Raw genomic sequence first — 57,671 nt, 5'->3', positions numbered from 1 at the left:
GCCGAGCTCGGGATCCCCGACACCGAATCCGTGGTGACCGAGGACATGCTCGACGAAGGCTGATCCACCCCGGCAGCACCCTGCGCGGGAGCGGTCCGCGCCGGGTAGTCTGGGTCACGTCCCGGGCTCCACCCGGCCCCGGTGACATCAAGCGTTCTCGCACCACCAATAAGGAGACAACACGTGACCGTGCGCGTAGGCATCAACGGATTCGGACGTATCGGCCGCAACTTCTACCGCGCGGTGGAGGCTCTCAAGGCCGAGGGCAAGACGGACATCGAGATCGTGGCCGTCAACGACCTGACCACGAACGACATGCTCGCTCACCTGCTCAAGTACGACTCCATCCTGGGTCGCCTGGGCAAGGAGGTCACGTTCGACGACTCGTCGATCACGGTCGGTGGGACCAAGATCGGCGCCCTCGCGGTCAAGGAGGGCCCCGCGTCCGTGCCGTGGGGTGACTACGGCGTCGACGTCGTCGTCGAGTCCACCGGCATCTTCACCGACGCCGAGAAGGCCAAGGGCCACCTCGAGGGTGGCGCCAAGAAGGTCATCATCTCGGCGCCGGCCAAGAACGAGGACATCACCATCGTCATGGGGGTCAACGACCACGAGTACGACGGCTCGCAGACGATCATCTCCAACGCCTCCTGCACCACCAACTGCCTCGCGCCGGTCGCCAAGGTCCTCTCCGACGAGTTCGGGATCGTCAAGGGCCTCATGACCACGATCCACGCCTACACGCAGGACCAGAACCTCCAGGACGCGCCCCACAGCGACATGCGCCGCGCCCGCGCCGCCGGCATCAACATGGTGCCCACCTCCACCGGTGCGGCCAAGGCCGTCGCACTGGTCCTGCCCGAGCTCAAGGGCAAGTTCGACGGCTACGCCGTGCGCGTCCCGCTGCCCACCGGCTCGCTCACCGACCTCACGGTCGAGCTCGAGAAGAAGGCCTCGGTCGACGAGGTCAACGCCGCGGTCAAGGCCGCCGCCGAGGGCGCGATGAAGGGCATCCTCAAGTACACCGAGGATCCCATCGTCTCCTCCGACATCGTCGGTGACCCGCACTCGTCCATCTTCGACGCGCCGCTGACCAAGGCGATCGACGGTCAGATCAAGATCGCCTCCTGGTACGACAACGAGTGGGGCTACTCCAACCGCCTCGCCGACATCATCGGCCTGGTCGGCAAGTCGCTCTAAGACCCCTCGGGACTGACATCCCCCGTACGACGATCCGGGCCCGGTCCGGGAACGCCCACAGCGTCCCGGCCGGGCCCGAAGCACATGGACCGGCAGCACCACCCACCATCACCACCGTTCTTCCGACAGGAGTCCCACCACATGGCCGTGAGCACGCTCAACGACCTGCTCGATGCCGGCGTAGAGGGTCGCAAGATCCTCGTCCGCTGCGACCTCAACGTCCCGCTCGACGGCTCGACCATCACCGATGCGGGCCGGATCACCGCCTCGCTGCCCACGCTCAACGCACTGCTCGACGCCGGTGCGGCGCTGGTGATCACCGCGCATCTCGGCCGCCCGAAGGGTGAGCCCGACCCCGAGTTCTCCCTCGCCCCCGTGGCGGAGAAGCTGGGCGACGAGCTCGGGCGCTACGTCCAGCTCGCCGGTGACGTGGTGGGATCGGACGCCCGCGAGCGAGCCAACGGCCTGACCGACGGGGACGTGCTCCTGGTGGAGAACGTGCGGTTCGACCCGCGCGAGACGAGCAAGGACGAGGCGCAGCGGGCCGAGTTCGCGGCCGAGCTCGCGAGCCTGGTGGGCGAGGACGGGGCGTTCGTCTCCAACGGTTTCGGGGTTGTCCACCGCGCGCAGGCGTCGGTGTACGACGTCGCCAAGGTCCTCCCGGCCTACGCCGGCGACCTCGTCCAGAGTGAGGTCGAGGTCCTCGCGAACCTCAGCGGCGACCCGGAGCACCCCTACGCGGTCGTGTTGGGCGGCTCCAAGGTGTCGGACAAGCTCGCCGTGATCGAGGCCCTGGCGCCCAAGGTCGACACCCTGGTCATCGGCGGCGGCATGTGCTTCACCTTCCTCGCCGCACAGGGCCATGAGGTCGGCTCCTCACTGCTGCAGGAGGAGATGATCGACACCTGCAAGGACCTGCTCGCCAAGTTCGGCGACGTGATCAGCCTGCCCGTGGACGTGGTCGCCGCCGACGGGTTCGCCGCCGACGCCGCGCACTCCACGGTCTCCGCCGAGGCCATCCCGGAGGGGAAGATGGGCCTGGACATCGGCCCCGAGTCGGTGAAGGCGTTCAGCGAGAAGCTCTCCGCCGCCAAGACCGTCTTCTGGAACGGCCCCATGGGCGTGTTCGAGTTCGCGGCGTTCTCCGCCGGGACGCGCGGTGTCGCCGAGGCCATCATCACCGCGACGCGCAGCGGCGCGTTCTCGGTGGTCGGCGGCGGCGACTCCGCCGCGGCCGTCCGCACCCTGGGTCTCGGGGAGGAGAACTTCTCCCACATCTCCACCGGCGGTGGCGCCTCGCTGGAGTACCTGGAGGGCAAGGAGCTGCCCGGCGTCACCGCCCTCGAGCGCAGCAACTGAAGACCGACGAGACCACAGGAGACAACATGGCACGCACCCCGCTCATCGCCGGCAACTGGAAGATGAACCTCAACCACCTCGAGGCCATCGCGCTCGTCCAGAAGGTCGCCTTCGCACTCCCGGACAAGTACCTGGAGAAGGTGGACGTGGCGTTCATCCCCCCGTTCACGGACATCCGTGGCGTCCAGATCGTCATCGAGGGCGACAAGCTGGGCTTCGCCTACGGCGCGCAGGACGTCTCGGTCCACGAGTCCGGTGCCTACACCGGCGAGATCTCGGCGGGGATGCTCGCCAAGCTCGGCTGCACCTATGTGGTCGTGGGCCATTCCGAGCGCCGTGACTACCACGCGGAGTCCGACGAACTCGTCGCGGCCAAGGCCGCCGCCTGCCACCGGCACGGGTTGACGCCGATCGTGTGTGTCGGCGAGAAGCTCGAGGTGCGGGAGGCAGGGGACCACGTCGACTTCGTCGTGAACCAGCTCTCCGAATCGCTCGCGGGACTGTCCACGGACCAGCTGGCCTCCACCGTGATCGCCTACGAGCCCGTGTGGGCGATCGGGACCGGCAAGACCGCGTCCGCCGCCGATGCCCAGGAGGTCTGCGCCGCCATCCGTTCCACGTTGGCCGATCTGGCCGATGACGCGACGGCCGAGCAGATGCGGGTCCTGTACGGCGGCAGCGTCAACGCCTCCACGATCGGCGAGCTGCTCGACCAGCCCGATGTCGACGGTGGTCTGGTCGGAGGCGCGTCGCTCAAGCCGGACGAGTTCGCCCAGCTGTCGGCGATCGCCGCCGGTGGCCCGTTGCCCTGACACCGCCCACTCCGGCGCGCCCGGCCCCGCGGGGTCGGGCGTGCCGGGATTCGCCGCGGACACCCGACCGGGTAGTCTGTAGCGGTCGCACCCGACCGCCCGACCCGACGTGAGGCACGATCCCTACATGAAGCTCGCCCTGGACATCTTCCTCATCACCACCAGCCTCCTGCTGATGCTGTTCATCCTGCTGCACCGCGGCAAGGGAGGCGGCCTGTCGTCGCTGTTCGGTGGCGGTGTCCAGTCCAGCCTCTCCGGGTCCAGCGTGGTCGAGCGGAACCTCGACCGGGTCACCGTGGTCGTCGCGATCCTCTGGGTCATCGCCATCGTGGCGGTCGGCCTCATGGTCAGGTTCGGCTGACCGACCGGTCCCCGGCGCGGCCCCACCGGCCGGGCCGACGACGGGGCGCGTCTCTTCCACCGGGTGGATGAGACGCGCCCCGTTCCTGTTCTCAGAGCACCATCGAGGCGGCCGGTCCGTCCAGGTGATACGTGGTCGACTCGGTGCCCACGGCACCGGCGACGGGCCAGTCGGAGGGGTCCGCCCCGCCCAGGCCCCTGGCCACCGCCTCCGCCTTCCCGTCCCCGGCGGCCACGACGAGCACGTGCCTCGACCTGCGCACCGCCGGGAGGGTGAAGGTCAGTCGCTCCGGTGGCGGCTTGGGGCAGTCATGCACGCCCACCGCGAGCCGCTCGGTCTCGGCGACCGCCGGGGTGTGCGGGAAGATCGAGTTCATGTGCCCCTCGGGTCCCATCCCCAGGAGGGTGACGTCGAACAGCGGCTCGTCGCCCCGGGGGAGGTCCACCGCGGCGAGGAACGCCTCGGCCGCGGCGTCGACGTCCTCGAACTCCGGTCCGCGGGCCGGCCAGCGGTGGACGGTGGCGCGGTCGCCCACGGTGCCGAGCAGGACGTCGTCGAGCTGTCCGTCGTTGCGTTCGGGGTCGTCTGCCGGGACGAAGCGCTCGTCGCCCAGGTAGATGGTCACGCGTGACCAGTCGACATCGGCCCCGGCGAGTGCGGCGGCGGTCTTCACCCCCACCGAGCCGCCCGTCAGGGACAGCGTCGCGGTCCCGGCGGTGGCGATCCGTTCGTTGAGGTGCCCGACGACGGCGAGGGCTGCCGCTTCGGCGAGGGTGTCCGCATCCGGGTGTACGAGATGGCGTGTGACTGACATCGGCGCTCCTGTGGTGGTGGTCCGGTGGGGAAGTGACGTCGACCTCGGGCCCCCGGCTCAGCGAACCGAGGCAGAGGTGTAGATGACACGGTCATGATTGGCCAACGCATCGGCGTACACGCCGTCGGTGTCCATCCGCCGTAGCTCCTCCGAGAGACAGTCGGCGACGCTGCGGCCGACGAGCGCCACCCGTGTGGGCGCCTGACCCGTGATGCGGAGCTCGGCGGAGGTCGCGCTGATCTGCTCGAGGACGATGGAGCCCGAGGCCCGCTCCAGGACGACCATCCTCGGGCCGACGGCCCGCAGGACGTCGATCCCGAGCCGGGACGCCAGCCATCCACCGGCCAGGTCCACCGACGCCGCCCGCTCCGGGCCGCACACCGTCGCCCCGGTGATGCGCTCGAAGGGCGGGCGGTCCAGGGTCGCCGCGAGCAGGGAACGCCAGTGGGTGATGCGCGCCCACGCCAGATCGGTGTCGCCCGGGGAGTAGCCGGCCGCCCGTTTCGCCAGCGCATCGGTGGGATGCCCCTCGGCGTCGGAGTCGACGATCCGGCGCTTAGCGAGCCTGCCCACCCTGTCCTCGGACAACAACGTGGGGGAGTGGCGGGGCCACCACACGGCGAGCGGGGTGTCCGGCAGCAGCAACGGCGTGACGAGGGAGGCCGACTGGGAGGCCATCGCACCGGAGGTGCGCAGCACGACGACCTCCGCCGCCCCGGCGTCACCTCCGACGCGGATCTGACCGTCGAGCCTGTCGGCGTCCGCGCGAGGTCCGCGGATCACCACGATGACCCGGCACGGATGCTCCCGGCTGGCCTCGTTGGCCGCCTCGATCGCGGACTCGCTGCCCCGGACGTGATCGGTGATCACGATCAGCGTGAGCACCCGTCCGATCGTGCTCAGCCCGGCCTCCTCGCGGATCTGCACGAGCTTCTTGGCGATCCCGCGGGTGGAGGTGTCGGGTAGGTCGATGATCACGGTCGCCTCCATGCGCGGCCACTCCGGGCCAGAATCTCGTCGGCGCCCTTCGGCCCCCACGTCCCGGCCTGGTATTGCTCCGGTGTCCCGTCCGACTCCCATTCCTGCAGGACCGGGTCGAGGAGCTGCCAGCTCAGCTCGACCTCGCGGGAGACCGGGAAGAGCGAGGGCTCGCCCAGCAGGACGTCGAGGATGAGACGTTCGTAGGCCTCGGGGGAGGATTCCGTGAACGCCTCACCGTAGGCGAAGTCCATGTTGACGTCCCGGACCTCCATGGCGGTGCCGGGGACCTTGGAGCCGAAGCGCAACGTGACACCCTCGTCGGGCTGGACCCGGATGACCAGCGCGTTCTGCCCCAGCTCCTGGGTCATGGTCGCGTCGAACGGCAGGTGCGGAGCGCGCCGGAAGACCACCGCGATCTCGGTGACCCGTCGTCCCAACCGCTTGCCGGTGCGGAGATAGAAGGGGACCCCCGCCCATCGGCGGTTGTGGACCTCGAGGGTGATCGCAGCGTAGGTCTCGGTGGCCGAGGAGGGGTCGTACCCCTCCTCGTCCTTCAGTCCCACGACCTGCTCGGACCCCTGCCAGCCACCCGCGTACTGACCACGCGCGGCCGTCTCGGCAATCGGCAGTGCCAACGAGGTCGACTCGAGGACCTTGGTCTTCTCCGCCCGCAACGCGGCAGCGGAGAAATCGGTCGGTTCCTCCATCGCGACCAACGCCATCAACTGGATGAGGTGGTTCTGGATGACGTCGCGGGCCGCGCCGATGCCGTCGTAGTAGCCGGCCCGACCACCCAGTCCGATGTCCTCGGCCATGGTGATCTGGACGTGGTCCACGTGGTTGGCGTTCCACACCGGCTCGAAGAGCTGGTTGGCGAAACGCAGCGCGAGGATGTTCTGGACGGTCTCCTTGCCCAGGTAATGATCGATCCGGAATACCGAGTCCTCGGGGAAGACCGCACCCACCACCGCGTTGAGTTCGCGGGCGCTCGCCAGGTCGTGCCCGAAGGGCTTCTCGATGACCACCCGGCGCCAGGACCCCTCCGGGCCGCGGGTGCACCCCGTGCGATCGAGGTGCCGGCAGACGGTCGGGAAGTCATCCGGGGGGATGGACAGGTAGAACGCGTAGTTGCCGGCGGTCCCACGTTCGGCGTCGAGTGCCCCCAGCTGGTCCGCCAGATCGTCGAAGCCCTCGTCGTCGTCGAATGTCCCGGTGACGAACCGCAGTCCGGCGGCGAGCTGCTCCCACACGTCCTCGCGGAACGGGGTCCGGCACCGTTCGCGGGCCTGCTCGCGGGCGAACGCGGCGAACTCATCGTGGGTCCACCGTCGGCGGCCGAAGCCGATCAGGGAGAACCCCGGCGGGAGCAGGCCACGGTTGGCCAGGTCGTAGATCGCGGGGATGAGTTTTTTCTTGGACAGGTCGCCCGTCACACCGAAGATCACGAGACCGGACGGTCCCGCGATCCGGGGGAGCCGACGATCCCGGGGATCACGGAGCGGGTTGGCCCACCCCTCGGGGGCGCCACCCGCGACCTCGCTGACCGAAGTCGCCCCGTCGTCCGGGCCGATCACGACCCCGTCGGGATCTCGTCGATCCGCGCCCTCACCGTGTCCACCAGGTCGTCCCAGGCGGTCACGAACTTCTGCACGCCCTGCTGCTCGAGGAGGGTGAAGACCTCGTCCAGGTCGATCCCCTCGGCTCGCAGTGCGTCGAGGGTGGCCCGGGACTCCTCGGCGGTGCCCCGGACCGTGTCGCCCTCGACGACACCGTGGTCCGCGAACGCCTCGATGGTGCCGAACGGCATGGTGTTGACCGTCCCGTGGGTCACCAGACCGGTCACGTACAGCGTGTCGGGGTACGCCGGATCCTTGACCCCCGTCGAGGCCCACAGGAGACGCTGGGGACGGGCTCCGCGATCGGCGAGTGCCCCGAAGCGTCCCTCGGGGTCGAACAGTTCCTCGTAGACCTCCTGGCAGAGGCGCGCATTGGCCAGCCCGGCCTTGCCCCGCAGCTCTGACGACTCCGGAAGGCGCGAGTCGATCTCGGTGTCGAGCCGGGAGACGAACACCGACGCCACGGAGTGGATGGCGGACAGGTCGTGACCGGCGGCCGCGGCCTGCTCGAGTCCGGTCAGGTACGCCTCCGCCACCGCGCGGTACTGCTCCGCCGAGAAGATCAGCGTGACGTTGACGTCGATGCCCTTGCCGATGACATCGGTGATGGCCGGCAGCCCCGCCGACGTCGCGGGGATCTTGATCATGACGTTCGGGCGGTCGACCGCCTCGGAGAGCTCCACCGCCTGCGTCACGGTCGCCGCGGTGTCGTTGGCCAGGCCGGGGTCCACCTCGAGGGAGACGCGGCCGTCCACCCCGTCGGTCGCGCGGTGGACGTCGGCCAGGACGTCACAGGCGTCGCGGACGTCGGAGGTGGTCAGGGCCCGCACGACGGAATCCACGTCGCGGTCGGCGCGCACCGCCTCGGTGAGCGCGCTCTCGTACGCCGACGAGTCGGCCAGCGCCGATTGGAAGATGGCCGGGTTGGTCGTCACGCCGACGATCGAATAGGCGGACATCCGCTTCTCGAGTTCGCCGGAGGACAGGAGCTGTCGGGACAGGTCGTCGAGCCACACGGAGACGCCGGCGGCGCTCAGGGCAGCGAGATTGGCGTTGGTCATGATGCCTCCCCGGCAGCGGCCGCGAGGGATTCGCGGGCCGCGGAGACCACCGCGTCGGCGGTGATCCCGAACTCGGTGAACAGGGTCTGGTAGGGCGCCGAGGCGCCGAAATGCTCGAGTGAGACGGCGCGGCCGGCGTCGCCGAGGAACCGGTGCCACGGCATCGCGATGCCGGCCTCGACGCTGACCCGCGCGCGGACGGAGCGGGGGAGCACCGACTCGCGGTACCCGGCGTCCTGCTGATCGAAGAACTCGACACAGGGCATCGAGACCACACGGGTCGCCACGCCCTCGGCCTCGAGGACCTCGCGGGCCTGCACGGCCAGCTGCACCTCGGACCCGGTGCCCATGAGGATCACCTCGGGGGTCCCGGTCGAGGCCTCGGCGAGGACATAGCCCCCGCGCTCGACCCCCTCGCGGGCGAGCTCCTTGGTGCCCTCGAGCACCGGGACGTCCTGACGGGTCAGGCACAGACCCTTGGGCCCGTCGAGTGCCTCGAGCATGGCGCGCCACGACGCCGCGGTCTCGTTGGCGTCGGCCGGACGCAGGATCGCCAGACCCGGGATGGCGCGCAGCGCCGCCAACTGTTCGACCGGCTGATGGGTGGGGCCGTCCTCGCCGAGCCCGATCGAGTCGTGGGTCCACACGTAGTACGCGTTGCTCCCCTGGAGCGCGGCGAGCCGGACGGCCGGACGCATGTACTCGCTGAAGATCAGGAACGTCCCGCCGTAGGGCCGGGTGGGACCGTGGAGGGCGATGCCGTTGAGGATCGCGCCCATGGCGTGCTCACGGACGCCGAAGTGCAGGTTGCGTCCGTACGGGGACGCGGTCCACGTGTCGGTCGAGATGGAGGACGGGCCGAAGGAGTCCGCGCCCTTGATGGGCGTGTTGTTGGAGCCGGCCAGGTCCGCGGAGCCGCCCCACAACTCGGGGAGGGTGGCGCCCAGGGCCTGGATGGCCTCGGCGGACGCCTTACGCGTGGCGACTCCCTTGGAATCGGCGTCCCACGTGGGGAGCCCGGCATCCCAACCGTCGGGGAGCTCACCCGAGTACAGACGATCGAACAAGGTCTTGCGCTCCGGGTTCGCCTCCGCCCAGGCGTGGAACATGTCGCTCCACTGCGCGTGGACGCGGGCACCCCTGTCGCGGGCGGCCCGGGTGTAGGAGATCACCTCGTCCTCCACCGTGAACGGCTCGGTGCCGCCCATGCCGAGCGCCTCCTTCACGGCGTCGACCTCGTCCTGGCCGAGCGCCGCGCCGTGCGAGGCCCCGGTGTTCATCATGGTGGGCGCCGGGAAGGCGATGACGGTGCGCAGGACGATGAGCGACGGTTTGTCGGTGACCGCACGGGCGTCGGCGATGGCCTCCTCGATGGCGGCCACGTCCTCACCGCCGTTCACCGTCTGGACGTGCCAGCCGTACGCCTCGTAGCGCGCCGCGACGTCCTCGTTGAGGGCGATCCGGGTGTTGTCCTCGATCGAGATCTCGTTGTCGTCGTAGATCGCGATGAGGTTGCCGAGCTGCTGGGTGCCCGCGAGGGAGGAGGCCTCGGCGGTGACCCCCTCCTGCACGTCACCGTCGGAGGCGATCACGTAGATGAAGTGGTCGAACGGGCTCTTGCCCGACGGCGTCTCCGGATCGAACAGTCCGCGCTCGTAGCGTGCCGCCATCGCCATGCCGACTGCGGAGGCCAGCCCCTGACCCAGCGGGCCGGTGGTGATCTCAACGCCGTCGGTGTGCCGCCACTCCGGGTGTCCGGGGGTCTTGGATCCCCAGGTCCGGAGCGCCTTGAGGTCGTCCAGCTCGAGCCCGAAGCCGGCAAGGTACAGCTGGATGTACTGGGTGAGAGAGGTGTGTCCACAGGACAGCACGAAGCGGTCCCGGCCGACCCACGTGGGATCGGAGGGATCGTGCCGCATGATGCGCTGGTAAAGCGTGTAGGCGAGCGGCGCGAGGCTCATCGCGGTGCCCGGGTGGCCGCTACCGCAACGCTGCACGGCCTCGGCGGCGAGGACCCTCGCGGTGTCGACGGCGCGGGTGTCGAGTTCGGTCCAGTCGGACGGGTGGCGTGCAGTGGTGAGCTCGGTGATCTCCGACGCGCTGGTCACTTGTGGTTCTCCCGGGTCTGAGGGTGCGGCGCGGATCCGCGCGTATGTCGTGAACCACCTTAGTGGTCGCGGGCACGGCGGGCGTGCGGTCCCCGCCCCCGCTCTTTCGCGGACCGCGCAGGGGGGACGTAGTATCGGGTCAGTAGTGCGTTGACGTCTGCTGCGAGGAGTTCCGGTGCACGATTCCACCCCGACCCGGAGTGGGGGGCCATCAGTCTCCCCTCCAGAGTCCACGGGGCGGCCGGCTCCGGCGAGCGGGCGAGCCCGCGCGGTCGACGTGGTGATGGCGTACATCGCCCTCACCAAGCCGCGCGTCATCGAGTTGCTGCTCGTCGCCGCCATCCCCGCCCTCCTCCAGGCCGACCGCGGCAATGTCCACCTCTCGCTGGTGCTGCTCACCCTGGTGGGCGGTTGGCTGGGAGCGGCCAGCGCCAACTCGCTCAACATGGTCGTCGACGCCGACATCGACAAGGTCATGAAGCGAACCGAGCGTCGGCCGTTGGCGCGTCACGCGATCAGTACCCGGGCCGCACTGGTCTTCGGTCTGCTGCTCGGCGTCTCGAGCATGCTGTGGCTGGGTCTGCTGGCCGGGAGCTGGCTGGCCGCGTTCTTCATCCTGCTGACCATCTGTTTCTACGTGTTCGTCTACACGATGATCCTCAAGCGCCGCACGGCCCAGAACGTCGTGTGGGGCGGGGCCGCGGGATGCATGCCGGTCCTGGTGTCGTGGGCCGTGATCACCGATCATCTCCCCGAGGGGCAGGCGCACAACTGGTGGCAGGCGATCGTCCTGTTCCTCATCATCTTCTTCTGGACGCCACCGCACACCTGGGCGCTCGCGATGCGCTACAAGGAGGACTACGAGGCCGCCGGAGTGCCGATGCTCCCGGTCATCATGTCCGCCGAGGGGGTCACCCGGCGCATCACCATCTACACCTGGGTGACCGTCCTGTGCACGTTCGCCCTGATCCCCGCCGCCGGCTGGGTGTACGCGGCCGGCGCCCTCGGCTTCGGAGTGTGGTTCATCGTCATGGCACACCGCCTCGAGGCCGGTGTGCGGCGCGGGGTGGAGGTCAAGCCCCTCAAGTTGTTCATCCTGTCGAACAACTACCTGGCGGGGGTGTTCGTCGCTCTGTCCGTCGACGCGGTCCTCGGACTCCAGACGATCGCGGAGATCCTCCCGATCGCCTGATCACCCACCCCCGCCCTCCTCAGCGGGCGGGGTCGAGGGTGCTCAGCGGGCGGGGTCGAGGACGACCGAACCCGTGGTCTGCCGGGATTGCAACGCCCGGTGCGCTTCCGCCGCCTCCGACAATCCGAACGTCGCGCCCACCGACAACCGGAGCGAGCCGTCGACGATCCCCTCGAGGACCTCGCCGGCCCGCTCACGGAACTCCCCGGTCCCGGCGATGAAGTCACCCAGGCTCGGGCGGGTGAGGAACACCGAGCCCGCGGCGTTGAGTCGCTGCGGGTCCACCGGCGGGACCGGACCGCTCGCCGCGCCGAACAGAACCAGGGTCCCGCGGCGGGCCAGCGAGGCCAGGCTGTCGTCGAAGGTGTCCCGGCCCACGCCATCGAACACCACGGAGACACCGCCGTCGGAGAGCTCGCGGATCCTCTCCGGGGTCGCGTCGGGATAGAGCAGCACGTGGTGCGCCCCCAGCTCGCGACACAGGTCCGCCTTCTCCTCGGTCGAGGTCGTGGTGATCACCCGGTGGCCGTGGGCGACGGCCAGCTGGATGAGCAGCTGCCCGACCCCGCCCGCGCCCGCGGTGATCAGCACGGTGTCGCCGGGTAGGGCCCGGTGGGTGTCGGTGATCAGGTAGTGCGCCGTGAGCCCCTGCAACAGCATCGAGGCCGCCACCTCGTCGTCGATACCCTCCGGCACCGTCACCAGCGACTCGGCGGGCGCGACGACGTACTGGGCGTACGACCCCGGCACCTGACACCACGCCACCCGGTCGCCGACCATCAGGTCGGGCGTTCCCTCGCCGAGTTCCTCGACCACTCCCGTCCCCTCGCTGCCGGGGACGAACGGCAGATCCCGGGCGTAGGTGCCTTCGCGGAAATAGGTGTCGATGTAGTTGACCGCGATCGCGGTGGTGCGGACGAGCACGTCGCCCGGTCCTGGTGAGGGGACACCCACCTCGACCGGTGTGAGCACCTCGGGTCCGCCGTGCCTGGAGATCTCTATGGCTCTCATGGCGCCCAGTATCCGGAAGTGTGTCGTCCGGCGCAGCCGGTGCCGGACTCCGGTTCGCCGGTTCGAGGGAGTCCCGGCGGAAGCGGGGCGGGGGAGGCGATAGGCTACCCCCATGAGCCTGCAGATCCTTTCCCAGTACGCCGGGGGGCCGCGAGTCCGGGCGACCGGCTGGCCCGAGATCACCACCAGTGGGTCCGGGGCGGCGGCCGCACCCGTCCGAACCGATGCGGTCACCGAGGAGGCGCCGGCGCCGTCCGCGCCTGACACGCAGGCACAGGAGCCCGCGGGGGCTCCTGAGACGACCGGGTCGGCGCAGGATGCGCCTGCCGCGACGCAGGAGGCGCCCGCCGCGACGCAGGAGGCGCCTGCCGAGGCGCGGCAGACCCCGGCCCCGGCGGCCGCCGGCGGCGCGGGCGGGGGAATCACCCTGGGTCGGCGCGCCCCGCGCGCCCCGGGCGGAGGAGCCTCCACGCTGCACGGTTCCCGGATCACCGAGGTCGACGGTGGCGCTCCCGCGGCGCACGCATCGACGGCGCCGGCCGCGGAGGTTCCCGCTTCGCCCGAGGCCCCGTCCGAGCCCGCTGCGGAGCCGGCGCCCTCCGCCCAGGCCGATGCCACCGAGCAGAGCACGGCCGCGAAGTCGTCGGACGAGCCGGTGGCCGCTCAGGCACCGTCCGCCCCGACAGCGTCCGCCCCGGCGACCACGTCCGGCGGGGGACTGAAGCTCGGCGGTGGGTCCAAGGCCAAGGCTCCCGGCGGGGGACTGAAGCTCGGGGGAGGGTCCAGGGCCAAGGCCCCCGGCGGCAGGTCCGCGGGCAAGCTCGTCCTGGGTGGTGCGGCCGGTGCCGCGGCGGCCGCGGGTGCGGCTGCCGCCTCTGGTGGTGGCGAGAAGAACGAGGCTCCGGCCGCCGCGGCGACGCCCGCGCCGGGCCCGGCACCTGCTGCTCAGGCTGACGCCGCTCCCACCACCGGGGCGGCGTCCGAGCCCGGCACCGACTCCTCGTCCGGCGCCGACTCCGTGTCGACGGAGAAGAAGTCCGGCGGCCTCACGCTCGGCGGCGGGAGCAAGGCCAAGGCGCCCGGCGGCGGCAAGAGTGGAGGCCTGACGCTCGGAGGCGGGAGCAAGGCCAAGGCGCCGGGCGGCGGCAAGAGCGGAGGCCTGACGCTGGGCGGCGCCGCCGCCACCACGGACTCCGCGGCCGAGTCGAAGAGCGACGAGCCGACGACGGGTAAGGCCGCTCCGGCGCCGTCCGCGACCGATCGCCCGGCGGATGCGCCGGCCGCGTCCCAGCCGGCGGCGGTGCCCCCGGCCGACGAGCCCGCGGCGCAGGAGTCGGAGAAGCCGGCCGCCGCGGAGGTCCAGCCGACCGAGAAGGCACCCGCCGAGAAGGCACCCGCCGAGAAAATCGAGGCGGCCCCCGTGCAGACGGGCCCCACCCCGCCGGCCAAGACGGTGAAGTTCGTCGAGAAGTTCCTGTCCCGGCACGGCGGGACGGCGGACGTCGTGCTCCAACCGGTCGGCCGTTCCGGGGTCCGCATCACCCTGGTCGGCGCGGACGGCGTCCTGGGAGACACGATGGTCGACAGCCTGTCGCAGGCCGAGGCGGTCCGCGACGGGATCTCAGGCCTCACCGGATCGGACTGGACGCGCGAGCTGGTCTCGCGCACCGATGTCCCTGCCGGTCACTGGAAGCGCATGGCCGGATCGGGCTCCCTGGTCTGACCTTCGCACCCACGACAGCGGCCCAACGACAGCGGCCCCGCCGATCGGCGGGGCCGCTGTCGTCTCTGCGGTCGGCCGGGTGCGCGCCCCGAATGGACCGGAGAGGACGCGCACCGGGCCGTCACCCGTACAGAGGCGACGCGTACCCCGCGACCCTACCGGGGTCGGCGACCGTGTCAGGCCGGCACGCGGTCCCGGATGACCCCCGCCGCCCACAGGGCGCCGGTGACGGCGGTGATCGCACCCGCCAGGGTCACGTGCGCCACGACCAGCAGCTCGGGCACCCCGAGCTGGTACTGGGTGATCCCGATGACCGCCTGCGCCGCGATGAGCCCGATGAGGATCGCGCTCCGCCGGATCGCGGGGCCCTCCGTCCGCAGCGCGACGAGCCCGGCCAACAACCCGATGAGCAGGCAGACGTAGCCCACCATGAGTTCGGCGTGGAAGTGGACGAGCCACTGGATGGGCATCTGGAGGCGATCCGCCGCGGTGATGCGCGCGTCGCCGGCATGGGGTCCGGCGCCTGTCACCATCGTCCCGGTGGTGAGGACCCCGGTGAGCAGGACGGCCGACAGCACGGTCAGCCACGTCATCGGCTTGGGCATGACCCGCCGGGGCGGCGCGGTGTCGGCCTCGCCGATGCGGACGAAGAGGACGGCGGCGAGCCAGGCGAGGATCATCGAGGGCAGCAGGTGCAGCGCGACGGTCCACCACGCGAGGCCGGCCAGGACGGTGATCCCGCCGAGCACGGCCTGGGCGAGGATGCCGGCGGGCATGGCCCAGGCGAGGACCTTGAGGCCGCGGCGGCGCCCGGCGCGGTACACCGCGAGGAGCAGCGCCACGGCGACCGCCGCCAGGACGAAGGTGAGCAGGCGGTTGCCGAACTCGACCGCCTGGTGCAGCGCCGGTGCGGCGCCGGGGACGGGCACGAAACTGGCCTCGTTGCACTGCGGCCAGGTCTCGCAACCCAGACCGGAGGCGGTCACGCGCACGGTGACGCCGGTGGTCATGATGCCGATCTGGGCGATGACGTTGGCGAGCGCGACACCCTTCTGGACCCGGATCGACGGAACGGGAAGGCGGGACAACGGTCCGGTCGATCGCCCGGGGTCGCTCGCGGCCGGGGTTCCGGAGGTCGGGGCGTGCGATGTCGAGGTCACGGCCCCGATTCTAGGCCGCGGCGCGCCGGGGTCTGCTATCAGGTGAACGAGAAGTGACGCACGGCAAATCCGCCACACACGGCCGTCCAGAGGACCAGGGACAGCGCGGCCAGGGCGGGGACGCCGCCGGCGAGCGCCGTGCCCAGCGCGGAGGTCAGCGCGTAGGAGGGGACGACGACGAGGAGGTCGGCCACCGCGGAGGGGAGGTCGACCACCCCGATCGCGAGTCCGGCGCCCCCGATGAGGACGAACCAGATGAGGTTGGCCAGGGCCAGGACGATCTCCGCACGCAGGGTGCCCCCGAGTAGGAGCCCCATGGCGGAGAACGCCACCGATCCCAGGGCGATCACGAGCGCCCCCAGCGCCAGCCCCGGGAGCTCGGGCCGCCATCCCAGCAGCGCCGCGATGACGCCGAGGACGACCGCCTGGCCGGCCACCAGCACGAGCGTCGCGAGGATCTTGCCGAGGATGATGACCGCCGGCGGCAGGGGGGTGCCCCCGAGACGTTTGAGGGCGCCGTACCGGCGGTCGAAGCCCACGGCGATCGCCTGGCCGGTGAAGGCTGTCCCCATGACGGAGATGGTCAGTACCGCGGTGATCGCGTGATCGACCCGCGGATCCGATACCGCACCGAAGTCGATCGCGGTGAGGCCGAAGAGGATGGCGACGGGGATGACCAGGGCCACGAGGAGCTGTTCACCGTTGCGCAGGAACAGGGCCAGCTCCATACGGGTCTGGGCGGCGGTCATCCGGGCCGGGGACGCCGGCGCCGACGGGCGGGCGAAGGTGCCGGGGGCGAAGCGGTTGCCGCCGGTCTGGGTGTGGGTCATCGCAGTTCCCGTCCGGTCAGGTCGAGGAAGACCTCCTCGAGACTCCTGGTGCGGGTGGCCAGGGAGGTGAGTTGGACGCCGGCCCGCTCGAGGGCGGCACACATGGCGGTCATGAGTTCGGGGGAGACCGGGCCGTGGACCTCGAGGACGCCGGCGGCGGTCCCCGCCGCGACCGTGTGCTCCCCACCGAGGACGCCGGCGAGCAGCGACGGGGACACCTCGCCGTCGACGACGAGGGTGACGCCCTCCGCGGTCCCGGCGCGTTCGAGTTCGGCGGGCGTCCCGGAGGCGACGCGCCGGCCGTGGTCGACGATCACGACCTCGTCGGCGAGCGAGGCCGCCTCGTCCATGAGGTGGGTGGTGAGCAGCACCGCGGCGCCGTCGCGACGCAGCGCGTGTACGAGGTCCCACACGGCCCGGCGCGACTGGGCGTCGAGACCGGCGGTCGGCTCGTCGAGGAAGACCAGCTCCGGCCGGCCGATGACCGCGATCGCCAGGGACAGCCGCTGTTGTTGGCCGCCGGACAGGCGCCGGTACGGGGTCCGGACGTGCTCGGTGAGCCCGAGTGCGCCCAGCAACCAGCCCGGATCGAGAGGATCGGCGTAGTAGGACGCCACCAGCCGGAGCATCTCGCCCACCCTGGCGGCGGGGTAGGAGCCGCCACCCTGGAGCATCATCCCGATGCGGCTGCGGACCCGCTGGCGATCGATGACCGGGTCCAGGCCCAGCACTCGCACGGTGCCCGCGTCGGGACGGGCGAATCCCTCGCAGATCTCGACCGTGGTGGTCTTGCCCGCCCCGTTGGGTCCCAGCAGGGCCATGACCTGCCCGCGCTCGAGTCGCAGGTCCAGGCCGGCGACGGCGGTGGTCGCCCCGAACCTCTTGACGAGCCCCTCGACGTGCAGCGCGGGCGTATCCGTCGGAGAGGTCACGGGATCCGAGTGTAGGCCGGTCCGGCTAGCGGAAGCGCAACAGCCCCGGCCACCGGAACAGTGCGACGAGCAGGACGGCGACCACCGCCACGGTCGCCGCCCAGGCCTGGACGGTCACGAACGGGGGCAGTCCCGCACCCGGCGGGAGGGTGAAGCAGGCCAGCACCGCGCTGACGGCGACCACCGGGAGGCGGAATTCCACCCGTGAGGCCCACGCGGCCAACGGGACCAGCGCCCACAGGACGTACCAGGGCTGCACGACGGGGAAACACAGGACGATCGCGGCCATGGACACCCCCAGCCCACCGACCGGGTTGATCCGACCCGCCTGGACCGCGAACAGCATGCGGACGGTGAACGCGCCGGCCGCGACTAGGGCGGCGGTCTGCACCATGACGAGGATCTGTTCGGTGTGGTCCCCGAGCCCGAGATACTGCCCGATCCCGCCGACGATCACACCGAGCGCGGTGGGCGGGGAGAGCCAGCTGCGCAGCGAGGTGGCCGCCCCGAGTTTGGTGATCCAGCCGAGGCCGGACGAGGTGACGATCATCGCCACCCCGGTGGTCACACCGCTCACCGCCGCCATGACCGACGCCGCGCGCAGGGTGGCGGACCAGCTCGCACCCCACCGGCGCGCCAGGGCCATGCCGATGAACCCCAACGCCACCACCGTGGGGAGTTTGACCAGGGCCGATCCGGTGACCAGCACGGTCCCCAGGATGAACAGCGAGGTGGTGCGCCACCCGGATCCGGGGGCGTCCACTGCGCGCAGCGCCAGCACCAGCCCGACCGCCAGCAGGCCCATCATCAGCGCCTCGGAGTGGATGCCGGAGACGAGGTGGAACAGGACCAGGGGGTTGGCCACGGCCAGCCAGAGGGCGGCGACGTCGGACACGCCGCAGTACTCGGCGAGCCGTGGGACGGCCCAGCCCAGCATGAGGATCCCGATCACGGCCACGACCCGGTGCAGGATGGTCCCGGCCACCACGTCGTCGCCGGTGAGCCCGTGGATGACCTTCTGCACCCCCAGGAACAACGGTCCGTACTGGTTGGGCGTATCGCGCCAGATGTCCGGGACGTTGACGGTGAGCGCGTGGGAGGTCCCCAGTGCCGGGACCGGACCGAGTTCGTAGGGATCGTCGAGCTCGTTGCCGATCGCCCCCTGGGCCAGGTAGCTGTAGACGTCCCGGCTGAACATCGGCGGCGCCAGCGCGAGGGGGAGCGCCCATGACGCGATCACCCGGTCGAGCGTCGCGCGGTCGATCCGACCACTGATCCGACCCCGCCGATCCCGCCCGAGCACGTACGGGGCGAGCAGCAGCCAACACAGGGTCACCGTGACCATCCCCGCCATGACGACCGTCATCGAGGACTGCTGCAGGCGCAGCCACAGGCCGAACAGTCGCTCGCCGGCGATCGGGTTCTGCAGGACGGGCAACGCGCCGGCCCCGAGCGCCCCGATCGCCATCGCCACGGCGGCGGTGGTGCCGATCAGACGGATGCGGCGCAGGCGGGCCATCTCCGCGGACAACGGGGACCCGGTGGACAGTTCCTGCGCGTGGAGGCGGGAGGTGACCGACCCGGCACCACGCCTGGGGTAATCGCGTGCCACAGTCCCGACCCTTCCTCCACCGCCGCTGTCGTCGCACACCTCACCCCGGCGGCGCGCCCGGGGGTGGGGGGAATATTTCCGAAACAGAAGTGTTGCGTAATATCAGGAGGTGCGTCCCGACCGGGCGCACCGAGCATAACCGGAAGGGAGTGGCGTATGAGCGTGCAGCACGTGTTCGAGAGCAGCACGCGGCCCGACACCCGCTCGTCGATCCGGGAACTCCTGTTGGAGCGCGGAGCACTCACCGCCGTCGAGATCGGACACGAGCTGGGGCTCACCGCCGCCGGTGTCCGGCGACACCTGGACCATCTGGTCGAGGCCGGCGAGGTGGAGGCCGTCCGTTCGCGGCCGGCGGGAACCCGCGGTCGCCCGGCCAAGGCGTTCCAGATGACGGTCTCCGGCCGCAGCACCGCCCGCCACGGGTACGACCACCTGGCGGTCGAGGCCCTGACCGCCCTGCGTCGTATCGGTGGCACGGCCGCGGTCACGGAGTTCGCCCGCGAGCGGGTGCGCTCGGTGATCGGTCACGTCCGTCCGGCCGAGGGCCCGCACGACGTCGAGCGCGCCGCCACGGACATCGCCACCGCGCTGTCCGGTGCCGGCTACGCGTCCTCCGTGGAGGAGGCGGGCACCGGCCTGCAGATCTGCCAGCACCACTGCCCGGTGTGGAACGTCGCCTCCCGGTTCCCCGAACTGTGCGCTGCCGAGCAGGAGGTGGTGTCCGAGATAGTGGGCACCCACGTCCAGCGGCTCGCCACCATCGCGGGCGGAAACTGCGCCTGCACCACCAACATCCCGACCGGGACCGTGACCGTGAGTGACCTCGCGGCCACGATCCCTGCACCGGCCGACGCGTCCGCGTCGGCACCGACCGCCGAAAGGACAGTGCGATGACCATCACCCCCGATCAGGTGACGGCCGACGTCACGGAGCCGACCACCGATGAGGAACGAATCGCCTCCATCGGCCAGTACAACTACGGCTGGCACGACTCGGACGACGCCGGTGCCACCGCGCAGCGCGGCCTGTCCGAGGCGGTCGTGCGTGACATCTCCGCCAAGAAGAGCGAATCCGACTGGATGCTCGAGAAGCGGCTCAAGGCCCTGAAGATCTTCGACAAGAAGCCGATGCCCACCTGGGGTTCGGATCTGTCCGGTATCGACTTCGACAACATCAAGTACTTCGTCCGTTCCACGGAGAAGCAGGCCACCAGCTGGGAGGACCTGCCCGAGGACATCAAGAACACCTACGACAAGCTCGGCATCCCCGAGGCGGAGAAGCAGCGGCTCGTGGCCGGCGTCGCCGCGCAGTACGAGTCCGAGGTGGTCTACCACCAGATCCGTGAGGACCTGGAGAGCCAGGGTGTCATCTTCATGGACACCGACACGGCGCTCAAGGAGCATCCCGAGTACTTCGAGGAGTACTTCGGCTCGGTCATCCCCTCCGGTGACAACAAGTTCTCCGCCCTCAACACGGCCGTCTGGTCCGGTGGCTCGTTCATCTACGTCCCGCCGGGCGTGCAGGTGGACATCCCGCTGCAGGCGTACTTCCGGATCAACACCGAGAACATGGGCCAGTTCGAGCGGACGCTGATCATCGTCGACGAGGGCGCCTACGTCCACTACGTCGAGGGCTGCACCGCGCCGATCTACAAGTCGGACTCCCTGCACTCCGCGGTCGTCGAGATCGTCGTCAAGAAGGGCGGCCGGTGCCGCTACACGACCATCCAGAACTGGTCGAACAACGTCTACAACCTCGTCACCAAGCGTGCCCGTGCCGAAGAGGGCGCCACCATGGAGTGGATCGACGGCAACATCGGCTCCAAGGTGACGATGAAGTACCCGGCGGTCTGGCTGACCGGTGAGCACGCCAAGGGCGAGGTCCTCTCCGTGGCGTTCGCCGGTGAGGGCCAGCACCAGGACACCGGTTCCAAGATGCTGCACCTGGCGCCCAACACGTCCTCGAACATCGTCTCCAAGTCGGTGGCTCGGGGCGGCGGGCGCTCCGCGTACCGCGGTCTGGTCCAGATCAACGCCGGCGCGAAGGGCTCGAAGTCCAACGTCGAGTGCGACGCGTTGCTGGTCGACAACATCAGCCGGTCCGACACCTACCCCTACATCGACATCCGGGAGGATGACGTCACGCTGGGGCACGAGGCCACGGTCTCCAAGGTGAGCCAGGACCAGCTGTTCTACCTCATGAGCCGCGGCCTGGCCGAGGACGAGGCGATGGCCATGATCGTGCGTGGTTTCGTCGAGCCGATCGCCAAGGAACTCCCGATGGAGTACGCGCTCGAGCTCAACCGCCTGATCGAACTGCAGATGGAAGGATCGGTGGGCTGACCACCATGACCGACACCACCGCACCCGAGACCGGGTCCACCCCGGCACCCCTGACGGACCGCTACGGCGTCCCCGTCGACGCCACCAAGGGCGACCAGTTCTCGTCGTTCGACGTGGGCGCCTTCGAGGTACCCAGCCACAAGGACGAGATCTGGCGGTTCACCCCGCTGCGTCGTCTGCGCGGTATTCACGACGGCTCCAACATCACCGCGACCGGTCGCCTGCTGGCGTCCGTCGCCGAGCACGACGGTCTGACCGTCGAGACGGTCGCCATGGACGACAAGCGCGTCGGCGAGGCCGGGGCCCCCCGCGACCGCGTCGCCGCACAGGCGTTCAGCTCCGCCTCCGAGGCCACCGTCATCACGGTCGCCAAGGAGACCGTGATCGACGAGCCCGTCTACGTGACCGTCGACGGCCCGGGCGAGGGCGAACTGGCCTACGGCCACACCCAGGTCCGCCTCGAGGCGTTCGCCAACGCCACGTTCGTCGTGGACCAGCGTGGCGGCGGAACGATCGCCGAGAACGTCGAGTTCATCGTCGGCGACTCCGCCCACCTCGAGATCGTGCTCATCCAGGACTGGGACGACGACGCCCTGCACCTCGCGGGTCACCACCTACAGGTCGGCCGCGACGCGACACTGACCTACACGACGGTGACGTTCGGTGGCGAGCTCGTGCGCGTCTCCCCGTTCGCACGGTTCACCGCGCCCGGCGGCACGGTCACCCTCAACGGCCTGTACTACGCCGACGACGGGCAGCACCTCGAGCACCGTCTTCTCGTGGACCACTCGGAGCCCAACTGCACCTCGCGGATCCTCTACAAGGGTGCGCTGCAGGGCGACGCCAAGTCGAGCCTGCCGGACGCACACACCGTGTGGATCGGTGACGTGCTGATCCGCGCCCGGGCCGTGGGCACCGACACGTATGAGATGAACCGCAACCTTGTACTCACCGACGGTGCCCGCGCCGACTCGGTCCCGAACCTGGAGATCGAGACCGGCGAGATCGCCGGTGCGGGCCACGCCAGCGCCGTGGGACGGTTTGACGAGGAGCAGTTGTTCTACCTCATGTCCCGGGGCATTCCCGAGGACGTCGCACGACGACTCGTGATCCGCGGGTTCTTCGGCGAGGTGATCAATCGCATCGGCGTTCCGGAGGTGCGCGAGCGGATCACCGAGGCCGTCGAGTCGGAGCTGGAGTCCTCCGGCATCTGACGAGCCCCGCCAGTACATCCCCCACGACTTCTCACACAGATTGCGAGCACTACCCATGACCACTCTCGAGATCAAGGGCCTCACGGCCCGCGTCGCCGCGACCGAGGACTCTCCCGAGACCGTCGAGATCCTCAAGGGGGTCGACCTGACCATCGAGTCGGGCCAGACCCACGCCATCATGGGGCCGAACGGCTCCGGCAAGTCCACCCTCGCCTACGTCATCGCCGGCCACCCCAAGTACGAGGTCACCGGCGGCACCGTGACGCTCGACGGCGAGGACGTCCTGTCGATGGAGGTCGACGAGCGGGCCCGCGCCGGCCTGTTCCTGGCAATGCAGTACCCGACCGAGATCCCCGGGGTCTCCACCGCGAACTTCCTGCGCTCCGCGGCCACCGCCGTCCGCGGTGAGGCCCCCAAGCTCCGCCACTGGGTGAAGGAGGTCAAGGAGGCCATGTCCGACCTCGACTTCGACCCGGCGTTCTCCGAGCGCAGCGTCAACGAGGGATTCTCCGGCGGCGAGAAGAAGCGTCACGAGATCCTGCAGCTGGACCTGCTCAAGCCGAAGATCGCCGTGCTCGACGAGACCGACTCCGGCCTCGACGTGGACGCGCTTCGCGTGGTCTCCGAGGGTGTCAACCGCTACAAGGCGGAGGAGAACGGCGGCATCCTGCTCATCACGCACTACACCCGCATCCTGAAGTACATCACCCCCGACAAGGTCCACGTGTTCGTCGACGGCCGCGTCGCCGCCTCCGGTGGCGCAGAACTGGCCGACGAGCTCGAGGCGAACGGGTACGAGAAGTACCTGACGCCGGCGAACGCCTGACCGGACAGCTGGGAGAACATGACCTCGACCCTCGATCTCACCGCCGTGCGCTCGGATTTCCCGATCCTGCAGCGCACGGTCCGTGACGGAAAGCCCCTGGTCTACCTCGACTCCGGGGCGACCTCGCAGCGCCCGATGCAGGTGTTGGACGCCGAGCGGGACTTCCTGCTGCACTCCAACGCGGCCGTCCACCGCGGTGCGCACCAACTCGCCGAGGAGGCGACGGACGCCTACGAGGGCGCCCGTGCCGACATCGCGCGGTTCGTGGGTGCCGACGTCGACGAGCTGGTCTTCACCAAGAACGCCACCGAGGCGCTCAACCTCGTGGCCTTCGCCCTGGGTGACCAGCGCTTCGGCGAGTACGCGGTGGGCCCCGGGGACGAGGTCGTCATCAGCGAGCTCGAGCACCACGCGAACCTCGTGCCGTGGCAGGAGCTGTGCCGACGCACCGGCGCCACACTGCGTTGGTACGGCATGACCGACGACGGTCGGATCGACCTCGACTCGCTCGAGCTCACCGACGCCGTCAAGGTCGTCGCACTGACCCACCAGTCCAACGTCACCGGCGCGGTGACGGACGTCGCCCGCGTGGTGGAGTCCGCCCGGGCCGTCGGCGCGCTCGTCGTGCTGGACGCCTGCCAGTCGGTGCCGCACATGGCGGTGGACTTCCACGCCCTCGGCGTCGACTTCGCGGCGTTCTCCGGCCACAAGATGCTCGGGCCCACCGGCATCGGCGTCCTCTACGGCCGGCGCGAGTTGCTGCGGGCCATGCCCCCGGTCCTCACCGGCGGGTCGATGATCTCCACCGTCACCATGGAGGAGACGACCTACGCCGACCCGCCCCAGCGATTCGAGGCCGGGGTGCCCATGGTGTCCCAGGCGGTCGGGCTCGCGGCGGCGGTGCGCTACCTCGAGCAGGTCGGGATGGAGACCATCGCCCGCCACGAGGAGTCCCTCACCGTGGCCGCGCTCGACGCCCTCGGCCAGATCCCGGGGATCCGGATCGTCGGCCCGACGGACATGGTCTCGCGCGGCGGCGCCGTCTCCTTCGTCGTGGACGGCATCCACGCCCACGACGTGAGCCAGGTGCTCGACGACGACGGCGTGGCCGTCAGAGTGGGGCACCATTGCGCGTGGCCGCTGCACCGGCGTCTCGGCGTGCAGTCCACCGTGCGGGCGTCGTTCGCGCTGTACAACACCCTCGACGAGGTCGAGGCTCTCGCGAGGTCCCTGCGCCGGGCCCAGCAGTTCTTCGGAGTGGAAGGGGCGCTCACGTGAAGCTCGAGCAGATGTACCAGGAGGTCATCCTCGACCACTACCGTCGTCCGCAGCACAGCGGACTGCGGGAGCCCTTCGGCGCCGAGGTCCACCACGTCAATCCCACCTGTGGTGACGAGCTGACACTGCGGTTGCGGTTGTCCGACGATCTCACCACCGTGGAGGACGTGTCCTACGACGCCCAGGGTTGCTCGATCAGCCAGGCCTCCACCTCGATGATGGCCGACCTCCTGGTCGGCCGTCCCGTGGCGGAGTCGCTGGAGGTGGTCGACGCCTTCCAGGCGATGATCTCCTCCCGCGGGCAGGACGCCGGGGACGAGGAGCTCCTCGACGATGCCGTGGCGCTGGCCGGCGTGTCGAGGTACCCCGCGCGCGTCAAGTGCGCGCTGCTGGGCTGGATGGCGTTCAAGGACGCCCTCGGCCGACAGACCGAACACCATCAGGAGTGAGTGACATGACCGAGCAGATGACCCCTGCCAACGATCCGTCGGTCGACGAGTCCGCGTCGACCGAGGAGAACGCCACCCCGGCCGGAACCGTCTACAACGGCGAGTTCCGCCCCGACCCCAACCGGCCGGAGCAGTCCGAGGAGGACCTGGCCCTCGTCGCCGACCTCGAGGAGGCCATGCGTGACGTGGTCGACCCCGAGCTCGGGATCAACGTGGTGGACCTCGGGCTGGTCTACGACATCTGGGTTCGCCCGGGTGAGACCGAGGGCTCGACGATCGCCCGCGTCGACATGACGCTGACCTCCGCGGCCTGCCCCCTGACGGACGTCATCGAGGATCAGGCCCGCAGTGCGACGATCGGCGCCGATCTCGTCAACGACCTCGAACTCAACTGGGTCTGGATGCCGCCGTGGGGACCGCAGATGATCACCGACGACGGCCGCGAGCAGCTCCGCGCCATCGGCTTCACGGTGTAGCCGCGCCCCGGTCACGCGACAGAGCGCCCGCCCCCTCGAGAGGGGGCGGGCGCTCTTCGTGTCCGGGTCGACCTTCCGGCCGGGGGCGAGACGACCTGATTGGCTGTTCCGTTCACCGGCCGTTTACGCTGAATACATGTCCCGCCCCGCTGACCGACCGTCAGACCGTCCGGCCGGCGAGCCCTCCGACGGCCCGATCGACACCCCGTCGGATGAAGACCGCAGCGCGGCGGACGCCGTGGCCGGTTCCCAGGACCGGGCCCGGACGATGAGTCTCACCAAGGCGACCGCGTGGGTGGTGCTGCCCCCGTCGATCCTGCTCGCGCCGCTGTCCGGCTTCCTGCTCCTCATGGTCCACCGCACCGGCAGCGACCAGCCCTGGCACACCTGGAATCTCCTGTGGACGGCCTTCGACATCGGCGCCGAGGGCAACATCGCGGTGTGGTTCGCTTCGACGATCTGGCTCCTCGTCGGAATGTTCGCGGCCTTGGCCGCTCTCACCGCCGACCGGTTCCGGAAGTCGTGGTGGCTCTTCGCCGCGGTCGGCGTCACCGCCTCGGTGGACGAGGCCTCCGCCCTGCACGAGCGACTGTTCGTGGTGGGGGACAGGATGGCCCCGTACCTGCCGTTCGACACCTTCTACAACTGGGTGATCCCGGGAGCGATCATCGCGCTGGTGGTCGGAGCGCTGCTGATCCGCCTCGTGTTGGCGCTGAAGCGTCGGGTGGTTCTCGCACTGATCCTCTCGGCCGTGGTCTTCCTGACGGGCGCGATCGTCATCGAGAGCCTGACCGGTCTCGTCCACCGCGCGGACGCCGGCATGTCGACGCCCTATCTCGTCCTGATGTACATCGAGGAGACCTTCGAACTCGTGGCCGTGGCCGTCGCGGCCGTGGCGCTGTCGACCATGTTCCGCCTCTCGCGGCGTCCGGGCGGCCTGTTACTCACCTTCGACGGGTACCGTCCGCGTTCCGGCTGAGGTGATCGGTACACCCCCGCCCGACGTACGAGCCGACGGGCGCAGCACCGCCGCGACCATCCCGGCCTTGTTCCGGGCGGGCATGGAGAACCACATGCCCCACATGGCGGCGGCCACCTGGTAGGAGGGGCTGGCGGCGTCGAGGAACCAGCGCTGACGGCGACCGTCGAGTCGACCGAAGGCGTTGAACAGCGCCCGCAGGGTGCGCTCATCAGCCCGCAGGAGTACGCGCAGTCCGACACCGTGGAGGGCCGTGCTCAGCGGCGACCGCGGTGCCGGCAACGGGTATCCCGCCTCGATCGCGTGCACCGCCGCCGGCACCGCCGCCAACATCGCCGCCACCGAGTACCCCGTCGCCGCGTGCCCGTGGCCACCGGCGGTGCCGAACGCCTCGACCCGCGGGTCCTCCGTTAGCTCGGCGCGGGGCAGGAGCGGGATCCGTACGCGCTCGACGGACAGCGGCGACGCGATCGCCGCGGGGGAGACCCCCCGGCCCGTCAGTCTCGAGCGGAGCCGGCTCGCCAGGACGGCGGGATCCAGAGCGGGCAGGCCCGCCAGACACGTCTCCTCCAGCAGTACCCGGTCCGGTCCCACGGGGATCGCGTACAGGAAGCTGGGCCCGACCTCGTCGTCGTCGCTGTCGTCGTCGTTCCGGCCGCGGAGATAGTCGGTCCGCCAGTCCATGAACAGGGCGTTCTCCCCGCCCAGCGCCGGCGCCGCGTCGGCCGCGTCCACGACGATCCCGTAGGCGGTCTGGAGGGGCCCCCGGTTGAGCCGGCCGCCGGCGCCGCGGCAGTCCACCACGCGGTACGCGCGGGCGGTGAGGGCCCGGACCCCGGTGTCGTCGACCTCCGCGAGTTCGACGGTGACGCCGGGGCCGAGCGGCAGTGCGCGGCGCAGGGCCTCGTTGTCCAGCACGGCGTACTCACGGTGCAGCACGGCTCTGTCGGGCGCGTACAGGGCGGCGGCCGGCACGGTGTGGGCGAGCACGTCCACGCCGCACGCCTCGGGCCGGAGCCACATCGGGACCTGGTCGGCCCACACCGAGAGCGTCTGGCGCCACGGTGCGTCCGGGCGCGGGTCCAGCGCCAACACGGTGAGACCGGATGCGGCACAGCGGGAGGCGAGCGCGCGGCCGGCGGGACCGAGCCCGACGACAGCGACGTCGTACAGACCGCCACCCGTAGCATTCATCAGGATCGACACTACCGCCCGCACGAGAGGGGACCCATGTCCGACGCGTTCTACCAGCAGGTCGACGAGGCCCGCTTCGAGTCCACGGCGCTCACCGCCGGGCCGTGGTCCGCCGAGGCCCAGCACGCCGGCCCGCCGAGTGCGCTGCTGGTGCGGGCCATGGAGCGGGCCGGCTCCGGCTCCGGCTCCGACATGAGACTGGCGAGGGTGTCCGTCGACGTCCTGGGCCCCGTGCCGGTGGCGCCCCTGGACATCGAGGTGCGCACGATCCGCCCCGGGCGCAGCGTGGAGCTGCTCGAGGCGACCGCGTCCGTGGGCGGCCGGTCTACGTTGGTCGCGCGCGGCTGGCTGATGCGGCGCACGCCCGAGGACTATCCCGTGGTGGGCGATCACGCGGCGCCGCCGGTGCCCGAGAGGCGCGAGCGCGATCCCATGATGAGTTTCGCCCACGCCGGCGGGTACCTCTCGGTGGTCGACTTCTCCTACGCCTCCGGCGGCGGGGACGAACTGGGTCCGGCCCGGGCGTGGGGGCGGGCGCGGGTCGACCTGGTCGCCGGGGAGCGGATGACCGGGTGGCAGCACACCGTGGTGGTGGCCGACTCCGCGAGCGGAGTCTCCCTGGCCACCGACCCGGTCGACCACCCGACGATCAACTGCGACCTGGTGGTCTCCCTGCACCGCGAGCCCGCGCCCGGCTGGGTGCGCTTGGATTCGGAGACGATCGGCGGGCCCGGCCACGGGGTGCTCACCGACACGCTGCTCTCGGACGACCACGGTCCGATCGGCCGCAGCGTGCAGAACCTGTACGGGCGCAGCGGGGGTTGAAGGCGGGCCGGGCGGGGTGGCCAGGCTCTTGCAGCCGCCCCTCACGATGGCGTCTGGCCTGCCCCGATGCGCACGCGAGACGCCATCGTGAGGGGCGAGGAGGGCTGTCGTGGCCATCTGCAGAAGCGAGGCGTCAGGGCCAGGAAGCGGATGCACACAGCGGTCGGCCCGCGGCCAGCAGGACGCGACGCCGCCAAGGCGCCGACCTCATCCGACGTACGCCAGTCAGGCCGCCCACAGGTCGCAGCGACCGACGCGCGGCAAGAGAATCCGCCGGAAGGCGAACCCGGCGCACGCTCTCTGGTCGCGGAGACCCACGTCACCGGACTCGTCGGCACACTCGCGCCGCAGGTAGAGTGGCAGGTCGGCCCTACGCCCGCCAGGGCGGGGCCGAAAGACCTTCCCCGAACGCTACAGCGAGGTACCCGCGCACGTGATCACCATCGACGACCTTGAGGTGCGCGCCGGCGTGCGCACCCTGCTCCACATGGACGGGTCCTCGCTGCGGGTCCAGCCCGGCGACCGGATCGGCCTGGTGGGACGGAACGGCGCGGGTAAGACGACGACGATGAGGATCCTCGCCGGCGAAGGTGAACCCTACGCCGGGAAGGTCGTCCGGACCGGTGACCTGGGATATCTTCCGCAGGACCCGCGTGAGGGCAACATGGACCAGCTCGCGCGCAGCCGGGTCCTCTCCGCCCGCGGGCTGGACGTGATCATGACCGACATGACCGCCGCGCAGGAGCAGATGGTCTCCGCACCGGACGACAAGGCCATGGACAAGGCCGTGCGTAAGTACGGGCGCCTCGAGGACGAGTTCTCCGCCCGCGGCGGTTACGAGGCCGAGAGCGAGGCCGCCCGCATCTGCAACAGCCTGGGGCTGGAGGACCGGATCCTCACCCAGAATCTGGGCACCCTGTCCGGCGGTCAGCGCCGGCGCGTGGAGCTGGCGCGGATCCTGTTCGCCGCCTCCGACGGTGCCGGCAAGTCGCAGACCATGCTGCTGCTCGACGAGCCCACCAACCACCTCGACGCCGACTCCATCACCTGGCTGCGCCAGTTCCTCGAGAAGCACGAGGGTGGGCTGATCATCATCTCCCACGATGTCGAGCTGCTCGAGGCCGTGGTGAACAAGGTGTGGTTCCTCGACGCCGTGCGCGGGGAGATCGACGCCTACAACATGGGGTGGAAGAAGTATCTCGACGCCCGCGCCACCGACGAGGCCCGGCGCCGACGTGAGAAGGCGAATGCGGAGAAGAAGGCCTCGCAGCTCAAGATGCAGGCCGCCAAGCTGGGCGCCAAGGCCACCAAGGCGGCCGCCGCCAAGCAGATGATCCGGCGTGCTGACGCCATGATCGACAATCTCGACGAGGTCCGCGTGGCCGACAAGGCAGCGCGGATCAAGTTCCCCACTCCCGCGGCCTGTGGCAAGACGCCGCTGTTCGCCAAGGGCCTGACCAAGATGTACGGCTCGCTCGAGGTGTTCGCCGGGGTAGACCTGGCGATCGACAAGGGTAGCCGCGTGGTGGTGCTGGGCTACAACGGTGCCGGCAAGACGACGCTGCTCAAGCTGCTCGCCGGTGTGGAACGCACCGATGGCGAGGGCGGCGTCGTCTCCGGGCACGGGCTCAAGATCGGCTACTTCGCCCAGGAGCACGACACCCTGGACATGGACGCCAGCGTGTGGGAGAACATCCGCCACGCCGCGCCGGACGCGGGGGAGCAGGAGCTGCGCAGCCTGCTGGGGGCGTTCATGTTCACCGGCCCCCAACTCGAGCAGCCGACAGGCACGCTCTCCGGCGGTGAGCGCACGCGTCTGGCGCTGGCCGGACTGGTGTCCTCGGCGGCCAACGTGCTGCTGCTCGACGAGCCCACGAACAACCTGGACCCGATCTCGCGCGAGCAGGTCCTCGACGCTCTACGGACGTACGAGGGTGCGGTCGTCCTGGTCACCCACGACCCCGGCGCCGTGGAGGCGTTGGAGCCGGAGCGGGTCATCATCCTGCCGGACGGCACGGAGGACCTGTGGAGCCAGGAGTACATGGAGATCGTCGAACTCGCGTGAGCCTGTGAACGCGGACGTTCGCGTATATGACCGTCGAACTCGCGTAACCGAGCACAGCGAGGGCACCCGGACGTTCGCGTATATGACCGTCGAACTCGCGTAACCGAGCGCAGCGAGGGCACGCGGACGTTCGCGCATGTGACCGTCGAACTCGCGTAACCGAGCACAGCGAGGGCACGCGGACGTTCGCGTATGCGACCGTCGAACTCGCGTAACCTCACGGGACCTCTCCGGCAGGTCTACGGTGGAAGGTGTCGTCGGTGCACGACAGTCCGGGGCACCGTCGGCATCTCGCCGGAGGAGGACAGCTCATGGACACCAGGCCAGTAGTCGTCGGAGTCGACGGTGGGCCGGATTCGCTACGGGCCCTGAAGTGGGCAGCCGAGTACGCGGCCGCGCTCGACGCGCCGCTGATCGCCCTGACCGCGTATCAATTGCCAGCGGTCTACGGCCCGTATGCGATGGCCGGCTGGGAGGGCTCCTCCGAGTTGGAGAGCAGCGCGCGCGAAATGCTCGCGGACGCGGTGCGCAACACCCTGGGGGAGGACGCCTCGTACAAGCCGGCCGTCCTGCAGGGCCACGCGGCCGAAGCGTTGATCGCTGCATCCGGGGACGCCCGGCTCGTGGTGGTCGGTAGCCGCGGGCGAGGCGGGTTCACCGGGATGCTGCTCGGCTCGGTCAGTCAGCACGTCGTGGCGCACGCGCACTGCCCCGTGGTCGTCCTGCCGCATTCGAGCCACGAGGCCGACTAGCGGCGCCGCCCGTCGGGGTGCGTCACACGCAGCATCCAGGGCGACCGAGTCGAGCGTCACACAGGAGACCCTTACCTGCGGTGATTCCGCGTTGACCTGAGACAATTCATCTTATGGACACTGTCATCCAGATCATCCTCATCCTGCACTTCATCGGTCTCGCCGGGATCATCGGTGGCTGGCTCGCCACCATCAAGGCGCCTTACATGGCGAAGGGCATCCTGCACGGCGCGATCCTCCAGGTGGTGACCGGACTGCTGCTCGTGGGTCTGCGCGAGATGCAGGACGCTGACCTCAACCACATGAAGATCGGTATCAAACTGCTGGTGGCGATCGTCATCCTCGTCGTCGCGATCCTCGGCGTCCGCAAGGAGGCCAAGGCCCAGGGCAGCACCGCGACCCTGACCCACGTCGCCGGTGTCCTGGGCATCGTCAACGTCGCGGTCGCGGTCCTCGTCTGAGGCGTCGCCCCGTATGCGGACCGCGCCCCCCGATCTCGAGTCGGGGGGCGCTTGTCGTATGGGCCGCTCACACTGGGATTAAGACCGCAACCCGGAGTGGAGGGCGAGTAGATGGATGACGCGACCCGCGATGTCCCTGGTGCACGAGTGGCCGCGCCGGAGCTCGAGGACAAGGCGGATGTGCTGGCGGATGTCGCCGATGCGATCGAGACCGTTGGGCTTGACGAAGGCAGTCGGATACTCGGCCTCCGCTACCCGTTCGTGCCCGTGGAGAAGACGTCCCGGAGTTACACGGAACGGAGGTCATTGCGTCTCTTCTACCGCGACGGGTTCGTCGACCGCTACAGCGGGACGCGTCTGGTCAACCCCGGGGCCCTACGGCTGCTCTCCGTACTGCTTCCGGAGGACTTCCCCGCGGATCCGAACTGGGCGATGTCGCGATCGCACTTCGCGTTCTGGGAGCTGTTCCCGACCATCGACCACCTGCAGCCGGTGTCCCGTGGGGGAGAGGACACCGAGGCGAACTGGGTGACGACATCTATGCTGCGCAACTCCGCCAAAGCGCACTGGACGCTCACCGAACTGGGATGGGGACTCCATCCCCCGGGCGATCACGCCCAGTGGGACGGGTTGACCGACTGGTTCGTGCGGTACCTCCGGGCGAATCCCGCTCCTATCGCGGTGCCGTACATTGGTCGGTGGTTCCGGGCGTCTGCCGAGATTCAGGCGAAGTTCGCCTGAATCACTCCATCACCGTCACTCCATCACCGCCGCGAGGTAGGCGCGGACCAGGCGGCCGCCCACGCCGGCGGGCAGCCGTTCTATCGCCGCGAGCAGCGGCGCCATTCCGCCACCGCCTCCCTCGGTCCCGGCCTCGTCCGCGTCGAGGACACCACCCACGAGCGCATGCACCTCATCTTCTGGCAGGGCGAGCAGGTCGGCGGGGGAGAGGGTCCCTGTCTCCAGCGCGTCGAGCACGTCGGCGAACCCCGTCGGAGGGGCCGGATCAGGCTGCCCGCGGACCTCGTCTGCGGCCTCAAACGCCACGCGGAGGATCTCCTCGACGAGCCGTTCGGTCACCGGGGTGATGGTGAGGTGGGACGACGACGACAAGGTCCCCCGCTCCTGGCGGTAGGCGGGCTGCGCCTGGACGGCGATGCCCCTCCGGGCGCAGGCATCCGCCCAGAGGTGCGGGTGAACGCGCCGGCCGTCTCCGGCGGACTCGTCGGCGACGACCGCCAGCAGTGGGCCGGGATCGCGGTCGAGGACTCGTAGCCCCTCGATGCCGGACAACCCGTCGACCAACCGATCGGTCGCCCGGGCGGTCCGGGCGACCAGTTCACGCTGCCCGCCGTCGCCGAGTGCCTCGAGCACCGTCCACGCCGCCGCGGCGGGTTCGAGCGGTTTGGATCCGGCGAGCGTCGGGTTGACCACCGGGTAGCCGGGCCAGTCGACGGTGGCGAACCATGCCGCCCGGTGGCGTTCGCGGCCCCGGCTGAGCAGCACCGACGTGCCCTTGGGTGCGAAACCGTACTTGTGTACGTCCGCCGAGATGCTGGTGACCCGCGCGACACGGAGGTCCCAGAGCGGCATCGGGTTCGGCTCGGTGGCGTCCGGACCGGTGGCGTCCGGACCGGTGGCGTCCGGACCGGCGGGGTCCGGACCGGGCCAGAACGGCAGCACCAGGCCGCCGAGGCAGGCGTCGACGTGCAGCCCGATGCGCGGATCGTGCTCGGCCTCGAGAACGGCGGCCACCTCGGCCACGGGGTCGATCACGCCGTTCGGGTAGGCGGGCGCCGAACACACCACCAGCACCGTGTCCCCATCGACCGCCGCGAGGAGCTCGGCGGCGGTCACCCGCCCCGTCCCGGGATCGACCTCGACGCCGACGAACCTCAGGCCCAGCAGGTGCGCCGCCTTGCGGAACGCCGCGTGCACCGTCACCGGTGCGACGATCGTTCCACCGTCGCCCGGCTGTCGACCGGAGACCTCGCGCGCGGCGAGGCAGGCGAGCATGCAGCTCTCGGTGCCACCGGACGTGACGTTCCCGTAGATGTCGCCACCGAGCCCGTCGCCGCCCTCGCCACCCGCGCCCGCGGACCGTCCACGGAGAATGTCGCGCACACGGTCGACTATGCCGCCGTGGATCCGGGCGACCGAGGAGTACACCGTGGGGTCGAGGCCGTTGACGCCATGGGCGAGACGAGCCGCGCGGGTCGCCAGTTCGTCGAGTTCGGCGAGCCCGGAATCGTAGACGTACGAGAGGACCCGGCCCCCGGTGGTCGGCGGGTCCTGCGCCCGCATCGCGGCGAGGCGGGCCAGCGCGTGTTCCCCGCGATCGGTGATCTCCAGGGCGAGGGGATCGGGGGTCATGTTCGCTCCGTCCATCGGGGATAGGACCGGCCGAGAGTCCGGATCAGCAGCAGGCTCGCGCCGGCGAGGAGCGCGGGAACCAGGGAGAACGCGAGGACGATGGCCCAGTGCGCCGTCCCGGGCTGATCGGACACCCCGCCGGAGCGGAAACCACCGAATGCCAACAGGGCGAGCACGACGACCGGGCCCAGGGCCATCGCGCCGGTCTCCGACGCCGTCCACAGGCCGCTCATCGCCCCACTTCGTCGTCGTCCCCCCAACGAGCGATCCAGGTCGGTGCAGTCGGGCAGCATCGACATCGGTAGAGCCTGCATGCCCGCGTACGCGACACCAGCCAGCGCCACCGGGAGGTGCACCCACGCGCCGGGGGAGAAGCCAGCCGGGATGAGCAGCAGGGTCGCCACCGTGAACAGCGCCGTGGCCGCGGCCAGCGCCGGCACCTTCCCGCGGGCGTGCGCGAGACGGGTCCACAGCGGCATCACGAGTAGCGCAGGGCCCACCAGTGCGAGGAAGAGCCCGGTCAGAGCGGTCTCGTCACCCAGCACGTAGGTCGCCACGTACTGGCCGCCCGCGAGCATCACGGCCGTCGCGACAGCCTGCAGACAGAACACCGCGACGAGCAGCCGGAACGGCCGCGTGACCCGCAGCGCGTCGAGTCCGTCGCGATACTCGTGCGCGAGCCCACCGGCCGGCGCGTCGGCCCGCATGATCGTGCTGCGGCCCGCCACGAACGTCGACCACAGCATGCCCATGAGCATCAGCGCGGCGACCCCGACGGCCATCACCACGTATCCGGTGGGCCCGCCGCCGGCGGCGTCGCGCAGCGCCGGGCCACCGCCCCCCGTGAGCAGGATCGCCGCGGCGAGAACGGCCACCCGCCACGCCAGCAGCGTCACGCGGGCGGCGGCGTCATCGGTGAGTTCGGCCGGCAGTGCCAGATACGGCACCTGGAAGCACGAATACGCGATCGAGGCCAGGAGGAAGAAGCCCATCACCCACACCCCGGCCGCGCTCGTACTCCAGCCGGTCGGCGCCGAGAAGGTCGCCACGAACAGCAGCGGCAGGGCCAGCGCCCCGAACAGCATCAGGCCCGTGCGATAGCCGCTGCGGTGGGACGCCCTGTCCGAGATCGCGCCGATGAGCGGGTAGGCCAGGACGTCGATGACCTTGGGCACCAGCACGAGCACCGTCGCGACGGCCGCCGCCACCCCGATCGAGTCGGTGAGGTAGTACGCCAGCACCAAACCGGGCAGGGTGCCGAACGCACCCGTGCCGAGGCTGCCCGCCGCGTACGAGGCGAGGACCGGAGCCGTGGTGGACCGGTCGGTCACTGTCCGGCCCGGCGCGCCGCGGGGAGCCCCGCCCGCGCCGGGCTCCCCGCCCGTGTCCGCGGTGGTGGTCATGGACCGACTCTAGGGCGCTTGCGGCCCGTCGCGCCGTCGAAAAGAGCGTTCCGCACACCTGCCTCTCGGCAAACGTGTGCGGAACTGTCTTCTCGATGGGGTCTGGCGGTGGGGTCAGCCGCGCCAGTCGAAGGTGTCCGGATCCGGGCCCGAACGGGTGCCGTTGTGCAGCGCGGTGATGGAAGCCATCTGCTCGTCCGACAGCTCGAAGTCGAACACCTCGAGGTTCTCGCGCATGCGGGCCGGGCTCGAGGACTTGGGGAAGACGATGTCGCCCCGCTGCAGCACCCACCGAAGCACGACCTGGGACACCGTGCGCCCGACCTGCTGGGCGAGCGCCTGCAACTGGGGGTCACCGAAGACCGCGCCCTGGGCCAGCGGACTCCACGCCTCCACGGCGATGCCCCGCTCGACGCACGCCGCGCGCAGGTCGTCGTTGACGAAATAGGGATTGGACTCGATCTGGTCGACCGTCGGGGTGCTCAGGCCGGCCTCCGCCAGTCGCGCGAGGTTCGCCGCGGTGAAGTTGGAGACGCCGATCGAGTCGACGGCCAGGTCGGAGCGGATCTCCTCCATCGTCTCCCACACGGTGGCGACGTCGTTGTGCATCGCCAGTGGCCAGTGCACGAGGTAGAGGTCGATGCGCCCGCCCAGAGCCTCGAGCGAGCGCTCGGTGGCCTCACGGGCGGCGGTGCGCTCGTGGAAGGTGTTGTTGAGTTTGGTGGTGATCCAGAACTCGTCGCGCGGTATGCCGGACGCCGCGACGGCCCGGCCCACCCCCTCCTCGTTGCCGTACATCTGAGCGGTGTCGAGGTGGCGGTAACCGGCCTCGATCGCGTCGGTGACGACCTTCTCGGTGTCGGCGGGCGGGACCTGGAAGGTGCCGAATCCGACCTGGGGGATCGAGCGGCCGTCGTTCAGGGTGAGCTGGGGGATCTGCGCGTCAGGTGTGGACATGCGACCAACGTACGCCCGCCTCAGGGGATCGCGCAGGAGACGATTCTCACCCCTGCCCGGTCCGGAGCGACGCCTCGACGAGGTCGAGCATCTCGCTGACGTGCTCGGTGCCGCGACCCGTCGCCAGGTGAGTGATGAGGCCATCGAGCACGATGTCGAGGTACACGCGCAGCACGTCCGCGGGGATGTCGGTGCGCATCCTTCCGGACGCCTTCTGTTCGCGGAGGCGGGCCACGACCGCCGCGTCGACCTCCGCCTGTCGGTCTGTCCACCGTTCCCGGAAGTCCGGGTCGGTGCGGATCCGCCGGGCGATCTCCAGACGCGTCCCGAGCCAGGAGAACTCCTGGGGGTCGGCGAGGATCTCCCGCATCACCTGGACCAGACCCTGCGCGGCCACGGTGGCGGCCATCGCCGCCGCGTCGTCGTGCGCGAGTGCGAGGAAGAGCGCGTCCTTGTCGTCGAAGTGGTGGAAGATGGCACCCCGGCTCAGTCCGGTGGCCTCTTCCAGACGACGCACCGTGGCGCCCTCGAACCCGTACTCGGCGAAGCACTCACGTGCGCCTGACAGGATCTGGTGTCGCCGGGCGTCCATGTGGTCCTGACTGACCCTGGGCATCTCGCTACCTTCCTTCGGAAACACCGCGGCGGTGCGCAGTCACCTTGCCTGAGCAGGGGAAACCGCGCACCGCCGTTGATGTGGGAGGCCGATCAGCCCTTGATCATGTTCCGCAGGACGTACTGCAGGATGCCGCCGTTGCGGTAGTAGTCCGCCTCGCCGGGGGTGTCGATGCGCACCTTGGCGTCGAACTCGACGACCTGGCCGTCCTCCTTGGTGGCGGTGACCTTGACCGTCTTGGGCGTGGTGCCGTTGTTCAGCTCCTCGATGCCGGAGATGTCGAAGGTCTCCGTGCCGTCGAGCCCGAGGGTCTCGTGGGACTCGCCCTCGGGGAACTGCAGCGGGATGACGCCCATGCCGATGAGGTTGGAGCGGTGGATGCGCTCGAACGACTCGGTGATCACGGCGCGGACGCCGAGCAGGCGCGTGCCCTTGGCGGCCCAGTCACGCGAGGAGCCGGTGCCGTACTCCTTGCCGCCGAGCACGACGAGCGGGGTGTTCTGCTCGGCGTAGTTCTGCGCGGCGTCGTAGATGAACGCCTGCGGCGCGCCCTCCTGGGTGAAGTCGCGGGTGTAGCCGCCCGTCACGCCGTCCAGCAGCTGGTTCTGCAGCCGGATGTTGGCGAACGTGCCACGGATCATGACCTCATGGTTGCCGCGGCGGGAGCCGAAGGAGTTGTAGTCCTTGCGCTCCACGCCGTTGGCGTCGAGGTACTGCGCCGCCGGGGTACCCGGCTTGATGGTCGACGCCGGCGAGATGTGGTCGGTGGTGACCGAGTCGCCGAGCTTGGCCAGGACGCGGGCGCCCTTGATGTCGGTGACCGGCTCCGGCTCCATCTCCATGCCCTCGAAGTACGGGGCCTTGCGAACGTAGGTCGACTTCTGGTCCCACTCGAAGGTCTTGCCGTCCGGGGTGCTGAGACCGCGCCAGCGCTCGTCTCCGGCGAACACGTCGGCGTACTTGGACTTGTATTCGTTGGACGAGATGGAGGCCTTGATGGTCTCCTCGATCTCTTCGGAGGTGGGCCAGATGTCCTTCAGGAAGACGTCGTTGCCCTCCTTGTCCTTGCCCAGCGAGTCGTTCTCGAAGTCGAAGTCCATCGAGCCTGCGATCGCGTAGGCGATGACCAGCGGCGGGGACGCCAGGTAGTTCATCTTGACGTCCTGGTTGATCCGGCCCTCGAAGTTGCGGTTACCGGACAGGACGGCGGTCGCGGTGAGGTCGTTCTCCTGGATCGCGGCGGAGATCTCCTCCGGCAGCGGGCCGGAGTTGCCGATGCAGGTGGTGCAGCCGTAGCCGACGAGGTGGAAGCCGAGGGCCTCCAGGTCGGGCCAGAGACCGGCACGCTCGTAGTACTCGGTGACGACCTGCGAGCCCGGGGCCATGGAGGTCTTGACCCACGGCTTGGCCGTGAGGCCCTTCTCGTGCGCCTTGCGGGCGACGAGCCCGGCGCCGATCATCACCGACGGGTTGGAGGTGTTGGTGCACGAGGTGATCGACGCGATGGACACGATGCCGTGGTCCAGCACCATCTCCGTGTCGCCGACCTTGACCTCGACCGGCTTCGACGGGCGGCCCTCGGAACGCGTGGACGCGTCGGCGCGGACCGCACCTTCCTCGGCATGGGCGAGGGTCACCTTGCCGGCGTTGTCCGACGGGGCACCGCCCTCGGACTGCATCCGGCCCTTCTCGGTGTCACCGAGCGGCTTGGCCTCGCCGTCCACGTAGTTGTGGATGTCCTTGCGGAACGCGCTCTTGGAATCGGAGAGCTCGATGCGGTCCTGGGGACGCTTCGGGCCGGCGATCGACGGGACGACGTCCCCGAGGTCCAGCTCCAGGTACTCGGAGAAGACGGGCTCCTCGGAGTCCGGGTGGAGCCACATGCCCTGCTCCTTGGCGTAGGCCTCGACGAGGGCGAGCTGCTCCTCGTCGCGGCCGGTCAGGCGCAGGTAATCGATGGTCTCGCCGTCGATCGGGAACATGGCGCAGGTGGAGCCGAACTCCGGGCTCATGTTGCCGATAGTGGCGCGGTTGGCCAGCGGCACGGCCGCGACACCGGCGCCGTAGAACTCGACGAACTTGCCGACGACGCCGTGCTTGCGCAGCATCTCGGTGATCGTCAGCACCACGTCGGTGGCGGTGACGCCCGGCTTGATCGCACCGGTGAGCTTGAAGCCCACGACGCGGGGGATGAGCATGGAGATCGGCTGACCGAGCATCGCGGCCTCGGCCTCGATGCCGCCGACGCCCCAGCCGAGGACGCCGAGACCGTTCTCCATGGTGGTGTGCGAGTCGGTACCGACACAGGTGTCGGGGTAGGCCTGGCCGTTGCGGACCATCACCGTGCGCGCCAGGTACTCGATGTTGACCTGGTGGACGATGCCGGTGCCCGGGGGGACGACCTTGAAGTCGTCGAACGCGCCCTGACCCCAGCGCAGGAACTGGTACCGCTCCTCGTTGCGCTCGTACTCGATCTCCACGTTCTTCTCGAACGAGCTGGCCTGACCGAAGGACTCGATGATCACCGAGTGGTCGATGACCATCTCGGCGGGGGCGAGGGGGTTGACCTTGTCCGGGTCTCCACCGAGCTTCTCGACGGCCTCACGCATGGTGGCGAGGTCGACGATGCAAGGCACGCCTGTGAAGTCCTGCATGATCACGCGGGCCGGCGTGAACTGGATCTCGGTGTCGGGCTCGGCACTGGGGTCCCAGCTCGCCAGGGCCTCGATGTGCTCCTTGGTGACGTTCTTGCCGTCCTCGGTGCGCAGGAGGTTCTCGGTGAGGACCTTGAGCGAGTAAGGGAGCTTCTCGGCCCCCGGAACCGCCGACAGGCGGTAGATGTCGTAGGTCTCGTCGCCGACCTCAAGGGTCCCCTTGGCGCCGAAACTATCAATGCTTGCTGTCACGTCAGCTCCACTCGTGGTGCGAATGTCGGTTCGTCATCCCTCCCGGTGTCACCGCGTCTGTCTCGGGCGGCGGCGCCGGGGCGGACACAGCATCCATTGTGGACCCTGTGATCCGTCTTCGGCCGCCAATTTACCAGTACGCCCGTCCTGTATAGCCCCCGGCACGCCCGAACGTGGGCACGCGACTGCGGTTATCGCCGACGAGCGGCGCGTGGGTTCGTGGGCGACGACGGAGAGATGGCACCATGTCGCACGTGGACACTCCCTCCGATCCCGTGACGGTGCTCGCGTATGCGGCCGAGCCGATCATGTCGTTACGGGAGGACGAGGTCCCGCCCTGGCTGGACTACCAGGCCGTGGTCGCCGACCTCGCCGACGACGGGGTCTCCGCACCTGCACCGTTCGTCGAGGGCCTCCGGACCGTGGTGGACGAGGCCGGTGATCGAGGTCTGGACCTGAAAGTGGTCTACACCGAGGCGCCGGCGACCGTCTACACGGACGCCCGTGACCTCGCGGCGTTCCTGGGCGAGGAGTACGACGGCACGATCCTCGTGCGCACCCCGGTGTTCATCGGCAGCTCCAGCGACTCGATCCCGCGCCACCAACTCGAGGCCGGACAGGACGACGCCTGGGAGGAGTTCGACCCGGTGGCCTCCGCCGCGGTCTTCGCTCACAAGGTCACCGCCCCCGCTCCGCCATGGGGCGCCCTGACCGCGGCCGCGATCGTGGTCACCGTGCTCGCGCTCGTCGCCTTCGCGATCGTCCTGCGACGTCGCTCACGCTGAGAAGACGCCGAAACGTCGCTTTTCCGACAGCGGTGTCCAATTCGCGACACGCCGCCCGTCCTGCTGTTATGCAAGTTACAGCAGTGTATTTTGCCGACCGATGTTTCACATGTGTTCCCTGTGACCTACGGTGCTAAAGGAACACTAGGTTCTACCGAGTCGTGTTGAGGCTCCAGTGGCGCAGGGGAAGGCATCACCGGCCGCCGACACCGCCTCGGTCTCGCGTCCCGCCGTGCGGGTCGCGCGGTCAGCCGCACCCCGGTGCGGTCAGCGGAAGGTGAAACGTGGAGCCTGACCATTCGTCGAACCGTGCCCGAGGGGCGCGCACACGCAGGTATCCCGGAAGGGCACCCGGGCGGGCGGCATTGGCCGCGGTGCTGGTCCTGGGAACAGCCGCCGGTGCGGTGCAGGCGCCGGTGGCCGGAGCCCAGCAGGTCACCGCGGTCGCGCCCGGCGACATCTCCGGCCTTATCCGTGCCGTCGCCGATGCCAGCGCCCGACTGGACCAGACCCGCGAGGAGATCGCGGTCAGCCGGGAGAGCGTCAACAAGAGCCTGGTCGACCTCCAGATGGCCCGGATCGAACTCGACCGGGCCATCGCAGAGGCAGACCGTACCTCCGCCGAACGCGAGCAGGCGGAGTCCGGCGTCGAGTCCGCGCGCGGCACCCTCGACGATTATTCACGGCTGTTGCACCGGCAGGGAACCGCACCGGGCGCGGCGTCGGCGATCCTCGATCCCGGCGGGCCGGCGGATGCCGGGCTGCGCCAGGAGTATCTCCAGCGAGCCGCGGCCGACCAGCGCACCGTGGTGGGGGAGATGGTGGCGGCCGCCGATGAGGCCGCCCGGCGCGAGTCCGAGGCAGTGGCCGCCCGCGACTCCGCCGAGCAGCGTTACTCGGACGCCGCCGAGCGTCGGGCCTCCGCCGAGGCGGAGGTCTCCAGGGTCGCGGGCGACGTCACCGCTCTGGAGGACCGGGTCGTCGCGCTGACCCGTGAACTGGACGAGCACCGCGCCGCCCTCGCGGAGTCGGGTGCCACCCCGGCGGGGCCACGGGTCGACGCCGCGGACGCGGTCGACGCAGAGGCGATGCGCGCGGAGGCCCTCAGTGTCCTCGCGGGCCAGCCGGAGGCCGGGGAGCAGGCGGCCGACATCGCCTCCGCGCTCCCGTCGCATCTCGACCTGGGCGCGGTCCGGCAGTTCGCCGGGGGCTCCTCGGACGAGGCGACCCGAGCCATCGGGGGGACCATCGACGCCGGCAGCGTGGGCGCGGCCGTCGACGCCGGCATCAACGGTGACACCGAGGCGATCGTGCAGCAGGTCGCCGACGCGATCAGTCGGGCCGACTTCGGCTCGATCGCCCAGGGGCCGGCGGCGCCCGGGCCGGGCGCCGGCCAGGGCGGGAATGCCGGGACCCCCTCGAACAGTGCTCGCGTGGAGACCGTCGTCAACCGCGCCCTCTCCCAGCTCGGGATGCCGTACGCGTGGGGAGGCGGCGATGCCAACGGGCCCACCCGTGGCATCCGCGACGGCGGGGTCGCCGACTGGCACGGTGACTACAACAAGATCGGCTTCGACTGTTCGGGGTTGATGATCTACGCGTTCGCCGGGATCGGCAAGGCGCTCCCGCACTACACCGGCTACCAGTACACCGCCGGGCCGCAGTTCCCGGTGGCCACGCGACAGCGGGGCGACATGCTGTTCTGGCCCGGCCACGTGGCCCTGTACCTCGGCGACGGCCGCATGGTCGAGGCACCCCAGTCCGGTGACGTCGTGAAGATCTCGCGGGTGCGGATGGCCGGGATCTCGCCGATGGTGGTCCGGTTGGTCTGACCGCGGCACCGGTACTGTCGTCCCCAACCCGTTCGGACGGCCCCGGCAGGGCGCCCGGAACACCCGACCACGCGAAGGAGCCCTCCGCGGTGAGCGATCCCCATCCCGAACAGTCGAGCCGTCCCGGCGAGCCCCCCGTGAGTGCGTCGACGGCCGCGGAGGACGCACGTCTCCTGGAGCGAGCGGTCTACGAGGTCAAGAAGGTCGTGGTGGGCCAGGACCGACTGATCGAGATGATCCTCGTCGGCCTCCTCTCGCGGGGTCACATCCTGCTCGAGGGCGTCCCGGGCGTGGCCAAGACCCTCACCGTGGAGACCTTCGCCACCGTGGTGGGAGGGAGTTTCCGGCGGCTCCAGTTCACCCCGGACCTCGTCCCCGCAGACATCGTCGGCACCCGCATCTACCGGCAGGGCCGCGAGGAGTTCGATGTCGAGCTCGGCCCCATCCTGGCGAACTTCGTGCTCGCGGACGAGATCAACCGTGCACCCGCCAAGGTCCAGTCCGCGCTGCTCGAGGTCATGGCCGAGGGGCACGTCTCGATCGGCGGGCAGACCTTCCCCATGCCCAGCCCGTTCCTCGTCATGGCCACGCAGAACCCCATCGAGAGCGAGGGTGTCTACCAGCTGCCGGAGGCACAACGGGACCGCTTCCTGTTCAAGCTCGTCATGGATTACCCCACCCCGGAGGAGGAACGCGAGATCGTCTACCGGATGGGCTCGACCCCGCCGGAACCCACGCGGGTCCTCGGCGTCGACGCCCTCATCCGGTTGCAGAAGGCCGTCCGCGAGGTGTTCGTCCATCACGCGTTGGTCGACTACGTCGTCCGCGTCACGGTGGCCACCCGCGAACCCGCACGGCACGGGCTGGAGGACGTCGCGCGGTGGCTCTCCTACGGCGCCTCTCCCCGTGCGACGCTCGGGGCCGTCACCGCAGCCCGTGCGCTCGCCCTGGTGCGGGGACGCGACTACGTGGTGCCGCAGGACGTGATCGACGTCCTGCCGGCCGTCCTCCGGCACCGTCTCGTGCTGACCTATGACGCGCTGGCCGACGAGGTCACCGCCGACACCGTGGTGCGACGCGTGCTCGAAGCCGTACCGCTCCCACAGATCAGCGCGGTTCCCGCCCAGGCCGGCCCGCCGCCGTCACGGTGACCGCCGCGGACGAGGGCAGACGCGACGACCCCGTCGACGCGTCGTCCCGTGCGGCCCTGGCCCAGCTGGAACTGCTCGTCACGCGCCGTCTCGACGGGGTACTCAACGGCGACCACCGCGGACTGCTGCCCGGGCCGGGCACCGAGCCCGGGGAGGCGCGGGCCTACGAACCCGGGGACGACGTCCGAACGATGGACTGGTCCGTCACCGCCAGGACCACCGTCCCGCACATCCGTCAGACCATCGCCGACCGCGAGCTCGAGACGTGGCTGGTCGTCGACCTCTCGCCGAGTCTCGACGTAGAGGGCCGGCACGGAGCCAAGCGGCGACTGGTCGAGGCCGCCGTCGCCACCGTCGGCTTCCTCTCGGCGGGCGGTGGTAGCCGGGTCGGCATGGTCCTCACCGGGGACGGACGCCCACGCGTCCTGCGGGCGACCGGCGGACGGGACCACGTCCGACGCCTACTGGAAGAGGTGGCGCGGTCGACACCACGCGTCACGCCGGGGGGCTCGCTCGACGACTGCCTCCACGCCGTCCGGAACGCCGCTCGCCGGCACGGCCTGGTGGTGGTGATCTCCGACTTCCTGTCCGAGGTGGACTGGGAACGGTCGCTGCGCGTCCTGGGCACCCGCCACGAGTTCCTCGCCGTCCACGTGGCGGACCCACTCGACATCGCACTCCCGGCCGTGGGCGCCGCCCTGCTGCAGGATCCCGCCACCGGGGAGGTCCTCGAACTCGACGTCGATGACGCGCTCGCCGCCGACTACCGCCGAACCGCCGGTGAGCAACGCGACCGCGTCCACTCCGCGCTCCGGCGGTGCGGCGCACCCGTCCTCGCCCTGCGGACCGACCGTGACTGGATCCGTGACGTCATCGACTTCGTCGGTGTGCGCCGCCAGGGCGGCCTGCCGACCGGCGACAATCTCGTCCGCGACCTCCCCGACGACCGGCCCGGCACGCAGGAGGTGGCGACGCGATGAGCCTGTCCGAGTTCCAGCATCCGCTCTGGCTGATCCTGCTGGTCGTTCCACTGGCGCTCGCCGTGGGATACGTCATCGCGCTGCGGTCCAAGAAGCGCCGGACCGTGCGGTTCGGCAACTTCGGGGTCCTCCGGACCGTCGATCGCCGAGGACGCCGCTGGTTCACGCACGTCCCGGCCGTGCTCCTGGTGCTGTCACTGCTCACCCTCGTGGTGGCCCTCGCCGGCCCACAGCGAGAACAGAAGGTTCCACGTAACCGGGCGACCGTCATGCTCGTCGTCGACGTGTCCCTGTCCATGGAGGCCACCGACGTCTCCCCGTCGCGACTCGAGGCCGCACAGCAGGCCGCCACGACCTTCGCGAACAACCTCACCCAGGGCGTCAACCTGGGCCTGGTCTCCTACGCGGGCACCGCCTCGATGCTCGTCGCCCCCACCACGGACCGGGGACCGGTGGTCCGCGCGGTCGAGCGACTCAGGCTCGACGAGCGCACCGCCACAGGGGAGGCCATCTACACCGCCACCCAGGCGATCACCACGTTCACCGAAAGCCTGGGCGGACCTGACCAGGCACCCCCGGCGAGGATCGTCCTGCTCTCCGACGGCAAGGAGACCGTCCCCGCCGACCCCACCGAGGAGCGGGGCGCGTTCACCGCCGCCGAACGGGCCTCGGAAGCCGGCATCCCCGTCTCCACCATCTCGTTCGGCACCCTGTACGGCACCGTCGACATCCAGGGCAGACCGCAGCCCGTGCCCGTCGACGACGCGTCCCTGCGACAGATCGCCGACATCTCCGGGGGCGACTTCTTCACCGCCTCCAGTCTCGAGGAGCTCGACTCCGTGTACCGCACCCTCGAGGAACAGATCGGCTACGAGTGGAAGAAGGCCGACGCCTCCCGCCCCTGGCTCGTCATCGGCACCCTGCTGGCCATGCTCGCGGCGGCCGGGTCACTGACCGCGCACCGGCGGATCCCGTGACACCGACCGGGACACGAGTGCGGACCAGCGCCGGACCGCCCGCCCCGGCTCGCTAGGGTGGGGGACATGGTTTCCGAGAGCACGCCCGGCACCACCCCCCGAACGGTCCTCGTGACCGGAGGTAACCGCGGGATCGGGCGGGCGGTGGCCGAGCGGCTCCATGCCGACGGCCACCGCGTCGCCGTCACCCACCGCGGGTCCGGGGCCCCCGAAGGGCTCTTCGGAGTGCAGTGCGATGTGACCGACCCCGACTCGGTCGACGCCGCCTTCACCGCCGTCGAGGCCGAGTACGGCCCGGTGGAGGTGGTGGTCTCCAACGCGGGGACCACCGATGACACCCTGCTCATGCGGATGAAGGACGAGCAGTTCACCAGCGTGGTGGACGCCAACCTCTCGGGCGCGTTCCGGGTAGCCAAGCGTGCCTCCCGCGGGATGTTGCGGGCCCGGTTCGGTCGCCTGATCTTCATCGGTTCGGTGGTCGGGCAGTCGGGCACCGCGGGGCAGGTGAACTACGCCTCGTCGAAGGCCGGGCTGGTCGGCATGGCGCGCTCGCTCACCCGCGAACTCGGGTCCCGCAGCATCACCGCGAACGTCGTGGCGCCGGGCTTCATCGACACCGACATGACCGCCGGGCTCGACGACAGGACGCAGGAGCAGGCGATCGCCGCCATCCCGCTCGGACGCAAGGGGTCGGCCGGAGACGTGGCCGGGATCGTGAGTTTTCTCGCCGGTGACGACGCCGGCTACATCTCCGGGGCCGTGATCCCGGTCGACGGCGGAATGGGAATGGGGCACTGACATGAGCCAGACCGACACGGGCGAGAAGGTGGAGACCGGCTCCGGGCTGCTCTCCGGTAAGACGATCCTCGTCACGGGCGTCATCACCGACGCCTCCATCGCGTTCCACATCGCCAAGCACTGCCAACTGCACGGTGCGCAGGTCATCCTCACCGCCTTCGGCCGCCCGTCGTTGGTCAAAGCCATCGCCAAACGCCTGCCCGAGCGTCCGCCTGTGATCGAGTTGGACGTTCAGAGTGAGGACGATCTGGCCGCGCTGGCCGACCGGGTGCGGGAGCACGCCGACTCGCTGGACGGCGTCGTGCACTCGATCGGGTTCGCGCCGCCCAGCTGTCTCGGGGATCCCTTCCTCGACGCGCCCTGGAAGGACGTGGCCGTGGCACTCGAGGTCTCCGCCTACTCCTACGCCTCGCTGGCCAAGGCGGTGCGACCCCTGCTGAACCACGGTGCGTCGATCATCGGCCTGGACTTCGATCCCCGGTTCTCCATGCCGTTCTACAACTGGATGTCGGTCGCCAAGAACGCACTCGAGGCGGTCAATCGCTATGTCGCCCGCGACCTGGGTCCAGAGGGGATCCGCTCGAACCTCATCGCCGCCGGGCCCGTCAAGACGCTCGCGGCGAAGTCGATCGCGGGGGAGGCACTCGGACCCGGTGGCGAGCTGGACCAGATGCAGGACGAGTGGGACCGGCGGGCCCCGTTGGGATGGGACGTCGACGACCCCACCGCGGTGGCCACGACGGCCGTCGCCCTGCTCTCGGACCTTATGACCGCCACGACCGGCACGGTGATCTACGCGGACGGCGGCGCGGGGACGGTCTCGTTCAGCGGACAGGAGAAGTGACATGACAGGAGCGACGGACGACACCGTGGGGCAGGACGACACCATGGGGCAGGTCGACGCCCTGCTCGTGCTCTCATTCGGCGGGCCGGAGGGGCAGGAGGACGTGATCCCGTTCCTGGAGAACGTCACCCGGGGCCGGGGGATCCCGCAGGAGCGCCTCGAGGAGGTGGCCACCCACTACCGCCACCTGGGCGGCCGCAGCCCGATCAACGACCTCAACCGCGAGATCATCGCGAATGTCGAGGCCGAACTGGCCCGCCGCGGCCGCGACCTGCCCGTCTATTTCGGCAACCGCAACTGGACCCCGTACCTCGAGGACACCCTCATGCGGATGAGAGACGATGGCGTCCGCACCGCGGCGGTGTTCGTCACCTCGGCATGGGGTGGATACTCCGGGTGCGGGCAGTACCACGAGGACATCGAGCGGGCACGGGGCGCGGTCGAGAACGCTCCCACGCTCGTGCGCCTGGGACAGTTCCACGACCACCCGAAGTTCGTCGATCGCTTCGCCGCCGACCTGTCACGTGCCCTCGAGGACGCCCGGCAACTCGCCCGCGACGCCGACTCCGACGGTGCCGGGGTCGGAACGGGGGGAGAACCCCGGCTGGTGTTCACCGCACACTCCGTCCCGACCACTGCCGACGCCGCGGCCGGCCCCAAGAGACTCGGCGGTCACCTCTACAGCCGTCAGGTCAACGATGCCGCGCGTCTCGTCGCCGCGGCGGCCGGGGTGGACGAGTACGACGTCGTGTGGCAGTCCCGGTCGGGGCCACCGAGCGTGCCGTGGCTCGAACCGGACGTCGTGGACCACGTCCGAGACCTCGCGACGCATCAGGGGATACGTGACGTCGTGGTGTGCCCGGTCGGCTTCATCTCCGACCACGTCGAGGTGATCTGGGACCTCGACACCGAACTCGTCGAGGACACCGACGACCTCGGGGTGCGCATCACCCGGTGCGCGACCCCGGGCCCGTCTCACGAGTTCACCGAGATGATCCTGCAGATGCTCGACGAGGTCGAGACGGGGGAGCGGATCGAGCGGCTCGGTGACGTGCCGTCCCTGGGCTGTACCCGGAACGGCGCCCGGTGCGCGGTCGACTGTTGCCCGGCCCCCTCGCGGAGAGCGTGACCTGACGCGCCGACGGTCCCGGTCCCCGGGCTTGGTCAGAAGGTTCTCAGCGCCGCCTCGCCGGCCGCGGCCACCGTGGACCGACGGGCGGCGTCCTTCACCGCGACGAGACGCCGGAGGACCGGCTCGCGCGCGGCGGGGTCCACCCCGACCTCCGGCTGCGCCAGCGCGACGGAGGTGATCGCCTCCACCCGGTCGATCCTGTCCACCAGTTCGAGGACGCGGGACGGGAGCCCGGCCGGCAGGCGGGTGACGTGGGAGCGGATGTCGATCCGGGCCACGTCGTTGGTGCGCACGGCCGTGCGTTCGATGAGGTCGGCGGCCTCCACGACGGCTCCACCCAGGTCGGCGAGCGCCTCCGAGGGGCCGGCCGGTTGGGGTGCGACGGGGCAGTCATGGACCCCGCGCGCCCGCCACCGCAGCACATCCGGATGCGGCTCGACGCAAGTCAGGCACACGGCGTCCCGTGAGTCGGGGTCGCGGACGAGGATTCCCCATCCGGCGTCGGCCACGTCCGAGCGGACCGCCGGAACCGGCGGGAGGCTCGAGGAGTCCCCGGGCGCCGTCGTCAGCAGGGACAGCGCCTCCGGCGCGGGGTACGAACGCCCCGCGCGCCGCAGCGTCGTGACGAGCCCGGGCAGAAGTCCTGCCGGGCCGGCGGCGGGGGAGACCTCGGCCAGCATCGGGACCGGCGCTCCGACGATCTCCAGCAGGTGCGACTCCGCCAGACCGGAGACGTATGAGGTCAACTCGTCGAACGGTTGATCCGCCCACGCGGTGCGCAGGAGGTACAGCGGCAGCGGCCACGCCGGGGACAGCGCGGTACTGCGGGTGAGGGGTCGGGACATGACGATCGATCCTACCGGCGGTGTGCCGCCGGCACCCCCGGCGCGGCGACGGCTACCGTGTCTGGCCATGGCAGACATGTACGGCTCCGACATCCTGTCCGGCACGGCGCGACGCCGCCGCCCGGAGGTCCCCGTCGTCGACGCCGAACGGGACCTGGTGGTGGAGGACGCCGAATCCGGGTTCTGCGGCGCCGTGGTGGGTTTCGACCGGTCCTACGACGGCGAGTTCGTCAAACTCGAGGATCGGCGCGGTCGGGTGCGCCTCTTCGCGATGACCCCCTCGGCGTTCCTCATCGACGGCTCCCCGGTCACCCTGCGGAAGCCGGCGCCGGCAGCGCGGCGGGGGCCCGCGGTCACCGCGTCGGGGTCGCGGAAGGTCGAGGGTCTGCGGGCCCGCACGGCCCGCACGGGGCGCATCTGGGTCGAGGGCATCCACGACGCCGCGCTCGTGGAGAAGATCTGGGGCCACGATCTGCGGGTCGAGGGCGTGGTGGTCGAACCGCTGCACGGGATCGACGACCTGCATGCACTGGTCACCGAGTTCGGCCCCACCCGTCAGGCGAGACTCGGCGTGTTGGTGGACCACCTCGTCGAGGGCAGCAAGGAGTCGCGGATCGTCGCCGGACTGGGGCAGGACGTCCTCGTGACCGGCCACCCGTACGTGGACATCTGGCAGGCGGTCAAACCTTCCGCCGTGGGGATCCGCGAATGGCCGGTGGTCCCCCGCGGCGAGGACTGGAAGACGGGGATCTGCCGGCGGCTGGGCTGGGGTGAACCCGCCGACGGGTTCCGCCACGTGCTGGCCTCCGTGAGCACCTACCGGGACATCGAACCCGCGTTGCTCGGAGCGGTGGAGAGGTTGGTCGACTTCGTCACCGAACCGACCTGACCGGCAGCTTGGCGTCGAGGACCATTCCCACCAGTCCGACCAGGGCAAACCCAGCGGTGGCCCACAGGGCGGCCGTGCCGTCACCCTCGGTCAGTGAATGCCCCAGGAGGACCGCGGCAACGGTCCCGGGCGCACTGCCGATGAGGGTGGCCAGCAGGAACTGCGGGTAGGAGATCGAGGTCAGCGCGGCGGCGTAGTTGACCACCGAGAACGGCACCGCGGGTACCAGCCGCAGACTGCCCACCGAGAGCCACCCGCGCCGACGCAGTCGTGCGTCGATCGAAGCCACCCGCGGATCCGCACGCAGTGCGGCTGTCCGGTCGTGACCGAGGCGACGCACTCCGGCGAACGCCAGTGTCGCCGCGATGCCCGTGGCCACGAGAGACCACGGGATGGCCACGGCCGGGGTGAACAGGACCGCGGCGGAGTAGGTGAAGGTCGACCGGGGGATGGGCGAGACCGTGACGAGCGCGTAGGCGGCGAAGAAGGCCACGGGGAACCACGGACCCAGTCGCGTGGCCCATTCACGGAACTGCTCCAACCCCGGGGTCGGCACGAGGGTCGCGACCAGGACCACCAGCGCGACGGCCGCCACCCACGCCAACACCCGGTTCCGCACCGGGACGACTGTAGTCGCCGTGGTTCGGGCGTCTTCCCCCGCAGGTCCCCCTCGCCGCGAGGGCGTGTTCCGGCTCCGGTGGGGCTGGACTAGAGTCCGGGGGTGACCCCCTTCACTCCACACGAGAACGAGGTACCGGTGACCAGTTCGACCACAGGTCCAGACCTTCACTCCTGGTACGCCTCCGTGGGAGCCGTCCTCGCGAAGGCCGCCCGCAAGGATCCCGCCGACATGCCCGAGGACGCCTGGCGCGCACTGGTCGCCACCACACGCGACGGCATCGAGGTCAACCCGCTGTACACGCGGGAGGACGAGATCGCCGAGCGCCCCGCTCCCGGGAAGTTCCCGTACGTCCGCGGCGGGGACCGGTCGGGGCTGCCCGAGAGCGGCTGGCACGTCAGCTCGCACATCGAGGTCACGGGGGAGGCCTCGGAGGTCAACACCGAGATCCTGGACCTGTTGAACCAGGGTGTCTCTGCACTGTGGCTGACCGCCGAGCCCGCCGAGCTGGCAGCGGTCCTCAAGGACGTCTACCTGGATCTGGCCCCGGTCACCTTCGATTCCGGTGCCGGCCTGGCCGAGGTCACCGAGTCGTTCCTCGCCCTGCTCGACGAGCGCCGCGAGGCGGGTGACGGGGTCGTCGACCGCGCCGCCGTCATCGCCGACCTGGGCGCCGCGCCCGTGACCGCCGCCTACGCGGGGACCGATTCGATCGAACTCGACGCCGCGGTACAGCTGGCCACGCGGGTCGCCGAGCGCGAGGAGACCATCCGGACCTTCGTCGCCGACGGCACGGTGTTCCACGCCGACGGTGCCGGAGACGCCCAGGAGTTGGCCTACGCCGTGGCCGCCGGACTGGAGTACGTGCGGGCGTTGATGACGGCGGGGTTGTCCGCCGCCGCCGCGCTGCGCCAGGTCTCGTTCCGGCTCGCCGCCACCGACGACCAGTTCGCCTCGATCGCCAAGTTCCGCGCGGGACGGCTCATGTGGGCCCGCGTCGCCGAACTCCTCGGCGCTCCCGAGGCCGGTGGCGCTCCGCAGCACGCGGTGACCTCCATGGCGATGATGTCGCGGCGGGACCCGTGGGTGAACATGCTCCGGACCACCCTCGCCGCGTTCGGTGCCGGGGTCGGCGGCGCCACCTCGGTGACGGTCCTCCCGTTCGATGCCTCGGTGCCGGGGGGCCTCGAGAGCACCTCCCGCGCCTTCGCCGCGCGTATCGCCCGCAACACCCAGCTCCTACTGCTCGAGGAGTCGCACCTCGGCCACGTCGTGGACCCGGCCGGTGGCTCCTGGTACGTCGAGTCGCTCACCGACGCGCTCGCCGACGCCGCGTGGTCGGCGTTGCAGACGATCGAGGCCGAGGGCGGCCTGACCGCCGCGATCTCCTCGGGCACCGTCGCCGACGCCATCGCCCGCGTACGGGAGGCCCGCGACGCTGACATCGCCCACCGCACGGCCCCGATCACCGGTGTGTCCGAATTCCCCAATCTCGACGAGCAGCCCCTCGACGCCTCCCGCCGTGGCGGCGACGACTACCGCTACGGCCGCGCGTTCGAGGACCTGCGGGACCGGTCCGACGCGCACCTGGACGCCACCGGTTCCCGCCCGACCGTCCTGATCGCGGGTCTCGGCCCCCAGGCCGAGACGACTCCCCGCGTGACGTTCGTGGCCAACCTGCTCGCCGCCGGCGGCATCGTGGCACGCAATCCGGTCGTCACCGAGGCCGGGCAGTATGCCGGGGCCCACGAGGGCGAGCGGATCGCCGTGCTCTGCGGCGCGGACAAGCGCTACGCGACCGAGGGCTCCGACGCCGTCCGCGCCCTCCGGGACGCCGGGGTGTCGACGGTGTACCTCGCCGGCGCCGAGAAGGGCTTCCCCGCCGACGCCACCGACCGCCCGGACGGGTACCTGGCCCTCGGCATCGATGCCGTCGCCGCCCTGACCACCCTCCTCGACCAGCTGGGAGTGCAGTGACATGACGACCTTCCCCGATTTCAGCACCACCCCGTTGCGGGAGACCACCGAGGGGGCGCCCCTGCCGGACGGCGTCGAGACCACGGCCGACCACGAGGCGGGTCCCGGCGTCGACGCGGACCCGACGTGGGAGACGCCGGAGGGTATCGACGTCAAGCGCGTCTACACCAAGGCCGACCGTGACGCCGTGGAGGCGGGCACCGCCCCGACCGACGACGGCGAGGAGGTCACCCCCTTCCCGTTGGACACGGTGCCGGGTGCGGCACCCTTCCTCCGCGGGCCCTACCCGTCGATGTACGTCAACCAGCCGTGGACCATCCGCCAGTACGCGGGGTTCTCCACGGCCGCCGAGTCCAACGCCTTCTACCGGCGCAACCTCGCAGCCGGCCAGAAGGGCCTGTCGGTCGCGTTCGACCTGGCCACGCACCGCGGGTACGACTCCGATCATCCGCGGGTCGCCGGCGACGTCGGCATGGCCGGGGTGGCGATCGACTCCATCCTGGACATGCGCGAGTTGTTCGACGGCATCGACCTGTCGTCGGTGTCGGTGTCGATGACGATGAACGGCGCCGTCCTGCCGATCCTCGCGTTCTACGTGGTGGCGGCCGAGGAGCAGGGGGTGACGCCGGACCAGCTCGCGGGGACCATCCAGAACGACATCCTCAAGGAGTTCATGGTCCGCAACACCTACATCTATCCGCCCAAGCCCTCCATGCGGATCATCTCGGACATCTTCGCCTACACGTCGAAGATGATGCCGCGCTTCAACTCGATCTCCATCTCCGGTTACCACATCCAGGAGGCCGGTGCGACGGCCGATCTCGAGCTGGCGTACACGCTGGCCGACGGCGTGGAGTACCTCCGCGCCGGTCTGGACGCCGGGTTGGACATCGACAAGTTCGCGCCCCGCCTGTCGTTCTTCTGGGCCATCGGCATGAACTTCTCCATGGAGATCGCCAAGCTGCGCGCGGGGCGTCTGCTGTGGAGCGAGCTGGTCGAGAAGTTCGGGCCGAAGAACGCCAAGTCCAAGTCGCTGCGGACCCACTCGCAGACGTCGGGGTGGTCCCTGACCGCGCAGGACGTCTTCAACAACGTCGCGCGGACCTGCATCGAGGCCATGGCGTCCACCCAGGGTCACACGCAGTCGCTGCACACCAACGCCCTCGACGAGGCGCTGGCTCTGCCCACCGACTTCTCCGCGCGGATCGCCCGGAACACACAGCTGCTCCTGCAGCAGGAGTCCGGGACCACGCGACCGATCGACCCGTGGGCCGGCTCGTACTACATCGAGTGGCTCACCGCCCAGCTCGCCGACAAGGCCCGTCTGCACCTCCTCGAGATCGAGGAGGCCGGCGGCATGGCCCAGGCGATCGGGGAGGGCATCCCCAAGCTCCGCATCGAGGAGGCCGCCGCCCGGACCCAGGCGCGCATCGACTCCGGTCGTCAGCCCGTGATCGGCGTGAACAAGTACGTTGTGACCGAGGACCAGGAGATCGACGTCCTCAAGGTCGACAACTCCCGGGTCCGCACCGAGCAGCTGGCGAAACTGGACAAGCTGCGGGCGGAACGGGACGAGGACGCCTGCCAGGCAGCCCTCACCCGCCTGACCGAGGCCGCCTCCGGCGGGGCGAGGAGCGATATGGACAACAACCTCCTCGCCCTCGCGATCGACGCGGCCCGCGCGTACGCCAGCATCGGGGAGATCTCCGACGCGCTGGAGAAGGTCTACGGTCGTCACAAAGCGGAGATCAAGACCCTGTCCGGTGTATACCGGCAGGAGGTCACCAAGGAGGGCGCCGTGGACAACGTCACCCGGGCCATGCGGATGGCCGATGCGTTCGCCGAGCAGGAGGGACGCCGTCCCCGCATCCTGCTGGCCAAGATGGGCCAGGACGGCCACGACCGCGGCCAGAAGGTCGTGGGTACGGCGTTCGCCGACCTCGGGTTCGACGTCGACATGGGCCCGTTGTTCCAGACGCCGGAGGAGGTGGCCCAACAGGCCGCCGACGCCGACGTGCACGTCGTGGGCGTGTCCTCCCTGGCCGCGGGTCACCTGACCCTGGTACCCGCACTGCGTTCGGCGCTCGCCGGGGTGGGTCGCGAGGACATCATGGTCACGGTCGGTGGCGTCATCCCGCCGGGTGATTTCCAGGAGCTCTACGATGCCGGGGCCGCCGCGATCTACCCGCCGGGCACCGTGATCGCCGAGGCCGCGATCGGGCTGCTCGACGCCCTCGCCGGCGAGCTCGGCTACGACCTCTCGTCGGCCGCCCCGGGTGAGGGGGCCGGCTCGGAGGTGACGTCCTGACCCGCCTCGGCTCCGGACCCGACCCGGCCGGTTCGGGCAATCTGTCGGGCAGTCTGTCGACCACGGCCGGTACCGGCTCGGTGCGCGGCCCGGTGCCCTCGGCCACCGGGCCGCGTCCGCGGCGCGAGATCGATGTCGACGCCCTGCTCGCCGGCGTGCTCGAGGACCGCCGCCCGGTCCTCGCCCGCGCGATCACACTGCTGGAGTCCACGAACCCGGCGCACCGGGAGAAGGCCCAACAGCTCCTGCTGGGCGCACTGCCGCACGCCGGTGGGGCGCTGCGGATCGGCATCACCGGGGTGCCGGGGGTCGGCAAGTCGACGTTCATCGAGTCCTTCGGCCTGTATCTGGTGGAGCAGGGTCACAAGGTCGCGGTCCTCGCCGTCGACCCGTCGTCCACCCGCACCGGGGGTTCGATCCTCGGTGACAAGACCCGCATGGCCACCCTGTCCACGGAACCGAGGGCCTACATCCGGCCCTCGCCCACGTCCGGCACGCTCGGGGGCGTGGCCAAGGCCACGCGGGAGACGATGGTCCTGCTCGAGGCCGCCGGGTTCGACGTGATCCTCGTGGAGACCGTCGGCGTCGGCCAGTCCGAGGTGACGGTGGCCGGGATGGTCGACTGCTTCACGTTCCTCACCCTCGCCCGCACCGGCGACCAGCTGCAGGGCATCAAGAAGGGTGTCCTCGAGTTGGCGGACATCGTCGCGGTGAACAAAGCGGACGGCCCGCACGTCAAAGACGCCTCGCGGGCCGCCCGCGAACTCGGGGCCGCCCTACGGTTGGTGCGTCCTGCCGACGCGGTGTGGAAGGTGCCCGTCCTGACCATGTCGGGACTCGAGGCCGAGGGACTGGACCGCTTCTGGAACGCCGTCCGCTCGCATCAGGACACGATGAACGGGATCGGCGAGGTGGAGGCGCGGAGGGCGCGTCAGCAGGTGGACTGGACGTGGTCCATGGTCCACGACACGCTGATGGCCCGGCTGGCCGCCGATCCGGAGGTGCGCAGGATCGCCCCGGAAGTGGAGCAGCAGGTGCGCGAGGGCACGCTCACCGCGGCCCTCGCTGCGCAGGCGATCATCGACGCCTTCGACTCCTGAGCCCCGCCGGGCACCGTCTTGCGCAGTGCGCAGGCTTCGCACCGCCCCCGACCGCCCACACCAAATCCGCTACTCGCACTGCCAATCTGCTACTCGGAATCGGGTAGCGGATCCGGACGGAGGGTAGCCGATTACGTGTGCCGCGGCGTGGTCAGCGTTTGCGCAGTACGAACCCGACCGCGCTCATGTGCTGGTCGTGCGCGACGAAGGTCCTGCGCATGGCGAGAACCCGTCGGCGGGCGTCCGCGTCGCGGAGGAGGTTTCGGACGATCCGGGCCACGCCGACGATGCCCTCGTCGGCGAGGACACGGCGGGGCTATCCTGCGGGGCCGGGTGGGGGAAGGAGGGATGTGCGGGCACGCCCGACGTCCTTCAGGCGTCCCACCAGCGCTGCAGGAGGTAGTCACGCTCGGCGTCGTTCCGGGCGAGTGCATGGGCGCGGACCCACGCCCGGCGCGCCTCCTCCGGACGCCCGAGCAACTCCAGGGTGACCGCCCTCGCCTCGTGGAACGGGTGGTGCTCGGCGAGCGCCGGGTCCGCGGACAACTCGTCCAGGTGGGCGATCCCCACCTCCGGCCCGTCTCGTCGCCCGATGGCCACCGCCCGCGCCATCCGGACCACCGGGCCGGGAGCGAGGATCACGAGCACATCGTAGAGAGCCACGATCTGCCGCCAGTCCGTCGACGCGAAGTCCGGGGCCTCGGCGTGCACGGCGGAGATGGCGGCCTGAACGGAGTACGGGCCCGGGCCGCCCGCGGCAGCCTGCTCTGCGAGCGACAGGCCTTCCTCGAGCAGAAGACGGTCCCACGTGCGGCGGTCCTGGTCCGGCAGGGGAACGGGCATCCCGTCGCGACCGGTCCGTGCGGACGCCCGTGCCTCGATCAGCACCATCAACGCCAGCAACCCGGTGACCTCCGACTGCGTGGGCATCAACCTGTGGACGATGCGGGCCAGCCGGATCGCCTCCTGCGTCAGATCCGTCCTCAGGTGACTCGCCCCCTCCGTCGCGGCATACCCCTCGGAGAAGACGAGGTAGATCACGGTGAGAACGGCCGAGAGCCGGTCGGGAAGCTCCGCGCTCCCGGGTACCCGCACCGGGATCCGGGTGACCCGCATCCGCCTCTTCGCCCTGACCAGCCGCTGCTGCATCGTGGGCACCGGCACCAGGAACGCCTGGGCGATCTCGGCGGTGGTCAGCCCCGCCAGGTACCGGAGCGTGAGCACGACCTGCTCCTCGACCCTCAGGGTGGGGTGGCAGCAGGCGAAGAACAGCTCGAGACGCTCATCCGGGATTTCGTCCGGATCCGCGGGCGAGACCTCCACCGCACGGGCCACCCGGTGTTCCTGCTCGACGTGCAGCCGGGCCAACCGCTCCGTCAGAGCCCGCTGTCGCCGGAGTCGGTCGATCGCCTTCCGCGCCGCGGTGGTCATGAGCCAGGCCAGGGGCTTGTCCGGCACACCGGTGACCGGCCACTTCTCCAGCGCGGCCGCGAAGGCGTCCTGCGTCGCGTCCTCCGCGAGGTCGAGGTCTCCGAACCGCGCCACG

General features: G+C 70.4%; 52 protein-coding genes (2 of these 52 only partly in view). 32 read left to right on the top strand and 20 right to left on the bottom strand.

Annotation, left to right across the window (positions count from 1 at the left end):
* The 5 genes from whiA to secG form a co-directional block, all read left to right on the top strand.
* Positions 1-63: the final stretch of a DNA-binding protein WhiA gene (gene whiA, locus NR111_RS00535; protein WP_067716356.1), read on the top strand. It extends 921 nt beyond the left edge of the window; 63 of the gene's 984 nt are visible here — the last part of the coding sequence; its start codon lies beyond the left edge, outside the window; it ends in the stop codon at positions 61-63.
* Positions 64-183: 120 nt separating this feature from the next.
* Positions 184-1,200, top strand: a complete 1,017-nt coding sequence (gene gap, locus NR111_RS00530; RefSeq protein WP_067716354.1) for a type I glyceraldehyde-3-phosphate dehydrogenase — start codon at positions 184-186, stop codon at positions 1,198-1,200.
* A 141-nt stretch (positions 1,201-1,341) separates the two neighbouring features.
* Entirely contained in the window at positions 1,342-2,559 is a 1,218-nt protein-coding gene (gene pgk, locus NR111_RS00525) for a phosphoglycerate kinase (RefSeq protein WP_256819370.1), read from the top strand.
* A 26-nt stretch (positions 2,560-2,585) separates the two neighbouring features.
* The gene (tpiA, locus tag NR111_RS00520) at positions 2,586-3,371 is read left to right on the top strand and encodes a triose-phosphate isomerase (RefSeq protein WP_067716347.1); all 786 of its coding nucleotides are present in this window, start codon (positions 2,586-2,588) and stop codon (positions 3,369-3,371) included.
* Between the two features lie 127 nt (positions 3,372-3,498).
* Entirely contained in the window at positions 3,499-3,732 is a 234-nt protein-coding gene (gene secG, locus NR111_RS00515; protein WP_067716343.1) for a preprotein translocase subunit SecG, read from the top strand.
* A 91-nt stretch (positions 3,733-3,823) separates the two neighbouring features.
* Here the strand turns inward: secG and pgl are convergent, their stop codons facing one another.
* From pgl to tkt, 5 genes are read right to left on the bottom strand one after another with little or no spacing between them, the layout of a single operon-like run.
* Positions 3,824-4,546 carry a 6-phosphogluconolactonase gene (pgl, locus tag NR111_RS00510; protein WP_119191708.1) on the bottom strand — a complete coding sequence of 241 codons (723 nt, stop codon included), beginning with the start codon at positions 4,544-4,546 and terminating at the stop codon, positions 3,824-3,826.
* Positions 4,547-4,603: 57 nt separating this feature from the next.
* Positions 4,604-5,536, bottom strand: a complete 933-nt coding sequence (locus NR111_RS00505; RefSeq protein ID WP_096905442.1) for a glucose-6-phosphate dehydrogenase assembly protein OpcA — start codon at positions 5,534-5,536, stop codon at positions 4,604-4,606.
* Positions 5,521-7,098, bottom strand: a complete 1,578-nt coding sequence (gene zwf, locus NR111_RS00500; RefSeq protein ID WP_371607061.1) for a glucose-6-phosphate dehydrogenase — start codon at positions 7,096-7,098, stop codon at positions 5,521-5,523. Before zwf ends, NR111_RS00505 begins: the two co-directional genes overlap by 16 nt.
* On the bottom strand, positions 7,098-8,204 hold the full coding sequence (gene tal, locus NR111_RS00495; RefSeq protein WP_256819364.1) for a transaldolase: 1,107 nt from the start codon (positions 8,202-8,204) through the stop codon (positions 7,098-7,100). The genes zwf and tal overlap by 1 nt, the downstream gene beginning before the upstream one ends.
* Positions 8,201-10,312 (bottom strand): transketolase, encoded by a 2,112-nt coding sequence (tkt, locus tag NR111_RS00490; RefSeq protein WP_256819362.1) that lies wholly within the window; start codon positions 10,310-10,312, stop codon positions 8,201-8,203. The genes tal and tkt overlap by 4 nt, the downstream gene beginning before the upstream one ends.
* A gap of 283 nt (positions 10,313-10,595) precedes the next feature.
* On the opposite strand from tkt, the gene NR111_RS00485 reads away from it, so the two are divergent.
* Positions 10,596-11,504: a heme o synthase gene (locus NR111_RS00485; RefSeq protein ID WP_067716330.1), complete on the top strand. Its 909-nt coding sequence runs from the start codon at positions 10,596-10,598 to the stop codon at positions 11,502-11,504.
* A gap of 42 nt (positions 11,505-11,546) precedes the next feature.
* On the opposite strand, the gene NR111_RS00480 is transcribed toward NR111_RS00485, so the two are convergent.
* A complete protein-coding gene (locus NR111_RS00480; RefSeq protein ID WP_253003619.1) occupies positions 11,547-12,515 on the bottom strand; it encodes a quinone oxidoreductase in 969 nt (322 codons plus the stop codon).
* 112 nt (positions 12,516-12,627) lie between these two features.
* On the opposite strand from NR111_RS00480, the gene NR111_RS18400 reads away from it, so the two are divergent.
* Positions 12,628-14,238 (top strand): hypothetical protein, encoded by a 1,611-nt coding sequence (locus NR111_RS18400; protein ID WP_306226617.1) that lies wholly within the window; start codon positions 12,628-12,630, stop codon positions 14,236-14,238.
* Positions 14,239-14,414: 176 nt separating this feature from the next.
* Here the strand turns inward: NR111_RS18400 and NR111_RS00470 are convergent, their stop codons facing one another.
* The 4 genes from NR111_RS00470 to mptB are packed head-to-tail and all read right to left on the bottom strand — an operon-like array spanning position 14,415 to position 18,772.
* Positions 14,415-15,398, bottom strand: coding sequence for a COX15/CtaA family protein (locus tag NR111_RS00470; RefSeq protein WP_256819354.1), 984 nt, complete (start codon positions 15,396-15,398; stop codon positions 14,415-14,417).
* A 38-nt stretch (positions 15,399-15,436) separates the two neighbouring features.
* Positions 15,437-16,228: an ABC transporter permease gene (locus NR111_RS00465; protein WP_256819352.1), complete on the bottom strand. Its 792-nt coding sequence runs from the start codon at positions 16,226-16,228 to the stop codon at positions 15,437-15,439.
* Entirely contained in the window at positions 16,225-17,160 is a 936-nt protein-coding gene (locus tag NR111_RS00460) for an ABC transporter ATP-binding protein (protein WP_256819351.1), read from the bottom strand. The genes NR111_RS00465 and NR111_RS00460 overlap by 4 nt, the downstream gene beginning before the upstream one ends.
* Before the next feature lie 25 nt (positions 17,161-17,185).
* Complete coding sequence (gene mptB / locus NR111_RS00455) at positions 17,186-18,772, bottom strand: polyprenol phosphomannose-dependent alpha 1,6 mannosyltransferase MptB (protein ID WP_154827478.1); 1,587 nt, start codon at positions 18,770-18,772, stop codon at positions 17,186-17,188.
* Between the two features lie 156 nt (positions 18,773-18,928).
* Here mptB and NR111_RS00450 point away from each other — a divergent pair, with 156 nt between their 5' ends.
* The 8 genes from NR111_RS00450 (at position 18,929) to NR111_RS00415 (ending at position 26,336) form a co-directional block, all read left to right on the top strand.
* Positions 18,929-19,666, top strand: a complete 738-nt coding sequence (locus NR111_RS00450; protein WP_120283282.1) for a metalloregulator ArsR/SmtB family transcription factor — start codon at positions 18,929-18,931, stop codon at positions 19,664-19,666.
* Positions 19,663-21,114, top strand: a complete 1,452-nt coding sequence (gene sufB, locus NR111_RS00445; RefSeq protein ID WP_154827476.1) for a Fe-S cluster assembly protein SufB — start codon at positions 19,663-19,665, stop codon at positions 21,112-21,114. Before NR111_RS00450 ends, sufB begins: the two co-directional genes overlap by 4 nt.
* 5 nt (positions 21,115-21,119) lie before the next feature.
* Complete coding sequence (gene sufD, locus NR111_RS00440; RefSeq protein ID WP_132061409.1) at positions 21,120-22,328, top strand: Fe-S cluster assembly protein SufD; 1,209 nt, start codon at positions 21,120-21,122, stop codon at positions 22,326-22,328.
* Between the two features lie 55 nt (positions 22,329-22,383).
* A complete protein-coding gene (sufC, locus tag NR111_RS00435; RefSeq protein WP_067716304.1) occupies positions 22,384-23,154 on the top strand; it encodes a Fe-S cluster assembly ATPase SufC in 771 nt (256 codons plus the stop codon).
* Positions 23,155-23,172: 18 nt separating this feature from the next.
* Positions 23,173-24,432 carry a cysteine desulfurase gene (locus NR111_RS00430; RefSeq protein WP_132061412.1) on the top strand — a complete coding sequence of 420 codons (1,260 nt, stop codon included), beginning with the start codon at positions 23,173-23,175 and terminating at the stop codon, positions 24,430-24,432.
* Positions 24,429-24,881 (top strand): Fe-S cluster assembly sulfur transfer protein SufU, encoded by a 453-nt coding sequence (sufU, locus tag NR111_RS00425; RefSeq protein ID WP_132061415.1) that lies wholly within the window; start codon positions 24,429-24,431, stop codon positions 24,879-24,881. Before NR111_RS00430 ends, sufU begins: the two co-directional genes overlap by 4 nt.
* Before the next feature lie 17 nt (positions 24,882-24,898).
* Positions 24,899-25,357, top strand: a complete 459-nt coding sequence (locus tag NR111_RS00420) for a metal-sulfur cluster assembly factor (protein WP_371517556.1) — start codon at positions 24,899-24,901, stop codon at positions 25,355-25,357.
* A gap of 136 nt (positions 25,358-25,493) precedes the next feature.
* A complete protein-coding gene (locus NR111_RS00415; RefSeq protein WP_256819343.1) occupies positions 25,494-26,336 on the top strand; it encodes a hypothetical protein in 843 nt (280 codons plus the stop codon).
* Here the strand turns inward: NR111_RS00415 and NR111_RS00410 are convergent.
* Positions 26,298-27,530, bottom strand: coding sequence for a lycopene cyclase family protein (locus tag NR111_RS00410; protein ID WP_256819341.1), 1,233 nt, complete (start codon positions 27,528-27,530; stop codon positions 26,298-26,300). The genes NR111_RS00415 and NR111_RS00410 overlap by 39 nt on opposite strands.
* A 36-nt stretch (positions 27,531-27,566) precedes the next feature.
* On the opposite strand from NR111_RS00410, the gene NR111_RS00405 reads away from it, so the two are divergent.
* The 5 genes from NR111_RS00405 to NR111_RS00385 all read left to right on the top strand — a co-directional run bounded on the left by NR111_RS00405 (position 27,567) and on the right by NR111_RS00385 (position 32,374).
* Positions 27,567-28,355 (top strand): thioesterase family protein, encoded by a 789-nt coding sequence (locus NR111_RS00405; RefSeq protein ID WP_256819339.1) that lies wholly within the window; start codon positions 27,567-27,569, stop codon positions 28,353-28,355.
* Between the two features lie 433 nt (positions 28,356-28,788).
* The gene (locus NR111_RS00400) at positions 28,789-30,420 is read left to right on the top strand and encodes an ABC-F family ATP-binding cassette domain-containing protein (RefSeq protein WP_256819338.1); all 1,632 of its coding nucleotides are present in this window, start codon (positions 28,789-28,791) and stop codon (positions 30,418-30,420) included.
* A gap of 260 nt (positions 30,421-30,680) precedes the next feature.
* Complete coding sequence (locus NR111_RS00395) at positions 30,681-31,172, top strand: universal stress protein (RefSeq protein ID WP_256819337.1); 492 nt, start codon at positions 30,681-30,683, stop codon at positions 31,170-31,172.
* Between the two features lie 113 nt (positions 31,173-31,285).
* A complete protein-coding gene (locus tag NR111_RS00390) occupies positions 31,286-31,633 on the top strand; it encodes a hypothetical protein (protein ID WP_119191697.1) in 348 nt (115 codons plus the stop codon).
* 111 nt (positions 31,634-31,744) lie between these two features.
* The gene (locus NR111_RS00385) at positions 31,745-32,374 is read left to right on the top strand and encodes an HNH endonuclease (RefSeq protein WP_070722527.1); all 630 of its coding nucleotides are present in this window, start codon (positions 31,745-31,747) and stop codon (positions 32,372-32,374) included.
* A gap of 15 nt (positions 32,375-32,389) precedes the next feature.
* Here NR111_RS00385 and NR111_RS00380 read toward each other — a convergent pair whose 3' ends face one another.
* The 5 genes from NR111_RS00380 to NR111_RS00360 all read right to left on the bottom strand — a co-directional run bounded on the left by NR111_RS00380 (position 32,390) and on the right by NR111_RS00360 (position 39,888).
* Positions 32,390-34,006, bottom strand: coding sequence for a pyridoxal-dependent decarboxylase (locus NR111_RS00380; protein ID WP_256819331.1), 1,617 nt, complete (start codon positions 34,004-34,006; stop codon positions 32,390-32,392).
* Positions 34,003-35,409, bottom strand: a complete 1,407-nt coding sequence (locus NR111_RS00375; RefSeq protein ID WP_256819330.1) for an MFS transporter — start codon at positions 35,407-35,409, stop codon at positions 34,003-34,005. The genes NR111_RS00380 and NR111_RS00375 overlap by 4 nt, the downstream gene beginning before the upstream one ends.
* 114 nt (positions 35,410-35,523) lie before the next feature.
* Positions 35,524-36,366 carry an aldo/keto reductase gene (locus NR111_RS00370; RefSeq protein ID WP_256819328.1) on the bottom strand — a complete coding sequence of 281 codons (843 nt, stop codon included), beginning with the start codon at positions 36,364-36,366 and terminating at the stop codon, positions 35,524-35,526.
* A gap of 46 nt (positions 36,367-36,412) precedes the next feature.
* Positions 36,413-36,982 (bottom strand): TetR/AcrR family transcriptional regulator, encoded by a 570-nt coding sequence (locus tag NR111_RS00365; RefSeq protein WP_069390485.1) that lies wholly within the window; start codon positions 36,980-36,982, stop codon positions 36,413-36,415.
* Positions 36,983-37,074: 92 nt separating this feature from the next.
* Positions 37,075-39,888 carry an aconitate hydratase gene (locus NR111_RS00360; protein ID WP_132063340.1) on the bottom strand — a complete coding sequence of 938 codons (2,814 nt, stop codon included), beginning with the start codon at positions 39,886-39,888 and terminating at the stop codon, positions 37,075-37,077.
* 254 nt (positions 39,889-40,142) lie between these two features.
* On the opposite strand from NR111_RS00360, the gene NR111_RS00355 reads away from it, so the two are divergent.
* The 8 genes from NR111_RS00355 (at position 40,143) to NR111_RS00320 (ending at position 48,384) form a co-directional block, all read left to right on the top strand.
* The gene (locus NR111_RS00355) at positions 40,143-40,673 is read left to right on the top strand and encodes a DUF6676 family protein (protein WP_082923806.1); all 531 of its coding nucleotides are present in this window, start codon (positions 40,143-40,145) and stop codon (positions 40,671-40,673) included.
* 284 nt (positions 40,674-40,957) lie between these two features.
* On the top strand, positions 40,958-42,505 hold the full coding sequence (locus NR111_RS00350) for an NlpC/P60 family protein (RefSeq protein ID WP_256819322.1): 1,548 nt from the start codon (positions 40,958-40,960) through the stop codon (positions 42,503-42,505).
* Positions 42,506-42,642: 137 nt separating this feature from the next.
* Positions 42,643-43,656, top strand: a complete 1,014-nt coding sequence (locus NR111_RS00345; protein ID WP_067714538.1) for a MoxR family ATPase — start codon at positions 42,643-42,645, stop codon at positions 43,654-43,656.
* A complete protein-coding gene (locus NR111_RS00340; RefSeq protein WP_256819321.1) occupies positions 43,653-44,636 on the top strand; it encodes a DUF58 domain-containing protein in 984 nt (327 codons plus the stop codon). Before NR111_RS00345 ends, NR111_RS00340 begins: the two co-directional genes overlap by 4 nt.
* Positions 44,633-45,613, top strand: coding sequence for a VWA domain-containing protein (locus tag NR111_RS00335; RefSeq protein ID WP_067714366.1), 981 nt, complete (start codon positions 44,633-44,635; stop codon positions 45,611-45,613). Before NR111_RS00340 ends, NR111_RS00335 begins: the two co-directional genes overlap by 4 nt.
* 66 nt (positions 45,614-45,679) lie before the next feature.
* Complete coding sequence (gene fabG1, locus NR111_RS00330) at positions 45,680-46,411, top strand: 3-oxoacyl-ACP reductase FabG1 (protein ID WP_256819316.1); 732 nt, start codon at positions 45,680-45,682, stop codon at positions 46,409-46,411.
* 1 nt (position 46,412) lies between these two features.
* Positions 46,413-47,255: an NADH-dependent enoyl-ACP reductase InhA gene (gene inhA / locus NR111_RS00325; RefSeq protein ID WP_159148915.1), complete on the top strand. Its 843-nt coding sequence runs from the start codon at positions 46,413-46,415 to the stop codon at positions 47,253-47,255.
* A gap of 1 nt (position 47,256) precedes the next feature.
* The gene (locus NR111_RS00320) at positions 47,257-48,384 is read left to right on the top strand and encodes a ferrochelatase (RefSeq protein WP_235027905.1); all 1,128 of its coding nucleotides are present in this window, start codon (positions 47,257-47,259) and stop codon (positions 48,382-48,384) included.
* A 35-nt stretch (positions 48,385-48,419) separates the two neighbouring features.
* Here NR111_RS00320 and NR111_RS00315 read toward each other — a convergent pair whose 3' ends face one another.
* Positions 48,420-49,232, bottom strand: coding sequence for a hypothetical protein (locus NR111_RS00315; RefSeq protein WP_256819313.1), 813 nt, complete (start codon positions 49,230-49,232; stop codon positions 48,420-48,422).
* Positions 49,233-49,299: 67 nt separating this feature from the next.
* Here NR111_RS00315 and NR111_RS00310 point away from each other — a divergent pair, with 67 nt between their 5' ends.
* Positions 49,300-50,121, top strand: a complete 822-nt coding sequence (locus NR111_RS00310) for a DUF3097 domain-containing protein (protein ID WP_256819312.1) — start codon at positions 49,300-49,302, stop codon at positions 50,119-50,121.
* On the opposite strand, the gene NR111_RS00305 is transcribed toward NR111_RS00310, so the two are convergent.
* A complete protein-coding gene (locus NR111_RS00305; protein ID WP_256819311.1) occupies positions 50,105-50,740 on the bottom strand; it encodes a TVP38/TMEM64 family protein in 636 nt (211 codons plus the stop codon). The two genes, NR111_RS00310 and NR111_RS00305, sit on opposite strands and share 17 nt — an antisense overlap.
* A 138-nt stretch (positions 50,741-50,878) precedes the next feature.
* Between NR111_RS00305 and NR111_RS00300 the strand changes: the two genes are divergently transcribed.
* The 3 genes from NR111_RS00300 (at position 50,879) to meaB (ending at position 56,125) form a co-directional block, all read left to right on the top strand.
* Complete coding sequence (locus NR111_RS00300; RefSeq protein WP_256819575.1) at positions 50,879-52,717, top strand: methylmalonyl-CoA mutase family protein; 1,839 nt, start codon at positions 50,879-50,881, stop codon at positions 52,715-52,717.
* A 1-nt stretch (position 52,718) separates the two neighbouring features.
* Entirely contained in the window at positions 52,719-55,025 is a 2,307-nt protein-coding gene (gene scpA / locus NR111_RS00295; protein WP_256819310.1) for a methylmalonyl-CoA mutase, read from the top strand.
* Positions 55,026-55,117: 92 nt separating this feature from the next.
* Positions 55,118-56,125: a methylmalonyl Co-A mutase-associated GTPase MeaB gene (meaB, locus tag NR111_RS00290; protein ID WP_256819309.1), complete on the top strand. Its 1,008-nt coding sequence runs from the start codon at positions 55,118-55,120 to the stop codon at positions 56,123-56,125.
* Positions 56,126-56,276: 151 nt separating this feature from the next.
* On the opposite strand, the gene NR111_RS00285 is transcribed toward meaB, so the two are convergent.
* Positions 56,277-56,405, bottom strand: a complete 129-nt coding sequence (locus NR111_RS00285; protein WP_256819308.1) for a hypothetical protein — start codon at positions 56,403-56,405, stop codon at positions 56,277-56,279.
* Between the two features lie 92 nt (positions 56,406-56,497).
* A protein-coding gene (locus NR111_RS00280; RefSeq protein ID WP_256819573.1) for an RNA polymerase sigma factor crosses the window boundary here: on the bottom strand, positions 56,498-57,671 show its 3' portion. Its footprint extends 65 nt past the window's final position; the window shows 1,174 of its 1,239 coding nt (coding positions 66-1,239); its start codon lies off the right edge, out of view; its stop codon occupies positions 56,498-56,500.

This window comes from Dietzia sp. Die43 (genome assembly GCF_024519835.1).
Lineage (GTDB): Bacteria > Actinomycetota > Actinomycetes > Mycobacteriales > Mycobacteriaceae > Dietzia > Dietzia kunjamensis.
This window is presented reverse-complemented; position numbering and strand designations above follow the sequence as displayed.

Coding starts and splice junctions, on each gene's coding strand:
- pgk (WP_256819370.1), top strand. CDS start 1,342: ATGGCCGTGAGCACGCTCAACGACCTGCTCGATGCCGGCGTAGAGGGT.
- tpiA (WP_067716347.1), top strand. CDS start 2,586: ATGGCACGCACCCCGCTCATCGCCGGCAACTGGAAGATGAACCTCAAC.
- secG (WP_067716343.1), top strand. CDS start 3,499: ATGAAGCTCGCCCTGGACATCTTCCTCATCACCACCAGCCTCCTGCTG.
- pgl (WP_119191708.1), bottom strand. CDS start 4,546: ATGTCAGTCACACGCCATCTCGTACACCCGGATGCGGACACCCTCGCC.
- NR111_RS00505 (WP_096905442.1), bottom strand. CDS start 5,536: ATGGAGGCGACCGTGATCATCGACCTACCCGACACCTCCACCCGCGGG.
- tal (WP_256819364.1), bottom strand. CDS start 8,204: ATGACCAACGCCAATCTCGCTGCCCTGAGCGCCGCCGGCGTCTCCGTG.
- NR111_RS00485 (WP_067716330.1), top strand. CDS start 10,596: ATGGCGTACATCGCCCTCACCAAGCCGCGCGTCATCGAGTTGCTGCTC.
- NR111_RS00480 (WP_253003619.1), bottom strand. CDS start 12,515: ATGAGAGCCATAGAGATCTCCAGGCACGGCGGACCCGAGGTGCTCACA.
- NR111_RS18400 (WP_306226617.1), top strand. CDS start 12,628: ATGAGCCTGCAGATCCTTTCCCAGTACGCCGGGGGGCCGCGAGTCCGG.
- NR111_RS00465 (WP_256819352.1), bottom strand. CDS start 16,228: ATGACCCACACCCAGACCGGCGGCAACCGCTTCGCCCCCGGCACCTTC.
- NR111_RS00450 (WP_120283282.1), top strand. CDS start 18,929: ATGAGCGTGCAGCACGTGTTCGAGAGCAGCACGCGGCCCGACACCCGC.
- sufB (WP_154827476.1), top strand. CDS start 19,663: ATGACCATCACCCCCGATCAGGTGACGGCCGACGTCACGGAGCCGACC.
- sufD (WP_132061409.1), top strand. CDS start 21,120: ATGACCGACACCACCGCACCCGAGACCGGGTCCACCCCGGCACCCCTG.
- sufC (WP_067716304.1), top strand. CDS start 22,384: ATGACCACTCTCGAGATCAAGGGCCTCACGGCCCGCGTCGCCGCGACC.
- NR111_RS00430 (WP_132061412.1), top strand. CDS start 23,173: ATGACCTCGACCCTCGATCTCACCGCCGTGCGCTCGGATTTCCCGATC.
- NR111_RS00420 (WP_371517556.1), top strand. CDS start 24,899: ATGACCCCTGCCAACGATCCGTCGGTCGACGAGTCCGCGTCGACCGAG.
- NR111_RS00415 (WP_256819343.1), top strand. CDS start 25,494: ATGTCCCGCCCCGCTGACCGACCGTCAGACCGTCCGGCCGGCGAGCCC.
- NR111_RS00410 (WP_256819341.1), bottom strand. CDS start 27,530: ATGAATGCTACGGGTGGCGGTCTGTACGACGTCGCTGTCGTCGGGCTC.
- NR111_RS00405 (WP_256819339.1), top strand. CDS start 27,567: ATGTCCGACGCGTTCTACCAGCAGGTCGACGAGGCCCGCTTCGAGTCC.
- NR111_RS00390 (WP_119191697.1), top strand. CDS start 31,286: ATGGACACTGTCATCCAGATCATCCTCATCCTGCACTTCATCGGTCTC.
- NR111_RS00385 (WP_070722527.1), top strand. CDS start 31,745: ATGGATGACGCGACCCGCGATGTCCCTGGTGCACGAGTGGCCGCGCCG.
- NR111_RS00380 (WP_256819331.1), bottom strand. CDS start 34,006: ATGACCCCCGATCCCCTCGCCCTGGAGATCACCGATCGCGGGGAACAC.
- NR111_RS00375 (WP_256819330.1), bottom strand. CDS start 35,409: ATGACCACCACCGCGGACACGGGCGGGGAGCCCGGCGCGGGCGGGGCT.
- NR111_RS00370 (WP_256819328.1), bottom strand. CDS start 36,366: ATGTCCACACCTGACGCGCAGATCCCCCAGCTCACCCTGAACGACGGC.
- NR111_RS00365 (WP_069390485.1), bottom strand. CDS start 36,982: ATGCCCAGGGTCAGTCAGGACCACATGGACGCCCGGCGACACCAGATC.
- NR111_RS00335 (WP_067714366.1), top strand. CDS start 44,633: ATGAGCCTGTCCGAGTTCCAGCATCCGCTCTGGCTGATCCTGCTGGTC.
- fabG1 (WP_256819316.1), top strand. CDS start 45,680: ATGGTTTCCGAGAGCACGCCCGGCACCACCCCCCGAACGGTCCTCGTG.
- inhA (WP_159148915.1), top strand. CDS start 46,413: ATGAGCCAGACCGACACGGGCGAGAAGGTGGAGACCGGCTCCGGGCTG.
- NR111_RS00320 (WP_235027905.1), top strand. CDS start 47,257: ATGACAGGAGCGACGGACGACACCGTGGGGCAGGACGACACCATGGGG.
- NR111_RS00315 (WP_256819313.1), bottom strand. CDS start 49,232: ATGTCCCGACCCCTCACCCGCAGTACCGCGCTGTCCCCGGCGTGGCCG.
- NR111_RS00310 (WP_256819312.1), top strand. CDS start 49,300: ATGGCAGACATGTACGGCTCCGACATCCTGTCCGGCACGGCGCGACGC.
- scpA (WP_256819310.1), top strand. CDS start 52,719: ATGACGACCTTCCCCGATTTCAGCACCACCCCGTTGCGGGAGACCACC.